At 71.1% G+C, this 57,671-nt stretch carries 47 protein-coding genes and 1 pseudogene (2 of these 48 running past the window's edge); 21 read left to right on the forward strand and 27 right to left on the reverse strand.

Annotation, left to right across the window (positions count from 1 at the left end; all coding sequences use genetic code 11):
- Positions 1–286, reverse strand: the 5' end (the start) of a protein-coding gene (gene xylB / locus MED01_RS22145) for a xylulokinase (protein ID WP_238670474.1). It extends 1,142 nt beyond the left edge of the window; only the first 286 of its 1,428 coding nucleotides appear in the window; its start codon is at positions 284–286; its stop codon lies beyond the left edge, outside the window.
- A 9-nt stretch (positions 287–295) separates the two neighbouring features.
- Complete coding sequence (gene xylA, locus MED01_RS22150; protein WP_238670476.1) at positions 296–1,483, reverse strand: xylose isomerase; 1,188 nt, start codon at positions 1,481–1,483, stop codon at positions 296–298.
- A gap of 78 nt (positions 1,484–1,561) precedes the next feature.
- On the opposite strand from xylA, the gene MED01_RS22155 reads away from it, so the two are divergent.
- Together MED01_RS22155 and MED01_RS22160 are read left to right on the forward strand one after the other, a co-directional pair.
- Entirely contained in the window at positions 1,562–2,800 is a 1,239-nt protein-coding gene (locus tag MED01_RS22155; protein ID WP_238670478.1) for an ROK family transcriptional regulator, read from the forward strand.
- A gap of 126 nt (positions 2,801–2,926) precedes the next feature.
- Positions 2,927–4,522: a PP2C family protein-serine/threonine phosphatase gene (locus tag MED01_RS22160; RefSeq protein ID WP_238670479.1), complete on the forward strand. Its 1,596-nt coding sequence runs from the start codon at positions 2,927–2,929 to the stop codon at positions 4,520–4,522.
- 28 nt (positions 4,523–4,550) lie between these two features.
- Here MED01_RS22160 and MED01_RS22165 read toward each other — a convergent pair whose 3' ends face one another.
- Positions 4,551–5,171 carry a MarR family winged helix-turn-helix transcriptional regulator gene (locus MED01_RS22165; protein WP_238670480.1) on the reverse strand — a complete coding sequence of 207 codons (621 nt, stop codon included), beginning with the start codon at positions 5,169–5,171 and terminating at the stop codon, positions 4,551–4,553.
- 97 nt (positions 5,172–5,268) lie between these two features.
- Here MED01_RS22165 and MED01_RS22170 point away from each other — a divergent pair, with 97 nt between their 5' ends.
- On the forward strand, positions 5,269–6,399 hold the full coding sequence (locus MED01_RS22170) for a PP2C family protein-serine/threonine phosphatase (RefSeq protein ID WP_238670481.1): 1,131 nt from the start codon (positions 5,269–5,271) through the stop codon (positions 6,397–6,399).
- 7 nt (positions 6,400–6,406) lie between these two features.
- Here MED01_RS22170 and MED01_RS22175 read toward each other — a convergent pair whose 3' ends face one another.
- From MED01_RS22175 to MED01_RS22205, 7 genes are all read right to left on the reverse strand, one after another.
- Complete coding sequence (locus MED01_RS22175) at positions 6,407–7,888, reverse strand: sugar transferase (RefSeq protein ID WP_372493698.1); 1,482 nt, start codon at positions 7,886–7,888, stop codon at positions 6,407–6,409.
- Positions 7,889–8,104: 216 nt separating this feature from the next.
- A complete protein-coding gene (locus MED01_RS22180; protein ID WP_238670482.1) occupies positions 8,105–9,862 on the reverse strand; it encodes a substrate-binding domain-containing protein in 1,758 nt (585 codons plus the stop codon).
- Between the two features lie 157 nt (positions 9,863–10,019).
- Positions 10,020–11,078: a lactonase family protein gene (locus tag MED01_RS22185; RefSeq protein ID WP_274526071.1), complete on the reverse strand. Its 1,059-nt coding sequence runs from the start codon at positions 11,076–11,078 to the stop codon at positions 10,020–10,022.
- Between the two features lie 66 nt (positions 11,079–11,144).
- The gene (locus MED01_RS22190) at positions 11,145–11,747 is read right to left on the reverse strand and encodes a GTP-binding protein (RefSeq protein ID WP_091405745.1); all 603 of its coding nucleotides are present in this window, start codon (positions 11,745–11,747) and stop codon (positions 11,145–11,147) included.
- A complete protein-coding gene (locus MED01_RS22195; RefSeq protein WP_238670485.1) occupies positions 11,728–12,117 on the reverse strand; it encodes a DUF742 domain-containing protein in 390 nt (129 codons plus the stop codon). Before MED01_RS22195 ends, MED01_RS22190 begins: the two co-directional genes overlap by 20 nt.
- A complete protein-coding gene (locus MED01_RS22200) occupies positions 12,107–12,529 on the reverse strand; it encodes a roadblock/LC7 domain-containing protein (RefSeq protein ID WP_112584065.1) in 423 nt (140 codons plus the stop codon). Before MED01_RS22200 ends, MED01_RS22195 begins: the two co-directional genes overlap by 11 nt.
- Positions 12,529–14,907 (reverse strand): nitrate- and nitrite sensing domain-containing protein, encoded by a 2,379-nt coding sequence (locus tag MED01_RS22205; RefSeq protein ID WP_238670488.1) that lies wholly within the window; start codon positions 14,905–14,907, stop codon positions 12,529–12,531. Before MED01_RS22205 ends, MED01_RS22200 begins: the two co-directional genes overlap by 1 nt.
- A gap of 287 nt (positions 14,908–15,194) precedes the next feature.
- Here MED01_RS22205 and MED01_RS22210 point away from each other — a divergent pair, with 287 nt between their 5' ends.
- From MED01_RS22210 to MED01_RS22230, 5 genes are all read left to right on the forward strand, one after another.
- Complete coding sequence (locus MED01_RS22210; RefSeq protein ID WP_238670584.1) at positions 15,195–15,788, forward strand: hypothetical protein; 594 nt, start codon at positions 15,195–15,197, stop codon at positions 15,786–15,788.
- An 11-nt stretch (positions 15,789–15,799) separates the two neighbouring features.
- Positions 15,800–16,897, forward strand: a complete 1,098-nt coding sequence (locus tag MED01_RS22215; protein ID WP_238670489.1) for a hypothetical protein — start codon at positions 15,800–15,802, stop codon at positions 16,895–16,897.
- A gap of 198 nt (positions 16,898–17,095) precedes the next feature.
- Complete coding sequence (locus tag MED01_RS22220) at positions 17,096–18,754, forward strand: sodium:solute symporter family protein (RefSeq protein WP_238670490.1); 1,659 nt, start codon at positions 17,096–17,098, stop codon at positions 18,752–18,754.
- Positions 18,755–18,770: 16 nt separating this feature from the next.
- On the forward strand, positions 18,771–19,079 hold the full coding sequence (locus tag MED01_RS22225; RefSeq protein ID WP_238670491.1) for a hypothetical protein: 309 nt from the start codon (positions 18,771–18,773) through the stop codon (positions 19,077–19,079).
- A gap of 120 nt (positions 19,080–19,199) precedes the next feature.
- The gene (locus tag MED01_RS22230; protein WP_238670492.1) at positions 19,200–19,586 is read left to right on the forward strand and encodes a hypothetical protein; all 387 of its coding nucleotides are present in this window, start codon (positions 19,200–19,202) and stop codon (positions 19,584–19,586) included.
- A gap of 120 nt (positions 19,587–19,706) precedes the next feature.
- Here the strand turns inward: MED01_RS22230 and MED01_RS22235 are convergent, their stop codons facing one another.
- Positions 19,707–21,494, reverse strand: a complete 1,788-nt coding sequence (locus MED01_RS22235) for a glycoside hydrolase family 6 protein (protein WP_238670494.1) — start codon at positions 21,492–21,494, stop codon at positions 19,707–19,709.
- A 602-nt stretch (positions 21,495–22,096) separates the two neighbouring features.
- On the opposite strand from MED01_RS22235, the gene MED01_RS22240 reads away from it, so the two are divergent.
- Both MED01_RS22240 and MED01_RS22245 read left to right on the forward strand, forming a co-directional pair.
- Positions 22,097–23,299 carry a putative sodium/potassium/calcium exchanger gene (locus MED01_RS22240; protein ID WP_238670495.1) on the forward strand — a complete coding sequence of 401 codons (1,203 nt, stop codon included), beginning with the start codon at positions 22,097–22,099 and terminating at the stop codon, positions 23,297–23,299.
- A 1-nt stretch (position 23,300) separates the two neighbouring features.
- On the forward strand, positions 23,301–23,999 hold the full coding sequence (locus MED01_RS22245; protein WP_238670496.1) for a class F sortase: 699 nt from the start codon (positions 23,301–23,303) through the stop codon (positions 23,997–23,999).
- 76 nt (positions 24,000–24,075) lie between these two features.
- Here MED01_RS22245 and MED01_RS22250 read toward each other — a convergent pair whose 3' ends face one another.
- Entirely contained in the window at positions 24,076–29,157 is a 5,082-nt protein-coding gene (locus tag MED01_RS22250; protein WP_238670497.1) for an NAD-glutamate dehydrogenase, read from the reverse strand.
- Between the two features lie 289 nt (positions 29,158–29,446).
- Between MED01_RS22250 and MED01_RS22255 the strand changes: the two genes are divergently transcribed.
- Positions 29,447–31,411, forward strand: coding sequence for a penicillin-binding transpeptidase domain-containing protein (locus tag MED01_RS22255; RefSeq protein ID WP_238670498.1), 1,965 nt, complete (start codon positions 29,447–29,449; stop codon positions 31,409–31,411).
- Positions 31,412–31,994: 583 nt separating this feature from the next.
- Here MED01_RS22255 and MED01_RS22260 read toward each other — a convergent pair.
- From MED01_RS22260 to MED01_RS22280, 5 genes and pseudogenes are all read right to left on the reverse strand, one after another.
- A pseudogene (locus MED01_RS22260) lies at positions 31,995–33,159 on the reverse strand (arginase family protein); the annotation flags it as partial.
- A 69-nt stretch (positions 33,160–33,228) separates the two neighbouring features.
- The gene (locus tag MED01_RS22265; RefSeq protein ID WP_238670500.1) at positions 33,229–34,152 is read right to left on the reverse strand and encodes a tetratricopeptide repeat protein; all 924 of its coding nucleotides are present in this window, start codon (positions 34,150–34,152) and stop codon (positions 33,229–33,231) included.
- A 195-nt stretch (positions 34,153–34,347) separates the two neighbouring features.
- On the reverse strand, positions 34,348–36,036 hold the full coding sequence (gene icmA / locus MED01_RS22270; RefSeq protein WP_238670501.1) for a coenzyme B12-dependent isobutyryl-CoA mutase large subunit: 1,689 nt from the start codon (positions 36,034–36,036) through the stop codon (positions 34,348–34,350).
- Between the two features lie 202 nt (positions 36,037–36,238).
- Entirely contained in the window at positions 36,239–36,652 is a 414-nt protein-coding gene (locus MED01_RS22275; protein ID WP_238670502.1) for an Asp23/Gls24 family envelope stress response protein, read from the reverse strand.
- A 157-nt stretch (positions 36,653–36,809) separates the two neighbouring features.
- A complete protein-coding gene (locus MED01_RS22280) occupies positions 36,810–37,229 on the reverse strand; it encodes an Asp23/Gls24 family envelope stress response protein (RefSeq protein WP_238670503.1) in 420 nt (139 codons plus the stop codon).
- Between the two features lie 254 nt (positions 37,230–37,483).
- On the opposite strand from MED01_RS22280, the gene MED01_RS22285 reads away from it, so the two are divergent.
- A complete protein-coding gene (locus MED01_RS22285; protein WP_238670505.1) occupies positions 37,484–37,888 on the forward strand; it encodes a hypothetical protein in 405 nt (134 codons plus the stop codon).
- Between the two features lie 57 nt (positions 37,889–37,945).
- Here the strand turns inward: MED01_RS22285 and meaB are convergent, their stop codons facing one another.
- Positions 37,946–38,947 (reverse strand): methylmalonyl Co-A mutase-associated GTPase MeaB, encoded by a 1,002-nt coding sequence (meaB, locus tag MED01_RS22290; RefSeq protein WP_238670506.1) that lies wholly within the window; start codon positions 38,945–38,947, stop codon positions 37,946–37,948.
- 55 nt (positions 38,948–39,002) lie between these two features.
- Complete coding sequence (locus MED01_RS22295; protein ID WP_238670508.1) at positions 39,003–40,202, reverse strand: acetyl-CoA C-acetyltransferase; 1,200 nt, start codon at positions 40,200–40,202, stop codon at positions 39,003–39,005.
- A gap of 62 nt (positions 40,203–40,264) precedes the next feature.
- Between MED01_RS22295 and mce the strand changes: the two genes are divergently transcribed.
- The 4 genes from mce (at position 40,265) to MED01_RS22315 (ending at position 46,351) form a co-directional block, all read left to right on the forward strand.
- Entirely contained in the window at positions 40,265–40,741 is a 477-nt protein-coding gene (gene mce / locus MED01_RS22300; RefSeq protein WP_112621592.1) for a methylmalonyl-CoA epimerase, read from the forward strand.
- A 361-nt stretch (positions 40,742–41,102) separates the two neighbouring features.
- Positions 41,103–42,458 (forward strand): crotonyl-CoA carboxylase/reductase, encoded by a 1,356-nt coding sequence (ccrA, locus tag MED01_RS22305; protein WP_238670585.1) that lies wholly within the window; start codon positions 41,103–41,105, stop codon positions 42,456–42,458.
- Positions 42,459–42,817: 359 nt separating this feature from the next.
- Complete coding sequence (locus tag MED01_RS22310) at positions 42,818–44,083, forward strand: DivIVA domain-containing protein (protein WP_091405818.1); 1,266 nt, start codon at positions 42,818–42,820, stop codon at positions 44,081–44,083.
- Between the two features lie 177 nt (positions 44,084–44,260).
- On the forward strand, positions 44,261–46,351 hold the full coding sequence (locus MED01_RS22315; RefSeq protein WP_238670510.1) for a coiled-coil domain-containing protein: 2,091 nt from the start codon (positions 44,261–44,263) through the stop codon (positions 46,349–46,351).
- Positions 46,352–46,423: 72 nt separating this feature from the next.
- Here the strand turns inward: MED01_RS22315 and MED01_RS22320 are convergent, their stop codons facing one another.
- A complete protein-coding gene (locus MED01_RS22320) occupies positions 46,424–47,398 on the reverse strand; it encodes a PDDEXK family nuclease (protein WP_238670512.1) in 975 nt (324 codons plus the stop codon).
- A 342-nt stretch (positions 47,399–47,740) separates the two neighbouring features.
- Between MED01_RS22320 and MED01_RS22325 the strand changes: the two genes are divergently transcribed.
- From MED01_RS22325 to MED01_RS22335, 3 genes are read left to right on the forward strand one after another with little or no spacing between them, the layout of a single operon-like run.
- Entirely contained in the window at positions 47,741–47,968 is a 228-nt protein-coding gene (locus tag MED01_RS22325) for a Scr1 family TA system antitoxin-like transcriptional regulator (RefSeq protein ID WP_372493699.1), read from the forward strand.
- A complete protein-coding gene (locus MED01_RS22330) occupies positions 47,959–48,147 on the forward strand; it encodes a DUF397 domain-containing protein (protein ID WP_238670513.1) in 189 nt (62 codons plus the stop codon). The genes MED01_RS22325 and MED01_RS22330 overlap by 10 nt, the downstream gene beginning before the upstream one ends.
- A gap of 51 nt (positions 48,148–48,198) precedes the next feature.
- The gene (locus MED01_RS22335) at positions 48,199–49,476 is read left to right on the forward strand and encodes an AI-2E family transporter (protein WP_443677141.1); all 1,278 of its coding nucleotides are present in this window, start codon (positions 48,199–48,201) and stop codon (positions 49,474–49,476) included.
- Between the two features lie 43 nt (positions 49,477–49,519).
- Here MED01_RS22335 and MED01_RS22340 read toward each other — a convergent pair whose 3' ends face one another.
- The 6 genes from MED01_RS22340 to MED01_RS22365 form a co-directional block, all read right to left on the reverse strand.
- The gene (locus tag MED01_RS22340) at positions 49,520–50,329 is read right to left on the reverse strand and encodes an alpha/beta hydrolase (protein ID WP_238670516.1); all 810 of its coding nucleotides are present in this window, start codon (positions 50,327–50,329) and stop codon (positions 49,520–49,522) included.
- 184 nt (positions 50,330–50,513) lie between these two features.
- Positions 50,514–50,837: an Rv1322 family protein gene (locus MED01_RS22345; RefSeq protein ID WP_504899655.1), complete on the reverse strand. Its 324-nt coding sequence runs from the start codon at positions 50,835–50,837 to the stop codon at positions 50,514–50,516.
- 17 nt (positions 50,838–50,854) lie between these two features.
- Positions 50,855–51,016, reverse strand: coding sequence for a hypothetical protein (locus MED01_RS22350; protein WP_238670518.1), 162 nt, complete (start codon positions 51,014–51,016; stop codon positions 50,855–50,857).
- 22 nt (positions 51,017–51,038) lie between these two features.
- A complete protein-coding gene (locus tag MED01_RS22355; protein WP_238670519.1) occupies positions 51,039–52,829 on the reverse strand; it encodes a 3-hydroxyacyl-CoA dehydrogenase family protein in 1,791 nt (596 codons plus the stop codon).
- 126 nt (positions 52,830–52,955) lie between these two features.
- Positions 52,956–54,026: an alpha/beta hydrolase gene (locus tag MED01_RS22360; RefSeq protein ID WP_372493700.1), complete on the reverse strand. Its 1,071-nt coding sequence runs from the start codon at positions 54,024–54,026 to the stop codon at positions 52,956–52,958.
- Between the two features lie 80 nt (positions 54,027–54,106).
- Positions 54,107–54,523 (reverse strand): FHA domain-containing protein, encoded by a 417-nt coding sequence (locus MED01_RS22365; RefSeq protein ID WP_274526073.1) that lies wholly within the window; start codon positions 54,521–54,523, stop codon positions 54,107–54,109.
- A gap of 257 nt (positions 54,524–54,780) precedes the next feature.
- On the opposite strand from MED01_RS22365, the gene MED01_RS22370 reads away from it, so the two are divergent.
- Both MED01_RS22370 and MED01_RS22375 read left to right on the forward strand, forming a co-directional pair.
- The gene (locus MED01_RS22370; protein ID WP_238670523.1) at positions 54,781–56,277 is read left to right on the forward strand and encodes an aldehyde dehydrogenase family protein; all 1,497 of its coding nucleotides are present in this window, start codon (positions 54,781–54,783) and stop codon (positions 56,275–56,277) included.
- 80 nt (positions 56,278–56,357) lie between these two features.
- Positions 56,358–57,014: a class I SAM-dependent methyltransferase gene (locus tag MED01_RS22375; protein ID WP_238670524.1), complete on the forward strand. Its 657-nt coding sequence runs from the start codon at positions 56,358–56,360 to the stop codon at positions 57,012–57,014.
- An 8-nt stretch (positions 57,015–57,022) separates the two neighbouring features.
- Here the strand turns inward: MED01_RS22375 and nucS are convergent, their stop codons facing one another.
- Positions 57,023–57,671: the 3' portion of an endonuclease NucS gene (gene nucS / locus MED01_RS22380; RefSeq protein WP_124773555.1), read on the reverse strand. Its footprint extends 11 nt past the window's final position; the window shows 649 of its 660 coding nt (coding positions 12–660); the start codon falls outside the window, past its right edge; its stop codon occupies positions 57,023–57,025.

Consider the following 57,671-nt stretch of genomic DNA (forward strand, 5'->3'; position numbering starts at 1 on the left):
CGGATCGGGTGTCGTTCCACAGCAGCGCCGGGCGGACCACCCGGCCGTCCTCGTCGAGACACACCATGCCGTGCTGCTGGCCGGCGACGGAGATCGCCGCCACGTCGGCCAACCCGCCGGCCTGGTCGGCGGCGCTACGCAGCGCCTGCCACCAGGCTTCCGGGTCGACCTCCGTGCCGTCCGGGTGCGGTGCCCGGCCCTGCCGGAGCAGGGCCCCGGTCTCCGCGTCCCGGATCACCACCTTGCAGGACTGGGTGGACGAGTCAACGCCTGCGACCAACGGCATGGCGGGGCCTCAGCGGGCGCCGAGCAGGTGCTCGACGGCGAGCTGGTTGAGCCGGACGAAGGCGAAGCCTCGGGCGGCCACCGCGTCGACGTCGACATCCTCGAACGCGGAACGGTCGGCCAGGAACTCCTCGTAGCCCTCGCCGTCGCCGAGCGTCGGCGTGCTCAGCTCGCCGACCTTGCTGGCGGCGAGCGCCTCGATCACCTCGGGGTCGGCGCGGAACGCGGCCGCACGCTCCTTGAGCAGCAGGTAGGTGCTCATGTTGGCCGCCGCGGAGGCCCACACCCCTTCCATGTCCTCGGTGCGGGAGGGCTTGTAGTCGAAGTGCCGCGGCCCGTCGTAGGCCGGGCCGCCGTTGGGGCCGCCGTTCTCCAGGAGGTCCACCAGGGCGAAAGCGTTCATCAGGTCACCGTGGCCGAAGACCAGGTCCTGGTCGTACTTGATGCCGCGCTGGCCGTTGAGGTCCAGGTGGAACAGCTTGCCCTGCCAGAGCGCCTGGGCGATGCCGTGGGCGTAGTTGAGCCCGGCCATCTGCTCGTGGCCGACCTCCGGGTTGAGGCCGACCAGCTCGGGGTGGGCCAGCTGGGAGATGAAGCCGAGCGCGTGCCCGATGGTGGGCAGCAGGATGTCGCCGCGCGGCTCGTTCGGCTTGGGCTCCAGGGCGAACCGAAGGTTGTAGCCCTTGTCGATGGAGTACTGGGTGAGCAGGTCCACCGCCTCGCGGTAGCGGTCCAGGGCGGCGCGGACGTCCTTGGCGAGGTCGTACTCGGAGCCCTCGCGGCCACCCCACATGACGAACGTGCTGGCACCCAGCTCGGCGGCCAGGTCGACCTGGCGCAGCACCTTGCGCAGCGCGTACCGGCGGACGTCGCGGTCGTTGCTGGTGAAGCCGCCGTCCTTGAAGATCGGGTGGGTGAAGAGGTTGGTGGTGACCATGGGCACCACCAGGCCGGTCTCGTCGAGGGCCTTGCGGAACCGGGCGATGTGCTGGTCACGGGTGGCCGCGTCGACGCCGAACGGGATCAGGTCGTCGTCGTGGAAGGTGATGCCGTACGCGCCCAGCTCGGCGAGCCGGTGCACTGCCTCGACCGCGTCGAGCTCGGGACGGGTGGCGTCACCGAACGGGTCGCGGGCCTGCCAGCCCACGGTCCAGAGCCCGAAGGAGAACTTGTCGGCGGGGGTGGGACGGGGTGCCATGAGCGACCTCCGGGGTGGTGTTGTCCGCTATTTGTTCAGCGATTGAATTATTTGCCCACCCTATGGCACTGTCAAGGGGTGAGCCTCACCCCCGCCCCGGCCGGCGCAGTCCGTCAGGGCAGCCTGCGCGAGCTCAACCTCGCCCTGGTCCTCGGCCGGATCGCCACGGCCGACCGACCGCCCTCCCGGGCCGACCTGGCGACCGCGACCGGCCTGACCAGAGCCACGGTGTCCGCTGTCGTCGAGGACCTGCTCGCCGGCCGACTCGTCAGTGAGTCCGACCCCGCACCCCGCTCGGGTGCCGGCCGCCCTGCGCGCGGGCTGGTCCTGGCCGATCAGGGGCCGGCCGGGCTCGGCCTGGAGGTCAACGTGGACTACCTGGCAGTCTGCGTGGTGGACCTCGTCGGCCAGGTCCGGCACCGCACCGTGCACCGGGCCGATCTGCGCCCGGTGGCTCCCGCCGACGCCCTGGCCCGCCTGGTCGAGATGGCCGGGGCAGCCCGCGAGGACGCTGCCCGGCATGGCCTCACCCTGGTCGGGGCCGCGCTCGCGGTGCCCGGCCTGGTGGACGACGCCGGGCTGGTCCGGCTCGCGCCGAACCTCGGCTGGCGTGACGTGCCGGTGCCCGCGCTGCTCGCCGAGCACCCCCCGCTGATCGAGCAGGTGCCCGGCGTCCCCGCACTGGTGGTGGACAACGAGGCCAACCTCGCCGCGCTCGGCGAGCTGCACTCTCAACCACCCGGCCCGTCCAGCTTCCTGCACATCTCCGGAGAGGTGGGCATCGGCGCCGGCATCGTGCTGGACGGCGCGCTGTTTCGCGGCGTACGCGGGTGGAGCGGCGAGATCGGGCACCTTCCGGTGCGCCCCGACGGCCGTCCGTGCCGCTGCGGCGGGCAGGGCTGCCTGGAGCAGTACGCCGGCCAGGAGGCGATCGTGGCCGCCGCCGGGCTGGTCCGGGCGGAGCTTCCCGCAGACACCGCCACGGCCCGGTTGGCCGAGTTGGCCGAGGCCGGCGACGCCGACGCGCTACGGGCGCTGCACGACGCCGGAACGGCGCTCGGCGTCGCGGTGGCCAGCGTCGTCAACCTGCTCGACCTGGACACCGTCGTGCTCGGTGGCGGTTACGCGGCGCTCGCGCCCTGGCTGTGCCCTCCGGTCCTCGCCGAGATCGGTGCCCGGGTGCTCACCGCGGCCTGGTCGCCGGTCACGGTCCGCCCGTCGACGCTCGGCGCCGAGGCCGCCGCGGTAGGCGCGGCCGGCTCGGTGGCCCGTCGGATCGTCGCCCAGCCTGCCGGCTGGCTGGCCCGCCCCGGCTGATCGCCACTCCACGCCGTGCGGCGCTGTCGGGGGGAGTCGGTATCCTTGCCCTCAGGCAACGATCCCCGGTGAGGAGTCGAGAAGCAGCATGCGCACACGTCGTCAGACGCGAGCCGGCGTCCGGCGGTGACCACGACCCAGCAACCCGGCGGCGCGTCGTTGCCGGCCGACGAACTGCTGGCCCGGGAGCTGCTCGACGGGCTCGCTGAGGCCGTGCTGACAACGGACGGCACCGGACGGGTCACACTGGTCAACGCCATGGCGGCCGAGCTGATCCCGGAGATCGACGCCGGCACCGAGCTGGCCGGTTGCTCGGTGACAGCCCTGGCCCGGGCGGTCGCCAGCGGCGCTGACCGCTTCGAGGCCGACCATCACGGCCGGCGACTGCGCGGCGTCCGACGGCAACTCGCCGGCTCCCGGTGGGCCTGGTATGTCCGCGACGTCACCGAGGAGCACGCCCGCGCCGCCGCCCTGCTCGCCGAACGCTCCCGCACCGCGTTCCTCGCCCAGGCCGGCAGTCGGCTGGCGCTGGCCCTGCACCGGGACCAGGTCCTCCTGGCCACCACCACGCTCGCCGTTCCCTACCTGGCCGACGTCGCCGTGGCACTGCCCCGGCCGACAGCGCCGACCGAACCGCACCCCCGATGGATCCGGTACGCCGACGGCGAACCCGCCCCGGTCACCGGGCGGGCCAGCCCCGCGCCCGTACTGGTTGAAGCGCTGGCCGGCGACCGGGCCGAGCCGGGCCCCTGGCCGGAGGCAGCGCTCACCGACCTGGCCGACCTGCTGCCGCCCGAGTTCGGCCCCCCGGGCACGGTGCTGGCCAGCCCGCTGCTCAGCGCCAGCGGGTCGGCCGGTGCGCTGCTGCTCATCCGTCGGCCCGGGCGGCCCGGCTTCGACCCACGCGACGTGGAGCTGGCCCGGGAGTTCGCCGCCCGCGCGGGTGCCGCACTGGCCACCGCCGACCTGCACGGTGAGCAGGCACACCTGGCCCGGGTGCTGCAAACCAGTCTGCTCCCGCCCGAGCTGCCCGTCGTGCCAGGAGTGAGCATGGCCGGCGGCTACCGGGCAGCGGGCGACACCCTACGCATCGGCGGCGACTTCTACGAGGTGTTCCCGCACCCGCGCGGCGCCCTGTTCGCGCTCGGTGACGTCTGTGGCAAGGGCGTGGGCGCGGCGGTGCTGACCGGCCGGGTCCGCCAGTCGTTGCAGACGCTGCGGTTCGTCGAGCAACGCCCGCTGGAGCTGATCCACCTGCTCAACCAGGCGCTGTTCGACGCGCCGGACGCGGCACGGCGCAACCAGTTCACAACGGTGCTGCTCGGTTCGGTGGACCGAGGGCCGGCCGGGCTGGACGTTCGGATCGCCGGCGGGGGGCACCCGGCACCACTGCTGGTCACCGCCGACGGCACTGTCACCCCGGTCCCGGTCGGTGGCATGCCGGTGGGGGCGCTGACAGCCGCACGGTTCGCCGAGACCCGGGTGCACCTCGACCCGGGCGATCTGCTGCTCGCGTACACCGACGGGGTGATCGAGGCGCGCGGCTCGCGCGACGCGGCGATGTTCGGCGAGGCCCGGCTGCGGGCCGCGCTCGCGTCGGCGGCCGGGCGACCACCGGCGGCGCTGATCGACCGGGTGCTCCGCGCTGTCGACGACTGGCTGGGCGGGCAGGCCCACGACGACGTCGCCGTGCTGGCCCTGGGCGCGTCCGCGCCGGCATGACCGACGGGCGGCGGCTCGGCCGACTTGATCAGGCGGTACGCGCCACCGGCGGCTCGCCGGCCGGCCATTCCCGGGCGGCGCCTACCGATCGTTCCGGACCGCCCGACGAACCCGTCCACCCCGCTCGGGTCTGCCGGTCCGATTCGACAGACCAGTCTCCCGACCGCCCACCGGGCCGGTCGTCCGGCCAGTCCCCCTGGCCCGTCGGCTCACCCGGCGTCGGCGCGTTCTGCGCCTGCTGGCGACGGGCGGCTTCGTCGAATTCCCGCATCCCGGTCAGCAGCGCGTCGCGGCCCTCCCTGCTCATCCCGGCCAACACGGCGGCGAGTTGCGCCTGGCGGTCGGCCCGCAGCTCGGCGATGAGCCGGCGGGCCTCCGGGGTGAGATGGAGCGAGATCTCCCGCCGGTCGAAGCGGCCCGGCTCACGCTCCAGCATGCCGGCGGCGACAAGCCGGTCGCAGAGACGGCTGGCGGAGCTGAGCAGCATGTCGAGTCGGCTGGCGAGCCGACGCAGGTTGATCCCGTCGAACTGCTCCACCACCATCACCGCCCGTAACTGGGCACCGGACACTCGGCTGGCGGTCCCCTCCCGGGCGGATTCCCAGATGCCCAGCAGGGCAGCAGCCGCCACGTCCAGCGCGGCAGCCATACTCGTCTCAGGGTCCGTCGGACGGTTCAGTTCGGCCATGGTGGCCCGAGAGTACTCCGAACCCACTGGTAGTCGAGCTTTCAGCGAGGGAGTGACGATGAGCGAACCGGTCAATCGGGCACGACGTGCCCTGAACGAGACACCAGCGGACCGGCTCGTCGGTGGCATCGGGGACGTGCTCGCCCAGTCGTACGGGATCACCGACGTCGAGCTCTATCAGGTCGACTACCGACTCGCGGAGCTCCTGCCACTCACCGACGGTGACTCGATCACGAGCCCCGGGCACCCGGCCTGGCGTGCCTTCGACCACCAGTCGCCGATACTGATCGACGGCACCGCCTGGTTCCCGGTCACCATGCGTGGCGAGCGTCGAGGTGTGCTGTGCCTCTCGCCCGTTCCGGACGACCGGGAGGTCGTCGCCGACCTGGCCGACATCGCCACCGCGCTCGCCCACGAGGTGGCGGCGGTCTCCGCCGGCACCGACGTCTATCGGGCGGCCCGACGCACCCAACGCCTCACCCTGGCCGCCGAGATGCAGTGGGACCTGCTCCCCGGCCGCAGCCGGATCCGCCCCTCGTTCAGCCTGGCCGGGCAGTTGGAGCCGGCGTACGCGGTGCGCGGCGACAGCTTCGACTGGTCCGACGACGGGGAACGGCTCTGGCTGTCCACCATCAACGGCACCGGTGAGGGCGTGGCCGCCTCCCTGCTCACCTCGCTGGCCACCCACGCGCTGCGCAACGCGCGTCGGGCCGGGCTGAGCCTGGCCGACCAGGCCGCCCTCGCCGATCAGGCCATCTACGACCTGTACCGGGGCGAACAGCACCTCTCCGCGTTGCTGATGGAGCTGGACCTGCGCTCCGGGATGATGACAGTGGTGGACGCCGGTTCGCCCCGGCTGGTCCTGCTCCGCGACGGCGACGTCGCCGAGCAACCGCTGGAGGCGCAGTTCCCGCTGGGCATGTTCGAGGCGACCGACTACCACGAGCAGAAGTTCCCGCTGGAGCACGGCGACCGGGTCTTCGTGGTCAGCGACGGGGTGGTGGAGGCCACCGGTCAGCACGTGCGCTACGGCGAGACGGCACTGGATCGGTTCCTGCGGCGGACCGGGCCGATGGCACCCCTGGACGCCGTCCGGTCGCTGATCGGTGATCTGCGCGCGTTCGTGGCCGGTGACCTGGTCGACGACGCGGTGGTCGTCTGCCTGGACTGGACCGGCCCGCAGGCGTGAGCGGTGGTCAGTAGGCGCCGCGGCCGTTGAGCACCGCGCCGAAGGTCTTCCAGAGGATGGTGAGGTCGGCGGCGAGGGACCAGTTCTCCACGTAGTAGAGGTCGAGCCGGATGCCGTCCTCCCAGCTCAGGTCGGAGCGGCCACTGACCTGCCACAGGCCGGTCATGCCGGGCTTGACCAGCAGCCGCCGGGCCACGTCGCCGTCGTAGCGGGCCACCTCCGAGGGCAGCGGCGGGCGGGGCCCGACCAGGCTCATCTGCCCCAGCAGCACGTTGACCAGCTGCGGCAGCTCGTCCAGTGACCATTTGCGCAGCAGCCGGCCGACGCGGGTGACCCGGGGGTCGTGGCGCATCTTGAACATCAGGCCGTCGGTCTCGTTGCGCGCTGTCAGCTCGGCCAACAGCGCGTCCGCGTTCACCACCATGGTGCGGAACTTGAACACGCCGAACTCCTGCCCGCCCCGGCCGACCCGGACCTGTCGGAACAGCACCGGGCCCCGGCTGTCCAGTTTGATGGCCAGCGCGATGAACGCGATCAGCGGCAACAGCACCGCCAGCGCCAGCGACGAGACGGACCGGTCGACGAGACCCTTCACCAGCTTGCGGACGCCGCGGAACTCGGGCGCTTCGACGTGGATCAGCGGCAGGCCGGCGACCGGGCGGGTGTGGATGCGCGGGCCGGCGACGTCGGTCAGCGCGGGTGCCACCACCAGATCGATGCCGGTCCCCTCCAACTGCCAGCCGAGGCGGCGCAGGCGGGTCGCGGTCAGCTCACCGGAGGCGGTCACCGCGACAGTGTCCGCGCCGATCGCTGTGGCAGCCTCCGGGATGCCCCGGAACGACCCCACCACCGGCACGTCACCCAGCCGCTGCGCCACCGGCGCGAGCAGCGCGTCCGGGATGCAGGCGCCCACCACCTGGTAGCCGGCGTACGGCTCACGGCGCAGCGTGTGGACCAACTCCAACACGTGGGCGGTGTCACCGACCACCAGCACCTTGCGCGACCAGCCGGCGCCCAGCGAGCGGGCCCGGTGCAGCCGCTTGCGGGCGGCGAACCGCGCCACCTCCAGCCCGACGGTGCCCACCGCGAAGGAGATGCCCAGGAAGCCCCGGGAGACGCCGACGTCGGCGATGTAGCCGATGATGGCGATCGCCCCGGCCAGCCGCAGGCTGGCGGAGCTGACCCGCCGGTACTCGTCCGCCCCGTAGCCGATCACCCGGTCGTCGTAGCAACCGAGCGCCTTGAGCGAGATCAGCCAGGCCAGCACCAACCCGGGGGCGACCAGCACGTACGGGATCTCCGAGCCGGTCGGCTCGTCGTCACCGAATCGGGCGACGTACCCGATCAGCAGCGCGATGATGAGGATGGTGGTGTCCAGCACCACCAGAACGCGGACGTAGGACCGTTCGTCGGCGCGCGCCACAAACCCGGCGCGTCGACCGTCCGGCTCCGCCGACGTGGCGGGGGTCAACAGTGTCGCCACGCTCACCGGCCCTCCCACTCTGTACAGGATGGCCCCGGCCGACGGCTCGGACCGGAGGCGGACCGACAATGCCGGAACAGTCGACATCCTGCCTTGACAACTATGACTGCCGATTGCTTCCGACGTATTGCCGTCACTTTTCTTCAACAACCTCGTGACCGAAAAGGGGCCTGCCACACCGAATCGACGGTACGGCAGGCCCCTTGACGTCTGAGCGTCGGATCAGCGCGGCGCTGGCGGACGCCGTGCGATGGCGCTGAGGAAGATGCTGCCGATCTCGCTCGGGTCCTTCGTGACGAAGACGTCGCCACCGGTCACCTTGGTGATCGACTCCAGCTCCGCCTTGCTGACGCCCTCGCCGATACCGATCATGATGACCTGGACCGGCCGCTCCGGGTCGGCGATCTGCTTGAGCTTGCCGAGCAGTTGCTGCTGGTTGAGGCCGTTGTCGTCCTCGTTCTTGCCGTCGGTGAACAGCACTATCGAGTTGACCCGGCCGGGCTGCCAGTTCTCCTGCACCGCCTGGTACGCCGCCAGCATGGTGTCGTAGAGGCCGGTGTCGCCGCTGGACGGCTTCACGGTGGCGAGCGCGCCCTCCAACTGGGCCCGCTGGCCGGAGAGCGGCCCGATCGGGACCAGCTCCCGGTAGTCCCGGTTGCCGACGAGCTTGGTGGAGAAGGTCCACAGGCCGATCGACCAGGAGTCGTCGAAGAGACCGAGGCCGCGACGAGCCGCGTCGACGGTGACCTCCTCCCGGCTGCGGTTGTTGGCGCTGGGCACCGGGTCCTTCATCGAGCCGGAGACATCGATGACGGCGAGCATCCGACCGGACTGCGTGGCGATCGACCAACTGGAGACGACCCGCTGGATGGCGGCCGGGTCGAGGCCACCCGCCGCGGTGCCGCCGTTCGCCGGTGCGGTCGGCGCGCCGCCGGACGGGCTCGGAGCGCCCTGCGGCGCCTTGAAACCCTCACCCCAGTTGCCGTCCGGCGCGCGCAGCGACTGCGCGGCGAGCCGGTTACGGAAGGTCGGGCTGGTGAGCAGCTCGAACAGCACCTTGGCCGCCGACGCCTTGCTCGGCTCGATGCCGGGCAGCACCGCGTACGGGTAGTCCAGCGGCATCGGCGCCGGCTCCATGTAGAGCGCGGCGAGCGGCACCGGCGGCTTCTTGCTGTTGTACGCGATCACGTCCTCTTCGGACAGGGCCGCCGCGCCGAGACCGCTGGCGATGGACGTCGAATCGTTGGCGGTGGGGAAGCGGGCCAGCAGGTCGTTGCGGAGCGAGGACCGCCCGGTGGCCAGTGCGCGGAGCGCGCCGACCGTGTTGCGCTGGGCGTCGCCGCCGGCACCGTTCGCGGCGGCGGTCAGCGAGAGCAGACCGGACAGACCCGCCGCGTCGCGGGTCGGCTCGACGATCCCGGTCCGCAGCGGCGCGCTGGTGTTGTTTACCTGCTTGAGCAGGTCGGTCCAGTTGAACTTCTTGTCCGGCCAGCCCAGCCGGGTGGCGATCGGCTCGGGCATCGCGACGACGATCGGGCTGCGCGCGATGGACTGACCGTTGGTCGGAGCGAACGCCGTCGCGTCCTTCTTCAACCGCAGCAGCCAGGTCGAGGAGTCGGGCACCCAGACGTCCGGGCTGACGGCGGTGCCACTGGCCTGCCCCACACCGGCCAGCACAGCACCGTGCTTGGCCGCCACCACGGCCGCCACGTCGACCGGGTCGGACGCGGACACGTCGACGCGGATGCAGGTCGGGCCCACCGCCGCGCCATCCTTGACCCACTGGGACGCGGCGGCGTCCACCGCTGGCGCGAGTTCGGAGGCGACCGCCACGGCGAGTCGGATCTCGCCCGAGCAGCTGGGCTGAATCAACTCCTGGTAGCCGAACCACGCGCCCGTCGTCACGACGAGCACCCCCGCCGTTGCGGCGGCGGCGGCTAGGTGGAGTTTCGAACGCATGCGATGGCGGCCTGCTGACACGGTGACCATCTTGCGTACTAGGTGCCGTCTCTGCCACATCCGTTCGGACTAAAGTTACGGAGGAGAAACAGTTGACCACTTTTTTGCAACACAGAGTGACGGGGCAGCCTCGCGGCGTTGCCAAATAAGTATCGCCCTCACGTCTCTAAGTCATCGTTCAGGGCAGTACGCACGTCGGGCTCGGCACCGGCACCGGCTCGCCGACCGCCTCCAGGACACCGGTGTCGACGTCGCGACGGAACACCCGCACCATGTCCGCCCGCTCGTCGGCGACGTAGAGGTGCTCCCCGATGAGGGCGAAGTGCCGGGGCCACTCCCCGCCGGTGTCCACTTCGGCCACCAGCTCGGGCAGCTCTCCGGCCAGGGTGAAGACCGCCACGGTTCCCACCCCACGGTTGGCGACGTAGAGGAACCGGCCGTCCGGGGCGACAGTGACCTCCGACGGCTGGACGTGACCGGCGCGCTCGCTCGCCTCGACCCGCCCACGCTGGTGCAACGCGCCGTCGTCGGTCAGCTCGTAGGCGGTGACCGAGGCGTCCAGCTCACCGACGAGGTAGCAGCGCCGTCCGTCGGGGTGCCGGGCCAGGTGCCGGGGGCCGGTGCCGGGCTTCGTACGCATCCGGGGCGCACGCGGCACCAGTCGTCCGGTCGCCTCGTCCAGGTCGTACCGGTAGACCGAGTCGGTGCCGAGATCCACACCGAAGATCGGCCCGTGGCCCGCCCCGGGCGAGACCATGTGGGCGTGGGCGTGGTCCTGGCGCTCCGGGTCGGGGCCGTGCCCCTCGTGCACCACCAGGTCGGTGCGCTCGCCCGGCACGCCCTGCCTGTCGAGCGGGAAGACCGCGATGCTGCCGCTGCCGTAGTTGGCCGCCAGCAGGTGACTCCCGCCGGGCAGCACCGCCAGGTGGCAGGGCTCGGCCCCGCCGGTCGACCGACTGCCGACTGGGTCCAGCGCGCCGTCCGCCCCGACCTGCCAGGCGCTGATCTCGCCGTCTGTCAGCTCGTTGACCGCGTAGAGCACCGGCTGGGTGGGGTGCCGCGCCAGGAAGGAGGGGGACGGGGTGACCGCCACAGTGCCGAGCGGGGTCAGCGCCCCGGTCCTCGGGTCGCGACGAGCGGCGACGATGCCGCTGCCCCGCCCGCCGCTCTGCGCTGTGTAACCCCCGATGTGGACGACCTCACCATTACCACTCACGCCCAACTCCTCCGCCGGCATCCTTCGTCGATCCAACCAGAGGCTGCCCGCGTTGCCCGTCCGTTAACCGGCTTTCCGGCCCGGATCTCAGGCCGCCGGCACCGGCTCACCCCGCTGTCGGGCGACGTGCTCCACCAGAGAGATCAACACCATCTTTCCGGACTGCCGGTCCCGGGCGTCGCAGAGCACCATCGGCACGTCCGGGTCCAGGTCGAGCGCTCGGCGTACGGTCTCCAGGTTGAACCGGCGGGAGTCGTCGAAACAGTTCACGCCCACCACGAACGGGATTCCCCGCTGCTCGAAGTAGTCGATGGAGGGGAAGCAGTCGGCCAACCGCCGGGTGTCGGCGAGCACCACCGCGCCGAGCGCGCCGAAGGCCAGCTCGTCCCAGAGGAACCAGAACCGGTCCTGGCCCGGCGTGCCGAACAGGTAGACCTGAAGGTCGTCGTTGATGGTGATCCGGCCGAAGTCCATTGCCACGGTGGTGGTGGACTTGCCCTCCACGCCGGAGATGTCGTCGGTGCCGATCCCGGCACCGGTGAGCACCTCCTCGGTCTGCAACGGACGTACCTCGCTCAGGGCGCTCACCAATGTCGTCTTGCCAGCCCCGAAGCCTCCCGCGATGAGGATCTTCAGGGCCAGCGGGATGGTGGTGCTGGTGCCCACCTGGTCATAGCGCACGGAGTCCACTGACCACCGCCTTGAGGATGTCGTCGTCGGGAAGGATGCCGGCGGGCGGCGGCTCGTGCACAGCGACCAGGCCCTCGGCGAGGAGATCACCGAGCAGTACCCGGACCACGCCGACCGCGAGGTCCAGCTCGGCTGCGAGTTCGGCCACTGACACCGGCCGGTGGGCCAACGTGACCAGCCGTCGATGCTCCGGCGGCAGATGCGACTGGCTCGTCGCGTCGACGTCCGAACCAGCCAGCACGAACGCGACAAGGTTGAAATCGTCGACGGCGGCGCGTACCCGGCCTCCGGTGAGCGTGTACGGGCGCATCACCGGGCCGGCTTCACCGTCCAGCCACTCGTGCTGCGGCCCGGGCGGCTCAGTCCGCATCTCCGGCACCCGCTGCCGATCGGGCCGGCGCGGCAAGGCTCTCCCCCACCCGGATCACCAGCATCGCCATCTCGTACGCGACCAGTCCGATGTCCGCGTCGGCGTCGCTCACCACCGCCAGGCAGGCACCCTGCCCGGCTGCGGTGACGAAGAGGTACGCCGCCTCCATCTCCACCACTGTCTGCCGGACCGGGCCGCCGTCCACGTGCCGGCTGGCGCCTCGGGCGAGGCTGGAGAAGCCGGCGGCGAGCGCACAGAGGTGCTCGGCGTCGGAGCGCTCCAACTCGGCCGAGCAGCCGAGCAGCAGGCCGTCGGCGGAGAGCACCACCGCCTCGCGGGCGGCCGGTACCCGTTGCACCAGTTCGTCGAGCAACCAGTCCAGGCCGGCGCTCTGCTTCGTCGAATGCCGCACTAGGCGTCCCTCTCAGTCACGGTCGGGGGTTCGGGGGTCGTCGGCGGGTCGGTGGGGGCGGCCGGGCCGGTTGGCGCCGCCGGGCCGGTTGGCGCCGCCGGGGTGATGGCGGTGGCGCGTCCGCGCGCCGTGCCGGCCTGGAGCGCCGCCATCACCTGACGGACCTCCTCGGGCGAGCGGGGCGACGGCGTGTCGGTGACTGTCGACCGGGGCTGGGCCGCCGCCGGGGTACGACGTCGCACCCGGCGGGGCAGACCATCCAGCTCGTCGTCCGGCTCGTCGGGGGTCGCCGACCCCTCGTCGCGCCCGTTGGCAGGCGCGATGGCCGAGGTCGGCGCTCCGCCGGGTGGGGCGGGCGGGGCTGTGCTGGCGGACGGGGCCGTCGGCGGGCGGGTACGGGGGCGGGTCACGGTGCCCCGGCGCGCCGTCCGGGCCAGCCGCCGGCTCGGGTCGGCAGACGCGGTACCGAGCGTGGCGGGGTCGGGGCCGGCCGGCGGCTCGGTGGTGACCAGGTCACCGGGGATCAGCACCACGGCGGTCACACCACCCTCCCCGGATGGGCGCAACCCCACCCGTACGCCGTGCCGGGCCGCCAGCCGGGCCACCACGAACAGGCCGAGTCGGGCGCTCTGCGCCGGGTCGAACTCGGGCGAGCTGGCCAGTCGGGTGTTTGCGGTCTCCAGTGCCGCGTCGGACATGCCCAGCCCCTGATCGGTGATCTCCAGGGCGTACCCGTTGGCCACCTGCGCCCCGGTGACTGTGACCCGGGTGTCCGGCGGGGAGAAGGCGGTGGCGTTCTCGACCAGCTCGGCGAGCAGGTGGATGATGTCGCCGACCGACCGCCCCAGCACGCCGGCCGGCTGCACGGCCTTGACGTCCACCCGCTCGTACGCCTCGACCTCGGAGATCGCGCCGCGGATCAGGTCGACCATCGCCACCGGGTTCCGCCAACCCCGGCCGGGCGCGGAGCCGGCGAGGATGACCAGATCCTCGGCGTGCCGGCGCAGCCGGGTGGCCAGGTGGTCGACCTGGAACAGCTCGGCAAGCTCGTCCGGGTCCTCGCTACGCCGCTCCATCCGGTCCAGCAGGTGCAGCTGGCGGTGCACCAGGCTCTGGCTGCGGCGGGCGATGTTGAGGAAGACCTCGTTGAGCCCGCGACGCAGGGTGACCTCGTCCACCGCGGCCTGGACGGCGGTGCGCTGCACCTCGGTGAAGGCCCGCCCGACCTCGCCGATCTCGTCGTGGCCGTACTCCAGCGGCGGTGCCTCCCGGGCGACGTCGACCTGCTCGCCACGGCGCAGCCGGGCCACCACGTCGGGCAGCCGGTGCTCGGCCAGCTCCAGCGCGGCGGTGCGGACGCCGCTGAGCCGCCGGACCAGGGTGCGGCCGACCCGCAGCGCCACCAGCACCGAGACCACCACCGCGACGAGCCCGAGCACGCCGGCGGCGGCCAGCCGCACCAGGATCCGGACCGCCATCGGCACCGAACGGTCGGTCAGCGCGTCGGCCTCGGACAGTTCGAAGTCCCGCAACTGCTGCTGCACCGCGTCCTGGCTGGCCTGCCAGGCCGCCGCGTCGACCGTCGGCCGACCGGACCGGTTGGGTACGACAAGCGCGTCCTGCATGCTGCGCAGCCTGGTGAACGCCTCGCTCTCGGTCAGCCGTTGGTACGCGACCCGGCTGCTCTCGGGCAGGTCGGCCACGGCGCTCTCGGTGAGCCACCGTTGGTTGCCGATGGCCTGTACGAGCTGGGTGTGCTCCCCCTCGGCGAACCGTCCGGCGGTCAGCGCGCCGGCCAGCAGCGCGTCGCTCTGGCCGAGCAGCTCCCGGGAACGACCCAGCGCGGTGAGCGCCAGGGCCTGCCGGTTGATGTCCGGGTCGGTCAGGGTCGCCATGCCGGCGAACGCCTGGAAGGCCGCGGCGACCATGCCGCTGTACAGGCCAATCGCGCCGGCCCGGTCCACCTTGCGCTCGTCGATGAACTTCCGCCCGTCGGGTAGCGCCGCCAGGGCGTTGACCAACTGGTCGACCCGCGTTTCCAGCAGGTCGTCAGCGGCGTCGCGCAGCGGTTCCCCGTCCACCCGGCGGCGCAGCTCGGCGACCGCCCGATCGGTGCGTCCGCGCTGCTCGGCGAGGGCGGGCAGCTCGGTACTGCCGGCGAGCTGCACCACCGAGAGTCGGCGCTCCCGTTGCAGCTCGGTGACCACTGTCTCGCCGGGGCGACCCAGGTCGTACAGCAGGGTGCGGGCGGAGAGCAGGTTCAGGGCGGGGCCGAAGGTCAACGTGGTCGCGAAGATCCACAGCGCCAGGAGCGCGGTCACCGGCGCTACGACCAACGCGGTCAGCTTCGAGCGGATCGGCCAGTCGCGGGTTTTCATCAGACCTCGCCCGTACAGGGTGGCAGGAGGGGTGCCGGCACCGCCGGGCACCGCGCCTGCCGGTTGCGCGCCCGGCCGCGTCGCCGGGCACCGGCGCGGGCGCCTTGGGCAGGATACGTAATCGGAGGCTGTTTCACTACCGCCCGTGTCGTCACCGCCCAAGCGCCTCTTCTGGGATGAATCAGGTTTGGGCCGGTGAGTAGTTGCGCCCCTCGTCAGGAAAGTGTCTCGGATCGGGATTGGCGATCACTGCGTGGAGGGAATAGCAGATGACGAAGGAGGAGCCCATGTCGCCCACGCAGATAGTCGTCATCGTGCTCGTCGTGCTGGTGATCGTCGCGGTGCTGGCCGTGGCCGCCCGCTCGCTCAACAACCGCCGGGCCCTGCGCAACCGGTTCGGACCGGAGTACGACCGGGTGGTGGCGGAACAGGACAGCCGGTCCGCCGCGGAGCGCGAACTGCGCGACCGGGAACGCCGGCATGCCGAGCTCACGCTCACCCCACTCACCCCGGAGTCCCGGGCCCGGTACGCCGCCGCCTGGGAGGAACTCCAGGTCCGCTTCATCGACTCCCCCGGCGAGACAGTGGGTGACGCTGACGAACTGGTCACGCGGCTCATCGAGGAGCAGGGCTACCCGACCGGTGACTTCTCCGACCAGATCGCCCACCTCTCCGTCGAGCACGCCCGCACCCTGACCAACTACCGGGACGCGCACGAGATCCATCTGCGCAACTCCCGTGGCGAGGCCAACACCGAGGAGCTGCGGCAGGCGGTCGTGCACTACCGCGCACTCTTCGCCGACCTGCTGGGCGAGGAGCCGGTCGGCCACCACACGCCCGAACAGCGCCACCACCCGGACCACGACGCCACGAGCCGCTGAGGAGGCCACCGATGCGCCAGGAAGAGCAGCAGGTGAGCAACGACCACCCGGAGGCAGTCCGGTCCGCGCCCGTGCCGGTACCCCCGGCCGGCGACCGGGCCGGCCGCTCCGACGTCCCGGAGGACGCCCTCGACGACCGGGGCACCTTCGACGACCAGGCCGCCGACCACGAGCGGGCCGACGACACCGACCGGGCCGACGACACCGACCGGGCCGACGACACCGAGCGGTCCGACGACACCGACCGGGATGCCGCGTACGACAGGGCCGACGACGAGCTGACCGACGACTCCGACCCGCGCCACCGGCGCGACGACCGGTCCACCGACGAGGGCGGTTTCCACGAGCCGGGGCCGCTGCCGACGACGTTCGGCGCGACCACTGTGGCCGACGCGGTGGCCGCCTCCGCGCTGGCCAGCCCGCGTCCGCAGGATCAGCCGGACCCCCGGGCCGAGCGGACCGCCCAGCCGGGCGATGGCGCCGAGGATGGTGAGCGGGAGGGTCTGCGCGCCGACCCGACAGCGGAGCTGCACCGTCGCGACGCGTACGTCGACGACAGTGCGGACGTCGACGACCGCACCGACCTCGACGACAGCACCGACGCTGACACGTCCGCGCGGACCGTCATCCCCCCGGGGAGCACTGACGGCGACCCCGAGCGGCGCGTCGATCTGACCGGTGACCGGGACGCCGCCGCGGCGGGCGCGGCCGGCTACGGCAGCGCGACCCCGGAGATGGTCGACCCGGACGCGGACGGCGAACCGGTCCCCGGCGACGACACCAGCCCCACGCTGGAGTCGGCCGGAACGTCCCGACCCGCCGGGTCGACAGTCGCGGCCGAGCCGGCCACGCTCCTCGACGCGGACACCGCGCAGGGCTTCCGGGACCGCTGGCGAGACGTGCAGCTGCGTTTCGTCGACGACCCGCAGGCGGCTGCCGGCGAGGCGCAGTCGCTGGTGCAGGAGGCCATTCAGGCCCTCTCCTCGGCGCTGGCCGCCCAGAAGAACACGCTGGGCGGGTGGCAGGACGCCGGCTCCGCCGACACCGAGCAACTGCGGATGGCGGTCCGCAACTACCGGGACTTCCTGGACCGCGTACTCGGTCGCTGAGTCCACCCGAGCAACACTGGCGCCCCGGCCGAAACGGCCGGGGCGCCAGCTTGCGTACCGGTCGTCGCCGAGCCCACCAGACCGCCCGAACGATCCGAACACGGCAGTCCCGACACCTTCGGGAGTGAAATCGCGCAGACGGGGTAATAGGGCGCGCGCGAACCAACCAGCGTGGACGTCGGGACGAGGGGTGACGGGATGGACGGCGACGGTCTTCGGCTCAACATGAACGGCCTGGACTACCTGATCCTGGCGCTGTACTTCGTCACGGTCCTCGGGGTCGGCTTCGCCGCGCGTCGGGCCATCCGGACCAGCGTCGACTTCTTCCTCTCCGGCCGCTCCCTGCCGGCCTGGGTGACCGGTCTCGCCTTCGTCTCGGCGAACCTGGGCGCGTTGGAGATCATCGGAATGGCCGCCAACGGGGCCCAGTACGGCGTCATGACGGTCCACTACTACTGGATCGGCGCGGTCCCGGCGATGGTCTTCCTGGGCATCGTGATGATGCCCTTCTACTACGGCTCCAAGGTCCGCAGCGTGCCGGAGTACCTGCGGCTGCGGTTCAACCGCCCCACCCACCTGCTCAACGCGATCAGCTTCGCCGTAGCCCAGGTGCTGATCGCCGGCGTGAACCTGTACGCGCTGGCCCTCGTCATGCAGGCGCTGCTCGGCTGGCCGCTCTGGACGGCGATCGTGGTCGGCGCGGCGATCGTGCTGGCGTACATCACCATCGGCGGCCTGTCCGGGGCGATCTACAACGAGGTGCTCCAGTTCTTCGTCATTCTGGCCGGCCTCATCCCGGTCACGGTGATCGGCCTGGTCAAGGTCGGCGGGTGGAACGGCCTGATGGACGCGGTCGGCGACACCAAACTCGGCGAGGCCGGGCTGCACGCCTGGCAGGACACCGGCAGCACCGCGAACCCGCTGGGCGCGCACTGGATCGGCATCGTCTTCGGCCTCGGCTTCGTGCTGTCGTTCGGCTACTGGACGACGAACTTCGCCGAGGTGCAGCGGGCCCTCTCGGCCAAGAACATGAGCGCCGCCCGGCGTACGCCGATCATCGCCGCGTACCCGAAGCTGTTCATCCCCCTGGTCACCGTCATCCCTGGCCTGGTGGCCCTGGTCACCGTGAAGGGCCTCGGCGCGGAGAGCGGCGACCTGCAGTACAACAACGCCATCCCGCTGCTGATGCGCGACCTGCTCCCCAACGGCGTGCTCGGGGTGGCGGTCACCGGCCTGCTCGCCTCGTTCATGGCCGGCATGGCGGCCAACGTGAGCGGCTTCAACACCGTCTTCACCTACGACATCTGGCAGGCGTACATCCGCCGTGACCGGTCGGACGAGTACTACCTGCGAGTCGGCCGGTGGGCGACTGTCGCCGCCGTGGTGATCGGGATCGGCACCGCGTTCATCGCGGCCGGGTTCAGCAACATCATGAACTACATCCAGGCGCTCTTCTCCGTCTTCAACGCGCCGCTGTTCGCCACCTTCATCATCGGCATGTTCTGGAAGCGGATGAGCGCGCTGGCCGGCTTCTGGTCGCTGCTGCTGGGCACCCTGGTGTCGCTGAGCCTCTACCTGCTCTACAAGGGCGGGGTGATCGATTTCAACTCCGACCTGGAGGAGAGCTTCTGGGGCGCCGGTCTGGCGTTCGTCACGGCGGTGGTGGTCGCCGCGATCGTCACTCCACTCACCTCGCCCAAGCGGGACGAGGAGTTGCGCGGGTTGGTGTACGGCATGGGCGGCGTCGACCTGAAGGGCGACGTGCTCGCCGGGGACGCCGCCTGGTACCGCTCCCCGGTGCTGCTCGGTCTGATCGCGGTCGCGCTGGCCGCCCTGTTCTACATCCCGGTCTTCTAAGGAAAGGGGTCGGCAGATGAGCAACGATGGCCAGCCGGCACAGGACCCGCTGATCGACGAGGCGCAGGCAGAGCAGCGGCGCTCCGCCGCGGCCCGGCTGTTCGACATCCGCCGGGTGATCGGTGGCCTCTTCGTCGCGTACGGGGTCATCGTGACGCTGATCGGCATCTTCGACAGCCGGGCCGAGATCGACAAGGCCGAGGGCGTACGGATCAACCTGTGGGCCGGGCTGGCGATGCTCGTGTTCGGGCTGCTCATGCTGCTCTGGCAGTGGTGGCGCCCAGCGGAAGCCCCGGCCCCGAACGAGCAGCAGCCCGACGCCTGACCGCCTGACCGCACGGCATGAGCACGGCCCGGCCCGACCGCCGGGCGGTGCGGCATGAGCGCGGCACGAAGGGGTACGTGGGGGAAATCAGGCACCGTGTCGGACACAGGAGGCAGCACCATGACCGATCGTGATCGCCAACCGCCGCTGGAGGACAGCCCCGAGGTGGCCTCGGCGGTGGACGATGACGCCACCGTGCCGCAGCTGCGGACCGGAGGTGGCCCGGACCGGGACACTCCGGGCTTCGCCGAACCCCGCAGCCGACCGGACGACCTCGCACCCGACACCGACGAACTGATCGGCGATCCGTACGCCGCCGGCACCGGGGCGACCGGGACGGGCACCGGCGCTGGCGGGGACAACATCCGCACCGGTGGCGAGCAGCAGTGGGAGCCGGAGGACCTGGTGATGGCCCGCGGGCAGGATCTGACACCGGAAAACCTGGAGAAGGCCCGCCGTGACCTGGCCGAGCAGGGCCGGGCGGCGATCGAACGCACAGTGCCCTGATCGGGGCAAGGGGGGGTCCCCGGCCCGACCTGTGACGGTCGAGCCGGGGACCCGGGGGGAACCTGCTGCCAACAGTGCCTCACCAACCACTGGCAGCGGGTTGGTGCGTGGGCTACCCGATCAGAGCGCCGGGTAGGCGTTGCGCATGAGCTCCTGGAACTGGGCGGAGAACCAGGCACCGGAGATCGGTGCGTTGGCCAGCGCTCCGGACGGGTTGTTGCCGTTGCGGGCGTTGCCGCCGTACGTCGGGTCGCACATCCGGTCGAAGCCCTTGCCCTCGTTGTTCGGGATCTCCTTGCTGGAGCCGTCCGACTCACCCGGCGGCTTCACCCAGACGTAGGCGTCGATACCCGTGGCCGGGTTCGCCCGCGGCCGCTCGCCGAGACCGGCACCGGCCTGGTTGCACCAGTTGCCGAGGTGGGCCCGGCGGTCGATGCGGCCTCCGTTGACGTACGTGTCCACGCTGGTCGTCGCGCCCGGGCCGGTGGGCCGGGCGGAGCCGCCCCAACCGTTGCGGGACGTGTCGATCAGCATGCCGATGTTGGAGTTGAAGCCCACCGAGACCAGCTGGTTGCGGAACGCCTGGGCGAAGGACAACTCGTCGACGTAGAAGTTCCAGTCGACCCACTTGGACTGCCGCACCGTCTGGCCGTTCACGTTGTCGGTGACCTTGAAGTACGGCTCCTGCAGCGCCGAGTAGTTCGCGGTGTTGGTGATGAACCCGTGCACGTTGTTGACAGTGCTACCGGAGGCGACCGCGGCGGTCTTCAGGATGTTGGAGGTCGGGACGAAGTTGGAGTCCCAACCGAGCCAGCCGTGGTGACCGGCGTCGATGTAGTTGTAGACGTTGCCGATCGCGCCCAGCTTGGCGAGGGCGTAGCCGACACCGTTGACGTACGCGCCGTTGGCCTTGACCGTGTCGCACATGACCGTGCCGCCGGCCTGATCGGACGTGTTGGTGACCAGGTTCGGCAGGGAGTCGATCTCGATGATGTTGACGATCCGCAGGCTGCTGTACTTCGACTCACCCTGGATCGCGGCGATCGGGTCGATGTACTGGGACTTGTACTTCGGCAGTTCGTCCGGGCCCAGCTCACCGTTGGAGGCGAGCGCCGAGCAGTCCCGGCCGGGCAGGTTGTAGATCACGAACTGGATGTAACCGGCGCCCTGGCGCAGCGCCTCGTCCAGGTGGTCCCGCACCCCGAAGGCGCCGTTGGAGCTGCTGTCCGGCGTGCCGTTGATCGCGGCGATCCGGTCCAGCCAGACGGCGGTGGGGTTGTTGGAGACCCGGCTTCCGCCGGCCTCGGCGTCCGCCTTGGCCTTCCACTCCGGGTTCACGTACCCGCGCACCCCGGCGTACGGGTTGTCGACCTTGACGCCGGGAGGCGGCGTGGTCGGCGGATCCGTCGGCGGATCGGTCGGCGGGTCGGTCGGCGGATCCGTCGGAGGATCGGTCGGCGGGTTAGTCGGCGGCGTGGTACCACCGTTGCAGACCACACCGTTCAGGGTGAACGAGGTCGGCTTCGGGTTGCTGCCGCTCCACGCGCCGTTGAAGCCGATGCTCGTCGACGCGCCGGTGGCCAGGGTGCCGTTGTAGGACATGCTCCGGGCGGTGACCTGGCTGCCGGACTGGGTGAACGTGGCCGACCAGCCCTGCTGCACCCGCTGGCTGGAGTTGGCGAAGGTCCAGCCCAGCGTCCAGCCGTTCAGCGGGTCGCCGACGTTCTTGATGGTGACGCTCGCGGTGAAACCGCCGGGCCAGTCGTTGCTCGTGTACGCGATGTCGCACTGCGTCGCGGCCTGCGCCGCGGTAACCGGAATCGTTACGAGCCCACCGGCGACCAGGGCACCCGCGCCGGCGAGCGCGAGGGCCCGGCGTGGGCCGGTTAGCCTTCTCCACACATTCATGCCACTGATCTCCTTGGGCGAGACCGGGCCCAGGTACGGCCCGGCGGGACGGCCCGATGGGCGTCCTGCACGGACGGCCGTCGGCGCCAACGGGATTCTTTGGGGGGCGCCCGACCCGGACGGGCGATGGTGGTGGTGTTGCCCGGCCGATGCGTCGGCCGGTCGATCGGCGGCGGGTGCGTCGCCCGGTGAAACCGGGTGCCCTCGACTCCCCTGCCTGCACGGTGTGGCTCTCTGAACCGCGTTCGCCGATTCTTGCATGGGAGCGCTTCCATGGCAATGGCTCGATGCGTCGCCGGGAGTCGTTTCGGACGATACCTCCGAGTGCGCCCGACCGGCACGGGCCGCTCGGAGCCGCCGCTACCGGATGACCGGGGCAGGCCGGGCACGGGCAGCGCGGAACACCGTGCCCCACCCACAGGCGCCCGGGAGACCTGACACGGCACTCAGCGCAGCGAAAGCCGCGTACCACCCCTTCACCTCTTACCTGGATCAAAGGTAAAACGCGAATCTTTCACTTCATAAGTCATGAAACGGTCTAACGTCGGTCTTAGCTCGGTTGTCGCCGAGCTCAGGACAACAGGGATGGAGTGACGCAGGTCATGGCTAAGAAGATGCTCGGGAAGGTCGTTGCGGGCGCCGCGCTCGGCGGCGCGTCGCTCCTGGTGTTCGCACCGGGGATCGCGTTCGCCGACGGCCACGACGACGGCAAGGTCTACGCCAAGCCGCACGTCGTCAAGGCTGGCGACGAGGTCAAGCTCCTCGAGATCTGCCCGGATCGGCAGGAGCACGCGTACGTGTGGTCCAAGGTCACCGGCAAGGTCAAGCTCAAGCCGGCGCACGAAGAACGGGGCGAGGACCGCGAGTGGCGCGAGGAGGAGAACTCCTCCGACCACGACAAGGGCAAGGACGAGAACGGCAAGGACGAGAACGGCAAGGACCACGAAGGCAAGGACGAGAACGGCAAGGACGACAAGGGCAAGGACCACGAAGGCAAGGACGAGAACGGCAAGGACGAGAACGGCAAGGACGACAAGGGCAAGGACGAGCACAAGGACGAGAACGGCAAGGGTGGCCAGGGTGGCGGCGCTGCCGCCGACGCCTACGGCGACGAGGACAGCAAGGACTGGAAGGGCGAGGAGCACGGCCAGGACGCCGAAGAAGGCCGTGACAAGAAGGACTGGGAGTCCAAGGACGAAGACAAGAAGGACTGGGAGTCCAAGGACGAGCACGGCTCGGAGTACGGCTCCGACAAGGGCTGGGAAAACAAGGACGAGCACGGCTCCGAGTACGGCTCGGACGAGCACGGCGGCTACGGCAAGGACGAGCGCGGCTCGGACGAGCACGGCTCCGAGTACGGCTCCGACAAGGGCTGGGAAAACAAGGACGAGCACGGCTCCGAGTACGGCTCGGACGAGCACGGCGGCTACGGCAAGGACGAGCGCGGCTCGGACGAGCGCGGCGGCTACGGCAAGGACGAGCGCGGCTCGGACGAGCACGGCGGCTACGGCAAGGACGAGCGCGGCTCCGACGAGCGCGACTGGGACAAGGAGCGGGAGTTCGTCTACTACGGCGAAGCCAAGGTGGACAAGGACGCCAAGCCGGGTCGCTACGAGCTCAAGGGCTCCTGCGGCGAGGGCGAGCTCGTCGTGCTGCCGCACGGCGGTGTCGACGGTGGTGACGGTGGCGTCAGCACCGGTACCGACCGGGGTCTGGCCACCGGCGGGGCGGGTCTGCTCGGCGCTGCCGCGCTGGGCGGGATCGTGCTGATGCGTCGTCGGCGGACCGATGGTTCGCTCGTCTGACGTGACGACGACACCGGCCGGCGGCCGTCGCGGGAGACCGTGGCGTGCCGCCGGCACGGCCGTCGTCGTCACCATGGCCATGATCGGCGCCGGCATGATCGGCGCCTCCCTGAAAACCACGCCCACTCCCCGACCGCCGCAGCCGCTGGCCCAGGCCGGCCCCGAGGCGACCGGGCCGGCGAGCACCGCCGACGATGCCCCTCCAGTGGACGGGCAGCCGGTCGGTCAGGCGGCGGCCGGGTTGGCCCGTTCGGCACCGACCAGCATCGAGATCCCCCGGATCGGCGTCGACGCGACGATCATGTCGTTGGGCACCAACCCGGACGGCACGGTCCAGGTCCCTCCGCTGGAGAAGGCCGACCAGGCCGGGTGGTACGAACCAGGAGCGAGCCCCGGCGAGACGGGCAACGCGGTCATCGTCGGGCACGTGGACTCGGCGGTGCTCGGCCCGGCTGTCTTCTTCGACCTCGGCGCTCTCACCCCCGGCGACACCGTCACAGTGCGCCGCGCCGACGGGGTGCCGGCCACCTTCACTGTCGACTCGGTGAAGTCGTACCCGAAGACGGCCTTCCCCACCGAGCTGGTCTACGGACCGAGTGACCGGCCGAGCCTGCGGGTGGTCACCTGCGGCGGTCAGTTCGATCAGGCCGCGAAGAGCTACCCGGACAACATCGTCGTCTTCGCCACCCTGGCGGCCTGACCGGCGGCGAAACGAAACGCGGTCCGGCCGGTCGGGGTGACCCGACCGGCCGGACCGCATCCGGCGTACCTCTGACTCAGGCGGCCGCGGAGGTCCGCACCAGGGTGCGGATCTGGCGCAGCAGCACCGACAGGGCGGCGAGATCCGCCCGCGACTCGTCGAACTCACCCATCGCCCGCCGGGCCCTGTGGATCGATGTGGCGTTCGACTGCTCCCACTGCTGCACCCGCTCGTGCGGCGGCAGGTCGCCCGGGGTGGAGTCGAGTACCTCCGCGGTGAGCGCGGCCAGCGCGGCGTACAGGTCGTACCGCAGCGCCATCCGGGCCAGCGTCTGCCAGCGGTCCTCCCGCGGCAGCAGGGAGATCTTCGACAGCAGCGAGTCCACCCGGAACAGGTCCGACAGCACGAAGTAGACCGAGGCCACCTCGCTGACGTCCCGCCCACTGGCGTTCGCGGTCTCCACCACGTCCATCAGACCGAAGCTGTACATCAGCCGGGTGGCTCGCTCCGCCAGCTCGCGGGGCAGCCCACGTTCGGTCATCGAGTCCATGTGCGCGGCGATGCCCTGGCGCTCGTTGCCGTAGAACAGCTCCTCCAGCCCTGGCAGCAGCCGGGTGACCCCGTCGCGCAGCCGGGCGATCTCGGCCGGCACGTCGATCGGCGAACGCCGGTTGGAGACCAGCCACCGCACCGCCCGGTCGAGCAGCCGACGAGTGTCCAGGTAGACGCTGGTCTGCAGCTCCGGCGCCACCTTGTTGTCCAGCGCCTCGACCTCGTCCCACAGGTCGCGCAGGCCGAACACCTCGCTGACCACCACGTACGCCCGGATCACGTCGGCCGCGCTGGCCGCCGTCTCCTCGACCACCCGGAAGATGAACGAGATGCCACCCCGGTTGATCGCCTCGTTGACCAGCACTGTGGTGACGATGTCGCGGCGCAGGCGGTGCCGGCCCATCCGGTCGGCGAACCGCTCACGCATCGGCGTCGGGAAGTAGTTGACCAGGACGTCGGTCGTCCACTCCTCGTCGGCCAACCCCTCGGTGAGGATCTCCCGCTCCAGGACGATCTTCACGTACGCGAGCAGCACGGCGAACTCCGGCGCGGTCAGCCCGGACTCGCTGCGGACCGCCAGTTCCTCGTCCGGCGGCAGCGCCTCCAACGCGCGGTCCAACCCGCCCGAACGCTCCAGCTCGTTGATCATCCGACGGTGCACCGGGAGCAGCGAGGCGGCCTGGGCCTGGGCGTTGTTGATCGCCCGAGCCTGGTCGTAGTTGTCCCGCAGCACCAGCTCCGCGACCTCGTTGGTCATCCCGGCCAGCAGCTCGTCCCGGTCGTCCGTGGTCAGCTCACCGTCGGCCACCGCCGTGTTGAGCAGGATCTTGATGTTCACCTCGTGGTCGGAGGTGTCCACCCCGGCCGCGTTGTCGATGAAGTCCGTGTAGATCCGGCCACCTGTCAACGCGTACTCGATCCGGCCGAGCTGGGTCCAGCCCAGGTTGCCGCCCTCGCCCGCCACCCGGCAGCGCAGGTTGCGCCCGTCCACCCGGATCGCGTCGTTGGACTTGTCGCCCACCTCGGCGTTGGTCTGGGTGGAGGCCTTGACGTAGGTGCCGATGCCGCCGTTCCAGAACAGGTCCACCGGGGCGGTGACGATCGCCTTCATCAGGTCCTGCGGCGACAACTGCGTCACGTCGTCGTCCAGGCCGATCGCCGCCCGCACCTGCGGCGTGATCGGGATGGACTTCGCGGTACGCGGGAAGATGCCGCCACCTGCCGAGATCAGCTCCGGGTTGTAGTCCTCCCAGGAGGAGCGGGGCAGGTCGAACAGCCGTCGACGCTCCGCGTACGAGGTGGCGGCGTCCGGCTCCGGGTCGAGGAAGATGTGCCGGTGGTCGAAGGCGGCCACCAGCCGGATGTGCTCGGAGAGCAGCATCCCGTTGCCGAACACGTCGCCGGACATGTCGCCGACGCCGACCACTGTGAAGTCCTGGGTCTGGGTGTCCAGGCCCAGCTCACGGAAGTGCCGCTTGACCGACTCCCAGGCGCCCCGGGCGGTGATGCCCATCTTCTTGTGGTCGTAGCCCGCGGATCCGCCGGACGCGAACGCGTCGCCCATCCAGAAGTTGTGGGCCTTGGAGATCTCGTTGGCGATGTCGGAGAACGTCGCGGTGCCCTTGTCGGCCGCCACGACCAGGTACGGGTCGTCGCCGTCGTGCCGGACCACGTCCTCGGGTGGCACGATCTGCCCGCTGACGATGTTGTCGGTGACGTCCAGCATCGCGCCGACGAACTCCTGGTAGCAGGCGACCGCCTCGTCCCGGTCGCCCGGCTTCTGCTTCAACACGAAGCCGCCCTTGGCGCCGACCGGCACGATCACCGTGTTCTTCACCATCTGCGCCTTGACCAGGCCCAGCACCTCGGTGCGGAAGTCCTCCCGACGGTCGGACCACCGCAACCCGCCCCGGGCCACCGGCCCGAACCGCAGGTGCACACCCTCGAAGCGCGGCGAGTAGACGAAGATCTCGAACTTCGGTCGCGGCGCGGGCAGGTCCGGAATGGCCTGCGGGTCGAGCTTGAACGCCACGTACGCCTTCGGCCGCCCGTCGGCGCGCTTCTGGTAGAAGCTGGTCCGCAGGGTCGCCTCGATCAGCGTCAGGTATGAGCGCAGGATCCGGTCCTGGTCGAGGCTCGCCACGTCGTCCAGCGCGCCCCGGATCGTCTCCACCAGCTCACCGCTGCGCTGCTGCCGCTGCTCGGTGCTCAACTCGCCCGGCGCGAACCGGGTCTCGAAGAGCTCCACCAGCAGGGCGGCGAGCTTCGGGTACGCGATGAAGGTCTGCTCCATGTAGTCCTGCGAGAAGACCGTGCCGGCCTGCCGCAGGTACTTCGCGTACGCCCGCAGCACCACCACCTGCCGCCAGGTCAGCCCGCCGCGCAGCACCAGCTCGTTGAACCGGTCCACCTCGGCCTCGCCGCGCCAGGCAGCCGCGAAGGCGTTCTCCACGTGCGGGCGCACCTCGGCCAGCTCGTGATGCCCCTCGGGCAGCATGAGGCCGAAGTCGTACAGGTAGACCCGACCGTCGATCCGGTCCACCTCGTACGGGTGCTCGTCGACCACCCGTACGCCGAGCGAGTGCAGCACCGGCAGCACCGCGGAGAGCATCATCGGCTCGCCGTAGCGGTAGACCTTGAACCGGACGTCCATCGCCTCGGCCAGGTCGGCGCCCGGCACCCGGGTGCCCGGCCGGGGCGCCAACTGCTTGCGGAACAGGTGCATCTCCAGCTGGCCGGGCTCCTCCAGCAGCTCCAGCTTCGCCAGGTCCTTCATCGCCTCGTACGGCGTGTGCCCGTCCTTGTAGCCCTCCGGGAACGCGTCGGCGTACCTGGTGAACAGGTGCTTGGCCTGCTCGTCGCCGAGCTTGCGCTCCAGCACCAACCGGTAGTCGTCGTCCCACAGTCGGGTGGCGTCGGCCAACTCCTCGGCGAGCAGGTCGGCGTCGATGTCGCCGGGTGGCCGCGTCGGGTCGGTACGGACGATGAAGTGCACCCGAGCCAGCATCGACTCGGTGACCCGGGTCGTGTAGTCCACCCCGACACCGTTCAGCTCACGCAGCAGGATGTCCTGCATGCGCAGCCGGTTCTGGGTGGTGAACCGGTCCCGGGGCAGGTAGATCAGGCAGGAGATGAACCGCCCGTACGCGTCTCGACGCAGGAAGACCCGCAGCTGCCGGCGGCCGGCCATCCGCAGCACTCCGACCACCGCGTGGTACAGGTCGTCGGTCTTGATCTGGAACAGCTCGTCGCGCGGGTAGGTCTCCAGGATCTGGATCAGATCCTTGCCCGAGTGGCTGCGCCGGCTCAGGCCGGAGCGGTCCAGCACCTCGGCCACCTTGCGGCGTACCACCGGCAGCTCGCGGACGCTGGTCCGGTAGGCGGCCGTCGAGAACAGGCCCAGGAAGCGCCGCTCACCGATCACGTCACCGGCGGAGTTGAAGATCTTGAAGCCGATGTAGTCCAGGTACGCCGAGCGGTGCACTGTGGCCCGGGAGTTCGCCTTGGTAATGATCAGCAGGCGCTTCTCCAGCACCTTCTCGTGCGCCTCGGGCGTCATCGAGGACAGCGACCGCGCATCCGGCGAATCGGAGCGCAGAATGCCCAGACCGGTGCCGAGCACCGCCTCCAACGCCTTGCCGTCGACCGGGTCGGCGGCGTCGCCGCCGTCGGCGTCCACCAACCGGTACTCGCGGTAGCCGAGGAAGGTGAAGTGGTCCTGGGCGAGCCACCGCAGCAGCTCCACCGAGTCGGTGATGTCCTTTTCCGGCACGGGTGGGCGGTTGTCGGAGGTACGGGCGGACGCCAGCTCGTCGGCGAGCGCGAGGGCACGCTGACGCATCTTCGGCCAGTCCTCCACCGCCTCCCGCACGTCGGTGAGCACCCGCTGCAACTCGCGGCGCAACCGGTCCCGTTCGGCCGCGTCCCGGACGGGGTCGATCTCGACCCGCATCCAGCTCTCGATGATGTCGCCGGCGATCGCGTCGTCCGGTTCCACATCAGCGGAGACCTCGGTGAGCCGACCCAGCGGCTCCCGCCGCACCACCACCAGCGGGTGCACCAGCAGGTGCACGTCGAGGTGGTACGAGTTGAGCAGCGCCGTCACCGAGTCGACCAGGAACGGCATGTCGTCAGTGACGATCTCGACGACCGTGTGGTGCTGGTCGGCGTGCGGTTCGTGGATCCGCAGCTTCAACTCGCCTGGCACCCGCTGCTGGGCGAGATCCCGGTGTGCCCGGGCCGCGTCGAGCATTTCTTCCGCCGTGAAGCCGACCAGCTCCTCGTCCGGGGCGAACCGCCAGAAACGGCCGACAAGTGTCGCCGCGTCGTGGTCGTCCCCGGCGAGCGCGACGGCCTGAGCCACCAGGCGCTCCGCGTTGGGGACGGGTTCGTCGAGCTCGGCGTCCTCCACGTCGTCGGCCAGCGCCTCGGCTGGCAGACCCAGATCGTAGATGGTGTCGATGCTCGACCCGGTCAGCCCGGTGACTCCCGTGTCGAGTCGGCCGTAGCCGTCCCCGTCGGTCGCCGAATCGAAGCTGTCATCGTCCCGGCCGGAGTCATCCTGCCGGAGGTCGGGTTCCGGTTTGATCGCCGGACGCCGGTCCATCGGTGCCACTCCCCTCGACCCACCGCGTTGTGGGTCACTCTGCCGCCCAGCCTAGGCCCTGCCGTTGTGCGCCTTCGTCGGCGGACCACTGGCCAGACGTCCGGATCGGGACTTTGTCCTTTCACCCGTTGCGGGTCCGAGGTTGGCCGGCTCCGGGATACCCCGCCACGCGATGTTCATCACACGGGTACGGCCCGTCTTTGAGCGCGGCCGAGCACCTGGGGGACGTTGGGGACGACGTTCCCGTACTACCGTGCGAGGGCAGTCCGAGATCGGAAGGACCAGCTTCATGCCCTTGTCGTACCCCCGGCCCCACCGGCCGAACCCCGCCCACCGGCTCGCCGCCGCCGCCACCACGGCGCTGCTCGCGGCGGGTGTCCTGGTCGGTTGTTCCGGTGACGACGGGCCGCAACGCACCGTCGACGCCTTCCTCGCGGGTTGGCGCAGCGGCGACCTCCAGGCGGTCGGTCTGATCGACCCGCTCGGCTCGAAACTGCCGTCGGCCGACGTGGCTCGCGAGATCAAGGACCTCTCCGGTGAGCTGGCGGCCACCCCGCCCACGCTGACGCGTCGCGGCGAGCCGAAGATCACGAAGGACATCGCCACCACGACCGTCCAGATGGAGTGGACCCTGCCCGGTCAGACCCGCTGGGCGTACGACCGGGAGGTTCGGCTCGCCCACGGCGGCGACGACCAGTGGCAGGTGATCTGGGAGCCGAAGGTGGTGCACGAGCAGCTCACCAAGGGCGACCGGTTGGCGCTGCGTCGCGACCCCGGTGCCCGCGCCGCAGTGCTTGACAACGCCGGGAAGGCGCTGGTGACCCCACGCCCGGTGGTCCGGGTGGGTGTGCAGCCCAACGGGGTCACCGACATCAGGAAGCTCGTCAAGGACCTCGACGCGGCGTTCAAGGCCATCCGCCCGGCGCTGGTCCCCGGCGTCGACCTGGCCGACCTGCCCGACCGGGTGGCCAAGGCCGAGCCGGGCGCGTTCGTCGAGGTGGTGTCGCTCCGCGAGGAGGCGTACCGGCAGATCAAGCCCCGGATCTACGACCTGCCCGGCACCAAGTTCGTCTCCGACAAGATCGACCTGGCGCCCACCCGCGAGTTCGCCCGTGCGCTGCTCGGCAGTGTCGACCAGGCGCAGGCCGACGACCTCGCCGCACACCCCGACCGGTACGTCGTCGGCGATCTGGTCGGGCATGGCGGGCTACAGGGCCGCTACGACGAGCGACTGCGCGGCGGCCCCGGGCTGACGGTTGTGGTCGAGCGTCCGGCCGAGGGCGGCAAACTCGAACCCACCGGCGCCGAGCTGTTCCGCCGGGAGCCGCAGCCCGGGCAGGCGCTGAAGACCACGCTGGACGTCGCCGTCCAGAACGCGGCCGACGGGGCACTGCGCGCCGAGTCGCGCCGATCCGCACTGGTGGCGCTCCGCATCAGCGACGGCGCCGTGCTCGCCGCCGCGAACGGCCCCGGTCCGGCCGGGGAAAATCTGGCCTTCGACGCCCAGGTGCCTCCGGGCTCGACGTTCAAGATGGTCAGCACGCTGGGCCTGCTGGACCGGGGCGCGGTCACGCTGGACGGGCCGGTGGACTGCAAGAAGACCTTCACCGTGGACGGCCGGTCCTTCAAGAACTCGGACAACTTCGAGCTCGGCTCGGTGCCGTTCCGCACCGACTTCGCCAAGTCCTGCAACACGGCGTTCGCCGCGCTGGCCCCGAAGCTCGGCGGCGACGGGCTGGCCGCCGCCGGTCGCTCGCTGGGCCTGGAGGGTCAATGGGACCTCGGCACGGACGCCTTCACCGGCAAGGTCTCGACGGGCGGCAGCCTGGCCGAGCAGGCCGCCGCGTCGTTCGGGCAGGGCACCACGTTGGTCAGCCCGCTCGCCATGGCCGGCGCCACCGCCGCAGTGGCCCGCGGCCGCTTCGAGCAGCCAAAGCTGCTGATCGACCCGGCGCCGGCCAAGCCGGCCCCGGCAGGCGAGCAGCTCAAGCCGGAGTCCGTCGAGGCGCTGCGCACGATGATGCGCGAGGTGGTCACCGCCGGCACCGGCAGCGCGCTCAAGGACGTGCCGGGCGAGGTGTACGGCAAGACCGGCACCGCCGAGTACGACGACAACCCGGCGCACACCCACGCCTGGTTCGTCGGCTGGCGGGGTGACGTGGCGTTCGCCGTCTTCGTGGAGAAGGGCGGGGCCAGCACCGCCTCGGCCGTCCCGATTGCCGAGCGCTTCCTTCGCGCCCTCCCAACCCCCTGACCCACCGGCCTCGGCCTTCTGGCCTTGATCCACTCGGTTTCGGTGAAACTGGGGTGTCCAAGCCACCCGGACGCCCCGAATTCACTGATCCCGAGTGGATCAAGGCCGGATGCCCGAAGGCCGGATGCCCGAAGGCCGGATGCCCGAAGGCCGGGTGGCCGAAGGCCGGGTGGCCGAAGGCCGGGTGGCCGAGGGCCGGGTCAGGCGGTGTCGGCTTCGCGCCCTTCGGGCGGATTCTGGGTCGACGGGGAGATACGTCGGAGCAGACCGGGACCGGCCGACGCCGGCGGGCCGACCGGTTCGCGCTCGATCAGCGGCGCGATACCGGCCGCGACGCCCGACGGCTCGGGATGAGCTGGTCCGCCAGTGCTGGGCGATTCCGCCTCGGCCGGCACGCCGCGAGGCACCGCCCCTGGGGCGCCGACGCCAGCCGGCCCCAGCCCAGCGGGCCCGACGCCAGCAGACCCGAGCCCAGCGGGCCCGAGCGCGGCGGACCGGACCCCGGCGGTGTCGAGGTCAGCGGCGACATCAGGCTCCGCGACCCGCTCAACGCGGTCGAGCCCATCAGGCCCGGCCAGCCCGTCAAGGCCAACCAGCCCGTCGAGCCGCTCGACACGCTCGGCACGGTCGGGACGCTCGGCACGGTCGGGACGCTCGGCACGCTCGGCACGGTCGGGACGCTCGGCACGGTCGGGACGCTCGGCACGGTCGGGACGCTCGGCACGGTCGGGACGCACGGCACGGTCGGGACGCTCGGTGGCTGTCGCGGCCCGGCCGTTGCCGCGCCGCGGGGAGGGCGTCGGCCGTGCCGACAGCAGTCGGGGAGGCACGGCTTCCGGGGCGGTCACCGGCGCCAGACCGGCGACCACGGTGTTCACGATCTCGGCCGCGTACGAGCCGTCCGGGTCGTAGTCGGGGTCGAAGACGGTCAACTCCACGCCGAGGCAGTGCGGGGTGTCGACCAGGCCGGCGAGCAGGATCTCCAGCTCGGCGAAGGCGATTCCACCCGGGTCGGGGGCGTCCACGGCGGGCATCACCGCCGGGTCGAGCACGTCCACGTCGATGTGCACCCAGTAGCCCGCGCAGTCGGCGAGTTGCTCGTGCGCCCACTGGGCCGTCCGGGCGGCGCCTTCGGCGCGCAGCGCCGGCACCGGTCGGGTGGTGATTCCGGCGGCCTGGAGGTCGAGCCGGTATTCGTCCTGGGCCCGGATGCCGAGTACCACCACGTCGATGTCGCGGAAGTAGGGCCGCCGGCCCTCCAGCGCGGCCAGGTCGGCCTGCCCTCGCCCGGTGACCAGGGCCAGGTCCTCACCGGCGGCGGCACCGACGTAGGAGGCGTTGCCGGGGTGCCGAAAGTCGGAGTGCCCGTCGACGAAGACCAGCCCGATCCGCCCGCCGACGGCCTCGCCGAGGCGGTGCATTGCCAGGGCCGAGCCGAGGAGCACGGAGCAGTCGCCGCCGAGCACCACCGGGAACTCGCCCCGGTCGATGATCGAGCCGATGCGTTCGGCGAGGGCCAACGAGTAGTCGGCGATCTCCCGGGCGTGGCACACCCCGTCGCCGGGCCGCCAGTCGCCCGGGTCGTAGCGGGCGGGGGTGACGCAGCCGGCGTCGCGGGCGCGGAGCCGGGCCAGCAGGTCGTGGTCGCGCAGCGCCCCGGGCGCCTTGGCGCAACCCGGGACCGACGTGGGCGTCGGCGGCCGTAGACCGAGATTTGTCGGCGCGTCGAGGACGGCGATCCGGCGCATCGTGAGCTCCCGTCCTCGGTGGTCGGGCGGGCCGGCCGGAACGCCGGCCCGCGCTGGCGTGCTACGAACTCAGAACAGGGCGCTGGCCAGAGCCCGACGCGCCGAGGCGACGGCCGGATCGTCCGGGCCGGCAATGGAGAAGAGCGAGACCAGGTGCTGGCGAACCGTTTCACGGTCCTCACCGGCTGTGCGCCGGACCAGACCGACGAGCCGGGCGTACGCCTGCTCAGCCAGGCCGCTGAGCACCTCGATGTCGGCGGCCAGCAGTTGGGCGGCGACATCGTCGGGGGCGCTCTCGGCGGCGGCCAGCGCGGTGGACGGGTCGGCGCCGGCCACCCGGCGGGCCACTCCGACCTGGGCCAGCCCCGCCGTGGCCGCGGCGTCCGCCGGGGCGTCGGCGAGGATCTTCCGGTACGCCTGCTCGGCGGCGTCCAGATCGCCGCTCATCAGCGCGTCGTCCGCCTCGTCGAGGCGGGGGTCCTCCGGCTCGGCGACGGTCACGCCACCGGCCTTGAGTACGGCCTGGATCCACTGCCGCAGCTGAGCCTCGGGAACCACTCCGGAGAAGGCGTCGACCGGCTGGCCGCCGACGACCGCGTAGACCATGGGGATGCCCTGCACCCGGAACATCTGGGCGATTCGGGGATTTTCCTGCACGTCGACCCGGGCCAGCACCCAGGTGCCGCCGCCTTCGGCGTTCAGCCGCTCCAGGACCGGGGCGAACTCGTCGCTCTCCGGGAAGCCGGCCGCGCCGAAGAACACGACGACGGGCGTGGCCATCGAGCGTTCGAGCACGTCGGACTGGATGGTCGCCTCGGTGACGTCCACGATGGCGGTGTCACCGCCGGTGGTGGGCGCGCCGGGGGCGCCGTTGGACGGGCCGCCCTGCGGGGGCGTGCCGGGGCGGGTACTTGCTGGTGCGGGGCCACGCAGCGTGCTGAGGTCGACCGCGCCGCGGGTGAAGATCGACGAGGTGATCCGTGGGTCGCTCATGGTTACCTAGTCTCGCACGTGAGCCCGGATTCTCAGCTCACCCGCAACCCCGACGTTGCAACTCTCACGCCCCGCCCCCGACCCCCGCGATCTTGCACATTCTGTCGCCCGTACGCCGCATTTATGCCTTATGCCGGCGCAGAAACTGCAAGATCGACGGGGTGGGGGGCGCGGGGTGGGGGGCGCGGGGTGGGGTTAGAAGCGGGCTGGCTCTCGGTAGGTGCCCCACTCGGCGCGCAGGGCGTCGCAGATCTCGCCAAGGGTCGCCTCGGCGCGGACCGCGTCGAGCATGGCGGGGATCATGTTCTCGTCGGTACGGCTCGCCTCGACCATCCGGTGCACCGCCGCGCGTACCACGCCCTCGTCCCGCGCGCTCTTGCGCTCGGCGAGCACCCGGCGCTGCTCCAGCTCCACCTCGTGCGAGATGCGCAGGATCTCCAGCTCCTTTGCGACAGTGCCGGTGTGACAGTTGACCCCGACGATCTTCTTGTCGCCCTTTTCGAGGGCCTGCTGGTAGACGAAGGCCGACTCGGCGATGTGCCCGGTGAACCAGCCGTCCTCGATACCGCGCAGGATGCCCGAGGTCATCGGGCCGACCTGGTGTGGCCCGTCTCCGCCGAGCTGCCGGATCCGGGCGAAGATCTCCTCCGCCTCGGCCTCGATCTTGTCGGTCAGCGCCTCGACGTACCAGGAGCCGCCGAGCGGGTCGGCCACGTTGACCACACCGGTCTCCTCCATCAGCACCTGCTGGGTACGCAGGGCGATCTCGGCCGACTCGTCGGTGGGCAGCGCCAGGGTCTCGTCCAGCGCGTTGGTGTGCAGCGAGTTGGTGCCGCCGAGCACCGCCGCGAGAGCCTCGACGGCGGTGCGTACGACGTTGTTGACCGGCTGCTGCGCGGTCAGCGACACCCCGGCGGTCTGCGTGTGGAACCGTAGCCACAGGGCCTTCTCGCTGGTGGCGCCGTAGACGTCGCGCAGCCAGCGGGCCCAGATCCGGCGGGCGGCGCGGAACTTGGCGATCTCCTCGAAGAAGTCGAGGTGCGAGTCGAAGAAGAAGCTCAGCCCCGGCGCGAAGACGTTCACGTCGAGCCCACGTGAGAGACCCAGCTCGACGTAGCCGAAGCCGTCCGCCAGGGTGTACGCCAGCTCCTGCGCCGCTGTCGAGCCGGCCTCACGGATGTGGTAGCCGGAGACCGAGAGCGGCTTGTAGCGCGGGATCTCCCGGGCGCAGTACTCCATCAGGTCGCCGATCAGGCGCAGGTGCGGCTCCGGGTCGAAGAGCCACTCCTTCTGCGCGATGTACTCCTTGAAGATGTCGGTCTGCAGGGTGCCGTCCAGCTTGGACAGGTCGGCGCCCTGCCGCTCGGCGGCGACCAGGTACATGCAGAACACCGGCACGGCCGGGCCGGAGATGGTCATCGAGGTGGTGACGCCGGCCAGGTCGATGCCGTCGAAGAGCGCCTGCATGTCGGTGGCGGTGTCGATGGCCACGCCGCAGTGGCCGACCTCGCCGAGCGCCTGCGGGTCGTCCGAGTCGCGGCCCATCAGCGTCGGCATGTCGAACGCCACCGAGAGCCCGCCGCCACCGGCGCCGAGGATCATCTTGTAGCGCTCGTTGGTCTGCTGGGCGTTACCGAAGCCGGCGAACTGCCGGATCGTCCAGGTCCGACCGCGGTAGCCGGTCGGATACAAACCCCGGGTGTACGGATACTCGCCCGGCCAACCGATCCGTTCGAAGCCCGGATAGGTGGCCCCCTCCGGCGGCCCGTACACCGGCTCCACCGGCATGCCGGAGAGCGTGGTGAAGTCCGCGTCCCGCTTGCGCGCGGCGTCGTACCGGGCCTGCCAGCGCGCCCGTCCGGCGTCGATCTCGTCGGCGTCCATGAGCAGGGCTCCTCCTCGGGTCCTCGACTGCCCGTCGAGTGTAAGGCCCCTACCTGAACGATCGCTAAGTCACGTCCTACCGGCGAGTAACGGCAGACCCCGCGCCGATCATGGAGTTGTGGTGGTCCGCAAATCCCGCAGCCGGTACCAAACCGGCCACCACGACTGCATGATCGACCCGGGAGGTGGCGCAGCGCAGCGCTCAGGCCGGGGGTGCAGTGGGGGTGTCGCCGATCGCCATGTCGTCAACCCGGATGTTGACCTCATCGACCCGCAACCCGAAGGCCTCGACCGCCTCGGTCACACGAGCGCGCACCTGACCGGTGACCTCTGCGACGGGTCGACCGGCCTGAATCACCAACACCAGGTTGACCACCGCGGCGTCCCCGGTCACGTGGGCCGAGCAACCCCGCCGGGCGTCACCCACCTGGTCCAGCCCGACCCGGTCGAGAACCGCGTTGAAGAACCGGGCGACGTCCCCGCCCAAATCGGCCACGCCGGGCACCGCGCGGGCCGCCGCGACGGCGATCTTCTCAATCACCTCGTCGGCGACCTGCGTCGTCCCGCCAGCCGGCACCGACGCCCTCGCCAGCTCCCGCGTTGCTTCCAGGTCCACAGTCGCTCCCTGCTCCTCGCACCACCGCGTCCGGGCACGTCCGGCCCCCACTGAAGAGGAGGCGGTGCGAGCCTACTGGGACGATGCGTCCCGGGATGTTCCCGGCGGACAGCCAACGGGCGGCGCGGCAGCCGTCACGCCGTTGGGCAGCTACGCCTCAGGCGCCGGCTGCCGTACCCGGCTGGTTCAGCTCGATGTCGTCCACAGTGACGTTGACCTGGGTGACCGTCAGGCCGTACTTCTCCACCGCCTCGATCACCGCGGCCCGCACCGCCTCGGTCACGTCGGCTACGACGTGCCCGGCGTCGATCACCAGGACCACGTTGATGACGGCCGAACTGCCCTTCACGTCGGCCGATACGCCCCGCCGAGCGTCGCCCACCTCGTCCAGGCCGATCTTGTCCAGCACGCTGTTGAAGAACCGGGAGACATCCCCGCCGAGATCGGCGACACCGGGCACGGCACGAGCGGCCGCACCGGCGATCTTCTCGACGACCTCGTCGGAGACCGACGTGACACCCCGGGCCGCGCCCGTCGCGGGCTGCACTGCACCGGCGTTCTCCACCGCGTCCGTCATGATCACATCTCCCCTGGTCCGACACATTGTGGACCGACCGTCCCGTCAGCCCGCTCGCGAGGCCGACCATCCGGCGGCCACGCGCCGCGAGCCTACTAAAACCGGAGTGACCTTCGCTTCCGGGCAACCGAACCACGGCGTCGCCGCGACGTACCGGCGTGGAGTCCGGCGCACTGACGATCATCGGACCACCTAGGCTGACGATCGGGACAATCCACAATGGATCGGTCCGCTACACGAGTGAGGTCTGTTTGATGCGCAGAACGTTGTTGAGTTTCGCCACGGCGGTCACCCTGTCGGTCGGCGCGCTGCTCGGAGCGGCCGGACCGGCCCAGGCGGCCGAGTCACCCAGCGCCCTCTGCGGCTCCGGGTACTACGTCATCGACAGTCACGGGCTACCCGGCGCGACCACGTACCTGCTCTACAAGTCCAGCGGTGGCGGCTACAACTGCGTTGTCACCATCAAGACCGCGGACCGAGGCACGCCGACCAAGATCGGCGCGTCCCTCGACATCGAGGATGGTCGGGGCGGCATCGACGAGGGGCGCTTCGGGTACTACGCGGGGCCGGTGCGGGCCGACGCTGGCGGCCAGTGCGTCAGGTTCGGTGGCGAAAGCCGCGGCACCTACTGGACCAGCCCCTGGGGGCACTGCGGCTAGATCCGCGGGCGCGGGGCCGTCGCCGGTCGTCGGCGGCGGCCCCGTCGCATTCCCCGGTCAGCGCGCGAGCTGGGCGAGCAACTCGTCCGCCGCCGTGTACGGGTCGGTGGCACCCTCGGCGACCTTGGCGGCGAGGGTGGCCAACTCCGTACCGTCGCGCAGTGAGCCGATCCGGGCGCGGAGGGTGCCGAGCGCTATCGCCTCGATCTCGGCGGCGGCCCGCGTCTCCTGGCGGCGGCGCAGCTCGCCGTGCTCGACCAGCCAGCCCCGGTGCTTGTCGATGGCGGCGGCGATGTCGTCGATGCCCTCGCCGCGCGCGGCGACCGACCGGACCACCTGGGGCCGCCACTGCCCCGGCCCGCGCTCACCGAGCGCGATCATGCCCTGGATGTCACGGACGGTGGCGTCGACGCCGTCCCGGTCCGCCTTGTTGACCACGAACACGTCGGCGATCTCCAGGATGCCGGCCTTGACCGCCTGGATCGCGTCGCCCATCCCGGGTGCGAGCAGCACCAACGTCGTGTCGGCGAGCGAGGCGACCTCCACCTCGGCCTGCCCGACGCCGACCGTCTCCACAAGCACCACGTCGCAGCCGGCGCCCTCCAGCACCCGGACCGCCTGCGGCGTCGCCGCGGCCAGCCCGCCGAGGTGCCCCCGGCTGGACATCGACCGGATGTAGACGCCCGGATCGGTGGCGTGGTCCTGCATCCGCACCCGGTCACCGAGGATCGCACCGCCGGTGAACGGGCTGGACGGGTCGACCGCCAGCACGCCCACCCGGTGCCCGCGCGCCCGCAGCGCACGGACCAGCTCGTTGGTGGTGGTCGACTTGCCCACCCCTGGTGAACCGGTCAGCCCGACGACCTGGGCCTGCCCGGCGTACGGCGCCAGCGCCCCGGCGATCTCCGGCAACAGCGCGTCACCGTTCTCCACCAACGTGATCAGGCGAGCCACCGCGCGGGGGTCGCCAATGCGGGCCCGCTCGACCAGCAGCGGTACGTCCCGGCTGCGGCGCACCGACGTGGTGCCCGCTGCCGGGACGTGCTCAGCCTCGCTCACTGCGTCATCCCTGTCCGTGACTGCGGGGCTCGCAGGACCGGCTCACTCCTCGTGCTCACTGGCTGGTCTCGGCCTTGCCCGGCACGTGGATGATCAGCGCGTCGCCCTGGCCACCGCCGCCACACAGCGCGGCCGCGCCGGTGCCACCGCCGCGCCGCTTCAGCTCCAAGGCGAGGGTGAGTACGAGACGCGCGCCGGACATGCCGATCGGGTGCCCCAGCGCGATTGCGCCGCCGTTGACGTTGACCTTGTCCGGGCTGATCCCGAGGTCCCGGGTGGACTGGACGCCGACCTGCGCGAACGCCTCGTTGATCTCGATGAGGTCCAGGTCCGCGACGCTCAGGCCACCCTTCTTCAGGGCGTGGTTGATCGCGTTGGACGGCTGTGAGTGCAGGGAGTTGTCCGGGCCCGCCACGTTGCCGTGCGCACCGATCTCGGCCAGCCAGGTCAGCCCCAGCTCCTTCGCCTTGGCCTTGCTCATCACGAGCACCGCGGCGGCCCCGTCGGAGATCGGCGACGAGCTGCCGGCGGTGATGGTGCCGTCCTTGGCGAAGGCCGGGCGCAGCTTGGCCAGCGACTCGACAGTGGTGTCCGGACGGATGCCCTCGTCCTCGGTGATCACCAGCGGGTCACCCTTGCGCTGCGGGATGACCACCGGGGCGATCTCGTCGGCGAAGTGGCCGTTCTTCTGCGCGGCGGCGGCCCGCTGGTGGCTGGCGGCGGCGAAGGCGTCCTGCTCCTCACGCGTGATGCCGTGCTTGACGCCGAGCCGCTCTGTCGACTCGCCCATCGAGCAGCAGTCCCAGGCATCGCTGAGCCCGTCGTGTGCCATGTGGTCCTTGACCACCACGTCGCCGTACTTGTAGCCGGTGCGCTGGCCCATCAGCAGGTGCGGGGCGTTCGTCATGGACTCCATGCCGCCGGCCACCACGATGTCGAACTCGCCGGCGCGGATCAGCTGGTCGGCCAGGGCGATCGCGTCCAGGCCGGAGAGGCAGACCTTGTTGATGGTCAGCGCCGGCACGGACATCGGCACGCCGGCCTCGACCGCCGCCTGCCGAGCCGGGATCTGACCGGTGCCGGCCTGCAACACCTGCCCCATGATCACGTACTGGACCTGGTCCGGGCTGACGCTGGCACGCTCCAGCGCCGCCTTGATGGCGATCCCGCCGAGCTTCGTGGCCGGAAGGTCCTTGAGGTTGCCCAGCAGCCGGCCCATCGGGGTCCGCGCGCCGCTGACGATCACCGAAGCCATGCCTGCCTCCGAGAGGGGTGCCGAGCTGTACGCCTTAACGATTGTTCGGCCAGACTAGCGCCATGGCAGAGAACTCCCCCGTCGAGCCCGGTGCGGACTACGTCACAGACATCGGACTTCGCAAGATTGACCACGTCGGGATCGCCGTGGCGGACCTGGACGCCGCTATCGACTTCTACCAGCGGACGTTCGGGATGCGCTGCGTCCACGTGGAGACCAACACCGAGCAGGGCGTACGGGAAGCGATGCTTGCCGTCGGGCCGACCACCGAGGGTGGCTGCGTGCAGTTGCTCGCCCCGCTCACACCCGAGTCGACGATCGCGAAGTTCCTGGACCGCAACGGGCCGGGCGTGCAGCAGGTCGCGTACACGGTGGTGGACATCGACGCGGCCTGCGCCGCGCTGCGCGAGCGCGGCATGCGCCTCCTCTACGACGCTCCCCGACGTGGCACCGCGGACAGCCGGATCAACTTCGTCCACCCCAAGGACGCCGGCGGCGTCCTCGTCGAACTGGTCCAACCCGCCCCCACCCCCCACTGACCCCCTGCCGCCTCCCCCCCGCCGCCGCCCCCTGCCGCCGCCCCCGTTGATCAAGAGGTTTGCGTCATCTGGCGCCTCGTAGGTGACCGAAGGCTCTTGATCAACAGGGGGTGGCGCCCTGGGAGCCCGGTGGGCGCGCACGTCAGTGCGCGATTCGCGGGGTGGCTGGACACCTTCACGCATCGGCGGATGCAGTTTTTCACAGAGGACTTCCCGGCCTAGCTACCGTTCAGTAACGTCCGGCCCCACAGGAGCGCGACCGGTGCCGGATGTGTCGAATGCCGACATGGCGGTCGTGCCCACCGGCGCCGACGATGGCAGCACCCGGGCCCGTGCGGGTGCGGATGAACCGGAGGTCACCGTGCAGGACATCCTCGAAGCGATCATGGCAGCGGAGGAATCGAACGATCCGGACCGCGAACTCGCCGGCCTCGCCGGGCTGCCCGTACCGGAGAGCTACCGGGGCGTTGTGGTCCGCGCCGAGGAAGCCCGGATGTTCGACGGCATGGCCACCCGGGACAAGGACCCGCGTAAGGCCCTGCACGTGCAGGAGGTGCCGACGCCGGAGCTGGCGCCGGGCGAGGCGCTGGTCGCGGTAATGGCCAGCGCGATCAACTACAACACGGTGTGGACCAGCATCTTCGAGCCGCTGCCCACCTTCAAGTTCCTGGAGCGCTACGGCCGGCTCTCCGAGCTGACCCGCCGGCACGACCTGCCGTACCACGTGGTCGGCTCCGACGCGGCGGGCGTGGTGCTGCGCACCGGCCCCGGCGTGACCCGGTGGGCGCCCGGCGACGAGGTGGTCGCGCACTGCCTCTCCGTCGAGCTGGAGGACGCCGCCGGGCACGACGACACCATGCTCGACCCGCAACAGCGGATCTGGGGCTTCGAGACCAACTTCGGCGGGCTGGCCGAGCTGGCGGTGGTCAAGGCCAACCAGCTGATGCCCAAGCCGCGGCACCTGAGCTGGGAGGAGGCGGCCAGTCCCGGGCTGGTCAACTCCACCGCGTACCGGCAGCTCGTCTCGCACCACGGCGCCAACATGAAGCAGGGTGACGTCGTGCTGATCTGGGGCGCGTCCGGCGGCCTCGGCGGCTACGCCACCCAGATGGCGCTCAACGGCGGCGCGATTCCGGTCTGCGTGGTGTCCTCGCCGGAGAAGGCCGAGCTGTGCCGCCGGATGGGCGCGGAACTGGTCATCGACCGCGCCGCTGAGGGCTTCCGCTTCTGGAAGGACGAGGAGACCCAGGACCCGGACGAGTGGCGGCGCTTCGGCGAACGGATTCGCGAGCTGACCAGCGGCGAGGACCCGGACATCGTGTTCGAGCACCCGGGCCGGGAGACGTTCGGCGCCAGCGTCTACGTGGCCCGGCGCGGTGGGACCATCGTCACCTGCGCCTCCACCAGCGGCTTCCTGCACCAGTACGACAACCGCTACCTGTGGATGCACCTCAAGCGGATCGTCGGCAGCCACTTCGCCAACTACCACGAGGCGTGGCAGGCCAACCGCCTGGTGGCGCTCGGTAAGGTGCACCCGACGGTGTCGCGCACCTACCCGCTGGAGCAGACCGGCCAGGCCGCGTACGAGGTGCACCGCAACGCCCACCAGGGCAAAGTCGGCGTGCGCTGCCTCGCACCCACCGACGGGCTGGGCGTACGCGACGGAGAGTTGCGGGCCCGGCACGAGGACGCGATCAACCGGTTCCGGGGTCACTGACCGGCACCGCCGGCCCGGCGTCACTGAGCGGCACCGCCGGCTCCCGGGGCCACTGACCGGGCTCCGGGGCGCCGAGGCGCCTCCCGGCCGGACGGTGGAACGCCGGATGACCATTGCGCTGATCGCTCATTGTTCTTCCGCCCCCATTAGGGATAAGCCACCCGGATCGAACAAAGGGCCTCGGGGTAACCCCGGGGCCCTTTTCCGCGTCACGCTGCGTGTCGTCCGACCCGCCGGGACCTGCCAAGATCGCCGATTGGTCCCACCTCGCCGATCGCGGGAGTTGACCATGTAAAGAGGGCACGAAAGCTTCGCACCGCTCTTGCGAAGCACCCTGGGGCGTCTGCCAGTATGTCCCAATGCCCCAGCAGCAGTCCTCCCCTCTCGCGTTCTTCGATAACGCGAACTCGCAGCCAGATTTCACCGTTGGCCTGCGCGGATACAACACCCATCAGGTCGACGACTTCCTCGGCCGGATGACCGCCGCGCTGACCCAGTCCGAGCAGGCCCGTGCCGAGGCCGAGCAGCGGATGAACGACGCCCAGCGTCGGCTCCGCCAGGCCGAGCAGCGCATGAGTGCGCTGGAGCAGAAGCTCACCGACACGAACAAGCAGCTCGAAGAGAACAGCCGACCCACCCTCTCCGGGCTCGGCACGCGCGTTGAGCAGATCCTCCGGCTCGCCGAGGAGCAGGCCAACGACCACCGCAACGAGGCCAAGCGCGAGTCGGAGGGCATCCTCTCCGCCGCCCGCCTCGAGGCCCGCGAGATCACCGACAAGGCCCGCGCCGAGGCCGCCGCCATGAAGGCGAGCGCCGAGCGCGAGGCGGGCAACCTGCGCACGGCCGCCGAGCGCGAGGCCGCCGAGGTCCGGGTGCAGGCTCGCCGCGAGGCCGACACGCTGCGCGCCGACGCCGACCGGGAGACCAAGCAGCTGCGTACTGTCACCGCGCACGAGGTGGCCGAGCTGAAGTCGACAGTCGAGCGGGAGGTCGCCACCCTGCGGGCCACCGCCGAGCGGGAGATCACCCAGCAGCGGGCGAAGGCCGCCCGCGAGGCTGAGGAGAAGCGCGCCGAGGCGACCAAGCTGCTCACCGATGCGCGGGACAAGCGCGACAAGGACCTGCAGGCCCTGGAGCTCCAGCTGGCCGAGCGGCGGGAGAAGGCCGAGCGCGAGGAGTCCGAGCGGCACGCCGCCCAGGTCGCGCAGACCCAGAAGATGGTCAGCGAGGCCGAGCAGCGTGCCCGGGCCGCGCAGGAGCGGGCCAAGGAAATCGAGCAGCGCGCAGAGGCGCGTCGGGTCGAGTCGGAGCGCAACGCCGCCGAGACGGTCGACAAGGCCAAGGCCCACTCGGAGAAGACCCTCAACGAGGCGAAGGCCGAGTCGCAGCGCCTGCTCACCGAGGCTCGCACCGAGGCGGAGCTGACCACGCAGGCCGCCCGCCGCGAGGTCGAGGACCTCACCCGGCAGAAGGACGCTGTCACCTCGCAGCTGGGTCAGATGCTCTCCGGCCTCGCCGGCATCGTTCCGGGAATGCCGGCGCAGGCCGCTCCGGCCGCCAAGCCGGAAGCAGCCAAGAAGACCGATGGTGGTCAGGAGCGGGTGCCCGCGGAGACCGCCGGCTGACGCGAGGCGTCAGGTCGGGGCATCGACGGCGCGAGGTGACACCGGGTAACCGGTGCCACCTCGCGCCGTATGCGTTTCCTAACCCCTGGTATCCGTTGGCGGCAACGGAGTGAAGTAGCTCCCACAAGGCCCGTCCGTATCGCCCCAGCCGGGCCCGTTGCGTGTGAGGATGGGGGCATGTCGCACGGCGAGGAACTGTTCGCTCTCGGCGGGGACGTGACGACGGAGCCCAGCTTCGAGTCCGCTCTGCGGGGGTACGAGAAGAAACAGGTCGACCGTTATGTCGCACGTGCTGAGCACGAGATCGCGACCCTCGCCTCCGAACGGGAACAGGCGTACACACAGATCCACAAGCTCGCCGGCCAGGTCGAGGTTCTCCAGCGCGACCTGACCCAGGTGCGCAAGCAGATGAACGTGGTCGACCGGGCGTCGTTCCGGCACCTCGGCCCGCGGGTCGAGTCGATCCTCACTCTCGCCGAGGAGCAGGCCGAGGAGATCCTCGGGGACGCGAACGGGGAGATCGAGGCTCGTCGTGCCGCCGCCGAGCACATCATCGAGGAGGCGCGCGAGCAGGCAGCGCGGGCTCTGAAGGACTTTGAGATCGCCCTCGCTGCCCGACGCGCGGAGGAGGAGCGGCACAGCGCCGCGCAGCGGGCCGAGGCGGACGCGGCCCTGCGGTCGGCCAAGGACGAGTCGGCGCAGTTGCGCAAGGCCGCGCAGGACGCTCTGGCGAAGGCCCAGCAGGAGGCCACCCAGCTGCGGGATTCGGCCAAAGAGATCCACACCCGGGCCCAGCAGGAAGCCACCAAGCTGCGCGAGACGGCCCGCGAGACGCTGGTCAACGCCCGGCAGGAGGCGAGCGATCTGCGCGATGCCGCCAAGGAGGTGCATGCCAAGGCCCTCCAGGAGGCCAAGCGGCTCACCGACACCGCTACCGAAGCCGGGCGGGCCACCCACGCCAAGGCCCAGCAGGAGGCCAAGCAGATCATCGACGACGCGTCGATGGCCGGTCGGGCCACCCGCGCCAAGGCGCAGCAGGAGGCCGAGCGGCTGACGACGCAGGCCACCGAGTCGGCGAAGCGCAGCCGCGCCGACACCGAGGCGTACGTGCAGCGCATGCGCACCGAGACCGAGGCGTACGTGCAGCACACCCGGGCGCAGACCCAGCAGGAGCTGGGCGCGTGGCGGGCAGGGGTGGAGCAGGAGGTCAACTCCCGTCGGGAGGCGGCCGACCGGGAGTTGGCGCAGCGACAGTCCGCGGCCGAGCAGGAGTTCGCCAAGCGCCGCGACGAGCTGGACAAGCACCACGCGACGCGCCAGCAGGAGCTGGAGGCCGGGGTCGCCAGCCGTCAGCAGGAGCTGGAGGCCAGGTTCACCACCCGCCGCGACGAGCTGGAGACCGAATACTCCACCCGGAAGAACGAGCTGGAGACCGAGTACACGGCTCGCAAGAACGAGATCGAGCAGGGCGCGGCCGGCGTCCGTCAGGCGGCCGAGCAGGACGCGGCGGCGCTGCGCCAGCGGTCCGAGGCGGAGGCCGCCGAGCTGCTGAGCCAGGCCGAGGCCGAGGCCAGCGACAAGCGCCGCAAGGCCGACGAGCATGTCGCGGCGTCCCGGCGGCAGTTCGAGGAGTACGCGGCCACCACGCAGCAGCACCTGGCCACCACCCAGCAGCACCTGGCGGCGACCCAGCAGGAGTCGGCGGCGGGCCGTCAGCAGTTGGCCCAGGTGATGTTGGAGATCGCCCAGGCTCAGCAGCAGCTGGCGGATCTGCGGCAGGAGACCTGGAAGGCCCGGCAGGAGTCCGACGAGCTCCAGCGCCAGATGTCCGAGCTGCGGTTGCAGAGTGTCGCCGGTCCGATCGACGGCCCGACCGCGCCGGCCGGAGACGCCAGCGCGAACGAAGGCGTGCCCGCTGGTGGAGACGACGGCGTGAGCGTTGCCGCCGGCGCGGCCTCCGGGTCGCGTACGGGCGGCGGGCTGAAGACGGAGCCCGCCGACACCAGGCAGCCGGTGAACGCCGGTGCGGAGGAGTCCGGGCAGTCCACGACGCGGCCGGTCGGCGAGCCGGTGACCACTGTGGACGGTGGCACGGCGAGCGCCGGGGTGGACGGTGAGCCGACAGTGGCCGCCGTTCCGGGCGAGGGTGGCCGGGGCGCCAAACCCACCAAGATCACTAGCACCGGTGAGAACGGCAAGCGACCCACCAAGCCGACCACCGACGAGCGCAGCGCCAAGCCCAGCAAGGTCACCATCGAGAAGGAGTGACGGGCACCCGCCAGTCGAAGCTTCGAAATCTTGGACACTTTCCGTCAGCGGCTGACGGAAAGTGTCCAAGATTCACTTCTGCGCCGGGTGGCGTAGGGGCGCGCTGGGGGTCCAGCCGGCCGCGATGAGGGCGCGGCGGACGCTGTCAGCGACCTCGTCCGGGCGAGCGCGGACCAACCAGGCCGGGAAACGCAGAATCCGGTCGCCGCTGGTCCAGACGTCGTTCTGCCGACGCATGTCGGCAGCCCACTGCTTGGCGTCCATGTGGTGCGCGCCGTCGATCTCCACCTGCACCCGCCACTCCCGCCAGTACGCATCCAGCCAGCGGTTCCGGCCGGCCGCGTCGACCCGGTGCTCCTGCAGGTCAGGGGCGGGCAGCCGGTGTCTGCGGCACAGCCGCAGGAAGTCGATCTCCGAGAGCGCCTGTGTGCCGCCCGCGATGTCGCTGATGGTCTGCCCGATCAGCCGCCGACGGGGCGCCCGAGGGAGGACGTCGAGCACCGCCTGCAACTCCTCGGGCAGCACCCGGCGTTGCTGGCAACCGGCGGCCAGCACCGACTGCGCCTCGTCCACGCCGGCCGCCCAGCCCGCCGCGTCCACCAGGGCCCGCGCCGTAGTGGTACGCGGTGGGCGGGCACGTTGGAGATGGGCCTCGGGGAGGACCGCCGTGCGGTGGACCAGGACGGCGGGCATGTCGATCGGAAGTCGACGCAGGGTGGCCCGCGCGGCACGTCGGGCCGCCGGCACCAGCACGTGCAGCGGTTCGCGTCGCAGTCCCCGTACCCCGGCTTCGGCGGCGGCGGACACCCCGGCCAGCACCGCCCCCGGCCCGGCCGCCAGCACCGCCACCCAGAGCTGTTGGTCGCGGGTGAGTCGGCCGTTGCCGGCCAGCAGGATCCCGCGGCAGACCGACCGCCACCGACCGGAGCGAATCCGACCCCGCACCCGCCCCTCGCTGAGCAAACCGGCGACCTGCGCGGTCGTCAGCACTCCCGCCTGCTCGAAGGCGAGCCAGTCGAGTGCGTCGGCGTCATCGGCGGGCAGCATCCGGACAGCTTTCGCCGTTGAGCGCCCTCCCACCACCAGATCTTGGACAGTTTCCGTCACGTCCTAACGGAAACTGTCCAAGATCTGCGCGGATTCGGCAGGGTCGAGGTCGGGGTGTGGGGGGTGCAAGTCGAACTCCGCCTTCCAGCGGCCGGGGGGTCGGCGCAGGGCCGCGGTCGGCCGTCGGCCCGGCAGCACCATGGGTTGCAGCGGAGTGTGCGGCGTCCGCGGCCATGGGCAGCAGGCCCGCAGGGCCACCGGCCCGCAGGGCCATGGGCCCGCAGAGCCACCGGCCCGCAGAGCCACCGGCCCGCAAGGCCGTGCCCCGCAGGGCCGTGGGCCATGGCCCGCAAGGCCGTGGCGCGCAGACTTTCCGGGCCGTTCAATCTGGCCCGAGGGGCCGGCGGTGATTGGGTGGGGCACATGGAGCATCAGATTGACGGTCTCGTGGTCGATGGCGACCATGAGGTGGCTACGCTGCTGGCGCGTTGGAACATGATCAGAAACGGTGCGTTGTCCCACCGCCAGTCGATCGAACTGATGAAGGAAGTTGTGACCTCATGGACCTGACCGGCACGCTCTGTCGCACATCCAGCCGTAGCGGCAACGGAGGGTGCGTCGAGGTGGCGGACAACCTGCCCGGGGTCGTGGGGGTGCGGGACAGCAAGGACCCGGCCGGCCCGGTCCTGGTGTTCGCGCCTGCCGCGTGGCGGGCGTTCGTGGCCGTCGCCCGTCGTCCGACGGCCTGAGCCGGGAGGTTCCTGGTGCCACAGCACGACCCCTCCGGCGACGAGCCGGACGTGACCCCCGCTCCCCCGCCAGCGGAAACCCCACAGCCGGCGGGAACGCCACCACAGGCGGAGGCGCAGCCGGCACCACCGGCGGAGACCCCACAATCGGCGCAGACGCCATCACCGGCGGAGACGCAGCCGGCCCCACCGGCGGAATCGGCACCGCCGGCGGAGACGCCACCGCCGGTACCGGTTCCCGTCCCGGGGGTCGACCCGGATGAGCCGCCGGCGGTCCCGTCCGGGAAGTTCGGCACACCGGGGCGGCCGCTGCGCCGCAGCAGCTTTCTGATCGGCTTCACCGGTGCGCTGGGAGTGCTGCTGGCGTACACCCTCTATCTGGGCATTCGCAATGCCGGCGGCATCCTCGTGCTGGTGGTGATCGCGCTTTTCCTCGCGGTCGGCCTCAACCCGGCGGTGGTCCGACTGGGCCGCTGGGGTGTTCCGCACGGCCTGGCGGTGGCGGCGGTCGCCCTGACGGTGGTGCTGCTGCTCTGCGGCGGCGTGGTGGCGCTGGTTCCGCCGATCGTCACCCAGTCGGGGCAGTTCATCGACCAGATCCCCAGCCTGCTGGACGAGTTGCGCCGCAACCCGACGGTCAACGACCTGGTGGAGCGGTACGACGTGGTGGAACGGGTGCAGGGCGCTGCCAACGCGGAGACTGTCGGACGGGCGCTCGGCGGGGTGCTGGGCGGCGCACAACTGATCTTCGGCACGGTGTTCCGGACGCTGACCGTGCTGGTGCTGACCATCTACTTCCTGGCGTACTTCGACAAGCTGCGCTCGCTGGGCTACTCGTTGGTGCCCCGGTCGCGGCGGCAGCGGGTGCAGCTGATCGGCGACGAGATCCTGGCCAAGGTGGGCTCGTACATGGTCGGCGCGCTGAGCATCGCGGTGCTGGCCGGCGCGACCACCTTCGTCTTCGCGCTGATCGTCGACCTGCCGTACCCGTTCGCGCTGGCCGTGGTGGTCGCGGTGACCGACCTGATCCCGCAGATCGGCGCGACCCTGGGCGCGGTGATCGTGAGTTTGGTCGGGTTCGCCGCCGACCTGCCCACCGGCATCGCCTGCGCGGTCTTCTTCCTCATCTATCAGCAGGTGGAGAACTACCTCATCTACCCGAAGGTGATGCGGCGTTCGGTGGAGGTCAACGAGGTGGCTGCCCTGCTGGCCGCGCTGCTCGGGGTGGCGCTGCTGGGTGTGGTGGGCGCGTTGATCGCCATCCCCACTGTGGCCGCGCTGCAACTGATCCTGCGCGAGGTGGTGCTGCCCCGCCAGGAGCGCCGTTGAGTGTCAGCCCGCCTGACCGGCGGCCGGACCGCGGACCGGTGGGTCAGTCCGCCTTGGTGGCGGCCGGGCCGGGGACGGGGGTGTCGGCGAAGGCGGCCACCGTCCGGTCGGCGTACGCGCTGACGTCGCCGGCCTCCATCGGGCCGTCCCAGGTTGTCGGAAGCGGCACCTCGACGGCTGGGTTGACCCGCCGGACGATCTCGTCGAGCACCGTCTCCGCGTCGCCCACCCAGAGGTGTTTGGCGCCCGGCACACCGACCACCTCTGCCTGTGGCACGGCGGCGAACCGCTCCCGCGCCTCGGTGGGGCGCAGGTAGTCGTCGAACTCCGGCACCAGCGCCACCAGCGGCCGACCCGAGTCGGCCCAGGTGGCCAAGTCTTCGGGGGCGGAGAAGCGCAGCGGCGGGGAGAGCAGGATCGCCCCGGCGATCGCCGGGTCGCAGCCGTACTTCAGCGCCAGGTCGGTGCCGAACGACCAGCCGACGAGCCAGATGTTGGGCAACTCGGCGAACTCCGCGTACTCGATGGCGGCGGCCACGTCGTACCGCTCGCCCACCGCGCCGTCGAAGGCTCCCTCGCTGGTGCCGCGCACGCTGCTGGTGCCCCTGGTGTTGAACCGCAGCACCGCCAGGTCGGCCAGCGCGGGCAGCCGCCAGGCCGCCTTGCGGAACACGTGGCTGTCCATCATTCCGCCGTGGGTCGGTAGCGGGTGCAGGCAGACCAGGGTGGCCACCGGCGGCCGGTCGGCCGGCAGGGCCAGCTCACCGACCAGCCGCAGACCGTCGGCGGTGTGCAGCTCGATGTTCTCCCGGCGGCCGGGCAGGATCGACGACGCGCGGATCGCTGTGCTCACCGCCCAAGTCTGTCGCGAAGTCGCCGCCGCCGCCCGCCCAGGCACGAACAGGGTGACCCAGGTCGCTACCGGACGGGTCGGCCCAGCCCTGACTCGGCAGCGCCTCGGGCAGGTCGGCCCAGCCCTGACGCGACAGCGCCCCGGACGGGTCGGCCCAGTCCAGCGCCGCAGCGCCCGGGGCAGGTCAGTAGCGCGGGGAACCCCTGCCACGCTGCACCGCCGGCCCGCGTCGGTCCCGGGCCCGCCAGCAGCCGCTGTGCCAGTGCCGCCGGTCGGTCAGGTCACCCAGGCCGTCCGCCGGCCAGGCCACCAGGTGCGCCACCCCCGGTCGGATCTCCTGGTTACACCCGGGGCAGCGGTACGTCTTGACCGACGCGCCCGCGCCGATGCCGCGTACCTGCCAGGCGCCGTCGGTCCACTGCTGCACCGAGGCGACGCCCTGGCGGACCCGGTCGGCGTCCAGGTTGGCGTTCTCGTCCCGGCGAGGGCGGTTGCGACGGGGGCTCACAGTCACCAAGGTTACGGTCACTTCCAGCTGGCCGGCTCGCCAAGGTCGTCGGCGACCCGGAGCCCGCCGATGACGGTGCTGACCTCCGCGTCCGTGGGCGACCGCTCCCAGCGGTTCTCGTGCCCCATGGACAGCAGGGTGTTCGGAATGCCGAGTACGTGCCACTCAGACGCCGTCACCGACGCCCACTGTTGACACCGGTCAGCGGTGCGAGTGGTCGCGGAAGCCGCGGCGGGTCTTGCGGCCCAGGTAGCCGGCGGTGACCAGGTGCTCCAGCAGCGGCGCTGGCGCGAAGCCCGGCTCGCGCAGTTCCAGGTACAGCTCGCGCTGGATGGCCAGGGAGACGTCCAACCCGACCACGTCGAGCAGCTCGAACGGGCCCATCGGGTAGCCGCAGCCCAGCTTCATGGCGTGGTCGATGTCGTCGGCCGTCGAGTAGCTGGCCTCCAGCATCTTCACCGCGTCGTTCAGGTACGGGAACAGCAGCGCGTTGACGATGAAGCCGGACCGGTCGCCGCAGACCACGCCGGTCTTGCCGAGCGCGGCGCAGACGGCGCGGGCGGTGGCGGTGGCCTCCGGGGAGGTGCGGATGGTGCGGACGACCTCGACCAACGGCATGACCGGGGCCGGGTTGAAGAAGTGCAGCCCGACCACGTCGGCCGGCCGCTGGGTGGCCATGGCCACGTCGATCACCGGCAGCGACGAGGTGGTGGTGGCGAGCAACACACCCGGCTTGCAGATCTCGTCGAGGCTGGCGAAGAGGGCCTTCTTGACGCTCAACTCCTCGACGACCGCCTCGACCACGAGGTCGACGTCGGCGAGGTGGTCGAGCGTGGCGGACCAGCTGATCCGCCCCAGGGCGGCGTCCCGGTCGGCCTCGGCGAGCTTGCCGCGCACCACACCCTTGTTGAGCGAGGTCTTCACCGCCTCGCAGACCTTCGCGGACTTCTCCATGCCGCGGGTCACCGAGACGACCTCGTAGCCGGCCTTCGCGAAGACCTCGATGATCCCGGTGGCCATGGTTCCGGAGCCGACCACGCCGACCTTCGCGATGGCGCGAGCGCCGTCGGCGAGCGCGGCGTCCGTGGCCAGCGGCGTCGTCTCATCCGGTACGACCACCGGGGAGCCGGGCCGCTCGTAGGTGTAGAAGCCCCGACCCGACTTCCGGCCGAGCAGCCCTGCCGTGACCATCTGCTTGAGCAGCGGCACGGGGGCGTGGCGGCGGTCCCGCCCGCCGCGCCGGTACATGGTGTCCAGGATCTCGTACGCGGTGTCCAGGCCGATCAGGTCCATCAACGCCAGCGGGCCCATCGGCAGGCCGCAGCCGAGCTTCATTGCGGCGTCGATGTCCTCCCGGGTCGCGTAGTGCGACTCGAACATGCCGACCGCGTGGTTGAGGTAGCCGAAGAGCAGCGCGTTGGCGATGAAGCCGGCCCGGTCGTTGATGGTGACGTCGACCTTGCCGAGGCGGGCGCAGAGCGCCTCCACGTCGGCGACCACCTCGGGTGCGGTGACGACAGTGCGGACCACCTCGACAAGCTTCATCACCGGGGCCGGGTTGAAGAAGTGGATGCCGATCACCTGGTTGGGTCGGCTGGTGGCGACGGAGATCTCGGTGACGCTCAACGACGAGGTGTTTGTGGCGAGGATCGTCTCCGGTCGGCAGACCCGGTCCAGCTCGGCGAAGATCCGCTGCTTGAGGTCCAGGTGCTCGGGCACCGCCTCGATGACCAGGTCGACGGAGTGCAGCGCGTCCAGCCCGACCGCGAAGTGCACCCGCTCGTGCAGGGCGTCGCGGTCCGCCTCGGCGAGCTTGCCCTTGGCGACCGCCCGGTCGGTGGAGCCCTTCAGGGTGGCCCGACCGCGCTCCAGCGCCGGCGCGGAGATTTCCACTGCCACCACGTCGATGCCGTTGCGGGCGAAGACCTCGACGATGCCGGCACCCATGGTGCCCAGCCCCACCACACCAACGGTGCTGAACTCGCGCGCCACGACCGGCCTCCCCAGAGACTCCACACGGCCACTGAACGGCCGCTAAGGTTATGCGCGCGAGTCTGCCACGTGACAATGAGTTGTCGAGACGCCGTGGCATATTTCACCAACGGCTCGGCATTGCCGCTACTCGGCCGCCACGCTGGTCAGGGCCAACAATTCCGCGACGAACTCCGCCGGGCGCTCCAGGTGCGGGCTGTGTCCGCAACCGGGCAGCACCACCTCGTGGTACGCGCCGCCGGCCGCCGCGTACCGGTCGAGCACCGCCCGGGTCTGGCCGACCATCGGCTGCGGTGGGCAGGCGTCCGCGCCGGGCCAGCCGGGCACGAGATCCAGCGAACCCAGGTACGCCAGGTCGAAGAGCGAAGTGTCCGAGACGATGACGTCGACGTCTCCGCGTACCCAGGTGACCGGCGGTTTCTCGGCGACGGCCACCAGTTCGTCGGCGAGCCGGAACCAGGTCGGCGCGAGCGCGTTGAGCACCCCGCGCTCCCCCGGCGCGGTGCCCGGCCAGTTCTCGGACGGCACCGCCGTGCCCGGGTAGTTGTCGTCCCCGGTGGCTGTGGAGAGCACGGTGTCCAGCAGCAGTTCCTCGTCCTCGACCAGAGAGTCGGGATCGGCCACGTAGGTGGCTCGCAGCACGGCGCGCGGGCTGGCCGGCGCGTCGGCGCTCCGGTCACCGGCCGCGAGACGGGCGACGAAGTCCGGGTTCGCCGTGCCGGCGCCGGTGCCGGCGAAGTCGGGGGTGGTCGGCGTGCCGGTCAGGTCGCGGGTGCCGCCGAAGCCGTACGGGGAGACCGGCGCGGCGAGCAGCAACGCCCCCACCCGGTGCGGATGGTCGACCAGCAGGCGCATCGCCACGCCGCCGCCGAGGGAGTGCCCGACCACCACCGGGCGCGCGTCGGCGTCGAAGAGCGACGGGTCGTCGAGTAGGGCGGCCACGTCGTCGGCGAAGTCCCGCAGGCCCCGGGTGGCGTCCACCGGGGCGGTCGCCGAGTCGCCGTACCCCCGTAGGTCGGGGGCGACCACCCGCAGCGTCGGTGGCAGGCGACGGACCAGCGGCTCCCAGAACAGCGCGGACGAGCAGTTGCCGTGGATCAGCAGCACCGGTGTGCCGTCCGGCGGGCCGGCCACCCGTACCGCCTGGGTGATGCCGTTCGCCGTCACGGTCCGCTGCTCGGTCTCCATCCGCGGCATGCTGCCACGGGCGTCCCCGCCGGTCCAGGTGTCGGACCGCCACCCAACGGAGCCGCCCGGTGTGGCAGACCGCCAGGCGATCAGCGACGCGAGCCCGGTGGCGCGGCCAGCGGCAACGGCAACGTCGGTCGGACGTCGCGCCGGGACGGGCCGAAGCTGAGCCCCACCGGGTCGGTGAGCGCCACCCCGGGGTCGAACAGACGCAGTTCGGTACGGCCCAGCCGGATCACGTCACCGTCGGAGAGTCGTTCCACCTCGGTGATCCGCCGGTCGTTGAGCCAGGTGCCGTTGGTGGAGCCCAGGTCCCGCAGGGACGGGCCCTCCGGTGCCAGCCACACCTCGGCGTGGCGACGGCTCAGGTGTGGGTCGTTGATGACCACCTGACCGCTCGGCGCTCGGCCGATCACCTGTATCTCGGCTCGCATACGAAAGCTCGCGCCGCGCATCGGTCCACCCGCGACCGTCAACAGCGGCATCAGTTCCGGATGTTCCTCCATGGACAGTCAGCCCTCCACCCCACACCGTCACTCCGCGCGTCAGCTTGCCATCAGACGGTAGTCGTCAATACCGACCGGCCGGTCAGCCTCTCGTCACCTCCCGGCCACCTGCCGTTCGACGATTCGGGCGGGCCGCGTCCTTCACCAACGGCCTGACCTGCACTGATCAACGATCGGCCGGGTTGGTGCGACGCCGCTCCCTCGGGCCCGAATCGGGGACCCTACCGGTGAGTAATCCTCGGGTCTAGACTTCCGCCATGACGGCAGTGCATATCCCGGGCGTTCCGGTCATCGACTCGGGTCAATTGGTCTCCACCAGCCCGGCGACCGGCGCCGAGGCCGGCCGTCTCCCGGTCGCCACCGATGCCGACGTGCGGCAGGCCGTCGACCGCGCCCGCGCCGCCGGCGAGTGGTGGGCGGGTCTCGGCTTCACCGGCCGCCGCCAGCGGATGCTGCGGTGGCGCGCCCTGCTCGCCAAGCGCATCGAGCAGTTGGCCGAGTTGGTGCACGTCGAGGGCGGGAAGCCGGTCGCCGACGCCATCGTCGAGATCGTCACCGCGATCGAGCACATCGACTGGGCCGCCCGCAACGCCGGCCGCGTGCTCGGTCCACGTCGGGTGCGGTCCCGGCTCATCCTCGCCGAGTTCTCCGGGCACCTCGAATACCAGCCGTATGGGGTGGTCGGCGTGATCGGGCCGTGGAACTATCCGGTCTTCACGCCGATCGGCTCCGCCGCGTACGCCCTCGCCGCCGGCAACGCCGTGGTGCTCAAGCCGAGCGAGTACACGCCCGCCGTCGGTCAGTGGCTGGTGGACAGCTTCGCCGAGGTGGTGCCCGAGCAGCCGGTCTTCACCGCCGTGCACGGGCTGGGCGACGTGGGCGCGGCGCTGTGCCGCTCCGGCGTCAACAAACTGGCCTTCACCGGCTCCACCGCCACCGCCCGAAAGGTGATGGCCGCCTGCGCCGAGACGCTGACCCCGGTGCTCATCGAGGGCGGCGGCAAGGACGCCATGATCGTTGACAGCGACGCCGACCTGGACGCGGCCGCCGAGGCGTGCGTCTGGGGCGGCATGACCAACGCCGGCCAGACCTGCATCGGCATCGAGCGGGTGTACGCCGTCGACGCCGTCTTCGACACCTTCGTCGACAAGGTGGTGACCCGCGCCGGTCGGCTGACTGTCGGGCCGGAGGGCACCGACATCGGCCCGATCACCATGCCCAAGCAGATCGACGTGATTCGCCGGCACATCGACGCCGCCATCACGTCCGGCGGGCGCGCCGTGCTCGGTGGCCCGAGCGCCGTGCAGCCGCCGTACGTCCACCCCACAGTGCTGGTGGACGTTCCGGAGGAGTCGGCGGCCGTCCGCGAGGAGACGTTCGGCCCCACGCTGACCATCAGCCGGGTCCGCGACGCCGACGAGGCAGTCGCCCGCGCCAACGCCCTGTCGTACGGCCTCGGGGGTTCGGTCTTCGGCCGGCGGCGCGCGGTGGCCATCGCCCGGCGACTGCGCTCCGGGATGGCGTCGATCAACTCCACGCTGACCTTCGCCGGCATGTCCACACTGCCGTTCGGCGGTGTCGGCGACTCCGGCTTCGGGCGGATCCACGGGGAGGACGGCCTGCGTGAGTTCGGTCGGGCCAAGGCGATCACCCGACGTCGTGCCCGGTCGCTGCTGCCGTCGATGACCTTCGAACGCACCCCCGCCGACGTGGCCCGACTCGTCAAGGCCATCAAGGTCATGTACGGAAGGTAAGTGTCGGATAACCGATCATCAACAAGGATCGGCGTATCCACATGTTTATACGCCGTGGTCACGGCGGTACATTGCGTTAAATGGGCCCCAATCGATTGCGCTACCGCCTTGTCGACAGTGACCAGTCGTGGAGCGCCCGACGGCGTCGGCACCGCTCGGACTGGCTGGCGCGCACCTTCCCCGACATCGGCGACATGCACGTCGTCGACCTCGGTGGTCGGCTCGGCACCTGGCACCGCGCCACGGTCAGACCGGCCCGGGTGACAGTCGTCAACCTGGAGCAGCCGCCCGCCGTCGTCCCGGAATGGGCCCACGTCGAGCAGGCCGACGCCTGCGACCTGCCCCCGCACCTCACCAGGGGCAGCTACGACCTGGTCTTCTCGAACTCGGTGCTGGAGCATGTCGGCGGGCACGAGCGCCGGATTCGCTTCGCCGCCGCCGTCCGCTCACTGGCCGACCGGCACTGGGTGCAGACGCCCTACCGCTACTTCCCCATCGAGCCACACTGGATCGCGCCGGGAATGCAGTTCCTGCCGGTACGACTGCGCACAGCGTTCGCCCAACGCTGGCCGCTCGGGCACAAGCCGACCCGCAGTCACGCCGCCGCCATCCACCAGGTGCTCTGGACCGAGCTGCTGGACCGTTCGCAGATGCGCCACTACTTCCCCGACTCGACGATGCTGGTGGAGCGGGTGTTCGGCCTGCCGAAGTCGCTGATCGCGGTGCGCAACGGGTAGGACGCCGGTCAGAAGAGGGTCAGCTCGTCCTTCACGATGCCGCGCAGCTTGTCGTAGTCCACGACCACACACCGGATGCCCCGGTCGGTGGCGAGCACCCGGGCCTGCGGCTTGATCTCCTGGGCGGCGAAGACCCCGACGACGGGGCTGAGCAGCGGGTCACGGTTCATCAGCTCGAGATAACGGGTCAACTGTTCCACCCCGTCGATGTCGCCACGCCGCTTGACCTCGACGGCCACCGAACCCGAGTTGGCGTCCCGGCACAGCAGGTCGACCGGGCCGATCGCCGTCATGTACTCGCGACGGACCAGCGTGAACCCCTCACCCAGGACACCCGGGTTGGCGGCCAGCAACTCCTGCAGGTGCGCCTCCACCCCGTCCTTGCGCAGGCCCGGATCCACACCCAACTCGTACGAGGTGTCCTGGAAGATCTCCTCCAGGGTGATCCGCAGCTCCTCGCCAGCCTTGTTGACGACCCGCCACACACCGGGGGCCTCCTCCAACCGACACGGCGGGCTCATCCAGTTCAACGGCTTGTACGCCCGGTCGTCGGCGTGAATAGACACCGACCCGTCCGCCTTCACCATCAGCAGCCGGGTGGCCAGCGGCAGGTGAGCCGAGAGCCGTCCGACGTAATCCACCGAGCACTTCGCAATG

Origin of the sequence: Micromonospora alfalfae (assembly GCF_022230925.1) — a bacterium.
In the GTDB taxonomy this organism is placed as follows: domain Bacteria; phylum Actinomycetota; class Actinomycetes; order Mycobacteriales; family Micromonosporaceae; genus Micromonospora; species Micromonospora alfalfae.

Coding starts and splice junctions, on each gene's coding strand:
- xylA (WP_238670476.1), bottom strand. CDS start 1,483: ATGGCACCCCGTCCCACCCCCGCCGACAAGTTCTCCTTCGGGCTCTGG.
- MED01_RS22165 (WP_238670480.1), bottom strand. CDS start 5,171: ATGGCTGCCGCGCTGGACGTGGCGGCTGCTGCCCTGCTGGGCATCTGG.
- MED01_RS22170 (WP_238670481.1), top strand. CDS start 5,269: ATGAGCGAACCGGTCAATCGGGCACGACGTGCCCTGAACGAGACACCA.
- MED01_RS22185 (WP_274526071.1), bottom strand. CDS start 11,078: ATGCCGGCGGAGGAGTTGGGCGTGAGTGGTAATGGTGAGGTCGTCCAC.
- MED01_RS22195 (WP_238670485.1), bottom strand. CDS start 12,117: ATGCGGACTGAGCCGCCCGGGCCGCAGCACGAGTGGCTGGACGGTGAA.
- MED01_RS22205 (WP_238670488.1), bottom strand. CDS start 14,907: ATGAAAACCCGCGACTGGCCGATCCGCTCGAAGCTGACCGCGTTGGTC.
- MED01_RS22210 (WP_238670584.1), top strand. CDS start 15,195: ATGTCGCCCACGCAGATAGTCGTCATCGTGCTCGTCGTGCTGGTGATC.
- MED01_RS22215 (WP_238670489.1), top strand. CDS start 15,800: ATGCGCCAGGAAGAGCAGCAGGTGAGCAACGACCACCCGGAGGCAGTC.
- MED01_RS22220 (WP_238670490.1), top strand. CDS start 17,096: ATGGACGGCGACGGTCTTCGGCTCAACATGAACGGCCTGGACTACCTG.
- MED01_RS22225 (WP_238670491.1), top strand. CDS start 18,771: ATGAGCAACGATGGCCAGCCGGCACAGGACCCGCTGATCGACGAGGCG.
- MED01_RS22230 (WP_238670492.1), top strand. CDS start 19,200: ATGACCGATCGTGATCGCCAACCGCCGCTGGAGGACAGCCCCGAGGTG.
- MED01_RS22235 (WP_238670494.1), bottom strand. CDS start 21,494: ATGAATGTGTGGAGAAGGCTAACCGGCCCACGCCGGGCCCTCGCGCTC.
- MED01_RS22240 (WP_238670495.1), top strand. CDS start 22,097: ATGGCTAAGAAGATGCTCGGGAAGGTCGTTGCGGGCGCCGCGCTCGGC.
- MED01_RS22250 (WP_238670497.1), bottom strand. CDS start 29,157: ATGGACCGGCGTCCGGCGATCAAACCGGAACCCGACCTCCGGCAGGAT.
- MED01_RS22255 (WP_238670498.1), top strand. CDS start 29,447: ATGCCCTTGTCGTACCCCCGGCCCCACCGGCCGAACCCCGCCCACCGG.
- MED01_RS22265 (WP_238670500.1), bottom strand. CDS start 34,152: ATGAGCGACCCACGGATCACCTCGTCGATCTTCACCCGCGGCGCGGTC.
- icmA (WP_238670501.1), bottom strand. CDS start 36,036: ATGGACGCCGACGAGATCGACGCCGGACGGGCGCGCTGGCAGGCCCGG.
- MED01_RS22280 (WP_238670503.1), bottom strand. CDS start 37,229: ATGACGGACGCGGTGGAGAACGCCGGTGCAGTGCAGCCCGCGACGGGC.
- MED01_RS22285 (WP_238670505.1), top strand. CDS start 37,484: ATGCGCAGAACGTTGTTGAGTTTCGCCACGGCGGTCACCCTGTCGGTC.
- MED01_RS22295 (WP_238670508.1), bottom strand. CDS start 40,202: ATGGCTTCGGTGATCGTCAGCGGCGCGCGGACCCCGATGGGCCGGCTG.
- mce (WP_112621592.1), top strand. CDS start 40,265: ATGGCAGAGAACTCCCCCGTCGAGCCCGGTGCGGACTACGTCACAGAC.
- MED01_RS22310 (WP_091405818.1), top strand. CDS start 42,818: ATGCCCCAGCAGCAGTCCTCCCCTCTCGCGTTCTTCGATAACGCGAAC.
- MED01_RS22315 (WP_238670510.1), top strand. CDS start 44,261: ATGTCGCACGGCGAGGAACTGTTCGCTCTCGGCGGGGACGTGACGACG.
- MED01_RS22320 (WP_238670512.1), bottom strand. CDS start 47,398: ATGCTGCCCGCCGATGACGCCGACGCACTCGACTGGCTCGCCTTCGAG.
- MED01_RS22325 (WP_372493699.1), top strand. CDS start 47,741: ATGGCCCGCAAGGCCGTGGCGCGCAGACTTTCCGGGCCGTTCAATCTG.
- MED01_RS22330 (WP_238670513.1), top strand. CDS start 47,959: ATGGACCTGACCGGCACGCTCTGTCGCACATCCAGCCGTAGCGGCAAC.
- MED01_RS22360 (WP_372493700.1), bottom strand. CDS start 54,026: ATGCCGCGGATGGAGACCGAGCAGCGGACCGTGACGGCGAACGGCATC.
- MED01_RS22365 (WP_274526073.1), bottom strand. CDS start 54,523: ATGGAGGAACATCCGGAACTGATGCCGCTGTTGACGGTCGCGGGTGGA.
- MED01_RS22370 (WP_238670523.1), top strand. CDS start 54,781: ATGACGGCAGTGCATATCCCGGGCGTTCCGGTCATCGACTCGGGTCAA.
- MED01_RS22375 (WP_238670524.1), top strand. CDS start 56,358: ATGGGCCCCAATCGATTGCGCTACCGCCTTGTCGACAGTGACCAGTCG.